The sequence below is a fragment of the Nocardia asiatica NBRC 100129 genome (genome assembly GCF_000308415.1).
Taxonomy (GTDB): Bacteria; Actinomycetota; Actinomycetes; order Mycobacteriales; family Mycobacteriaceae; genus Nocardia; species Nocardia asiatica.
The window spans coordinates 1-57671 of record NZ_BAFS01000070.1; the positions used below are offsets into that span (position 1 = coordinate 1).

At 68.3% G+C, this 57671-nt stretch carries 52 protein-coding genes, 3 tRNA genes and 1 pseudogene (1 of these 56 running past the window's edge); 26 read left to right on the top strand and 30 right to left on the bottom strand.

The genetic code is table 11. The features are described from left to right. Both ON27_RS07015 and acpS read left to right on the top strand, forming a co-directional pair. Positions 1–6717 (top strand): type I polyketide synthase (locus ON27_RS07015; protein ID WP_043721195.1); only part of this gene is annotated, 6717 nt, incomplete at its 5' end. Positions 6718–6793: 76 nt separating this feature from the next. Next, positions 6794–7231, top strand: a complete 438-nt coding sequence (acpS, locus tag ON27_RS07020) for a holo-ACP synthase AcpS (RefSeq protein WP_043721202.1) — start codon at positions 6794–6796, stop codon at positions 7229–7231. 37 nt (positions 7232–7268) lie between these two features. Here acpS and ON27_RS07025 read toward each other — a convergent pair whose 3' ends face one another. Next, positions 7269–7889, bottom strand: a complete 621-nt coding sequence (locus ON27_RS07025) for a TetR/AcrR family transcriptional regulator (protein ID WP_245559842.1) — start codon at positions 7887–7889, stop codon at positions 7269–7271. A 297-nt stretch (positions 7890–8186) separates the two neighbouring features. On the opposite strand from ON27_RS07025, the gene ON27_RS07030 reads away from it, so the two are divergent. Further along, positions 8187–9422 carry a hypothetical protein gene (locus tag ON27_RS07030; protein ID WP_157227108.1) on the top strand — a complete coding sequence of 412 codons (1236 nt, stop codon included), beginning with the start codon at positions 8187–8189 and terminating at the stop codon, positions 9420–9422. A gap of 68 nt (positions 9423–9490) precedes the next feature. On the opposite strand, the gene bcp is transcribed toward ON27_RS07030, so the two are convergent. Further along, positions 9491–9964, bottom strand: coding sequence for a thioredoxin-dependent thiol peroxidase (gene bcp / locus ON27_RS07035; protein ID WP_043721414.1), 474 nt, complete (start codon positions 9962–9964; stop codon positions 9491–9493). A 164-nt stretch (positions 9965–10128) separates the two neighbouring features. Between bcp and ON27_RS07040 the strand changes: the two genes are divergently transcribed. After that, the gene (locus tag ON27_RS07040) at positions 10129–10350 is read left to right on the top strand and encodes a DUF3618 domain-containing protein (RefSeq protein ID WP_043721208.1); all 222 of its coding nucleotides are present in this window, start codon (positions 10129–10131) and stop codon (positions 10348–10350) included. Positions 10351–10415: 65 nt separating this feature from the next. Here ON27_RS07040 and ON27_RS07045 read toward each other — a convergent pair whose 3' ends face one another. Continuing rightward, positions 10416–10712, bottom strand: a complete 297-nt coding sequence (locus ON27_RS07045) for an excalibur calcium-binding domain-containing protein (protein ID WP_043688643.1) — start codon at positions 10710–10712, stop codon at positions 10416–10418. 134 nt (positions 10713–10846) lie between these two features. Continuing rightward, positions 10847–11824, bottom strand: coding sequence for a pirin family protein (locus ON27_RS07050; protein ID WP_043721210.1), 978 nt, complete (start codon positions 11822–11824; stop codon positions 10847–10849). Positions 11825–11882: 58 nt separating this feature from the next. Here ON27_RS07050 and ON27_RS07055 point away from each other — a divergent pair, with 58 nt between their 5' ends. After that, positions 11883–12347, top strand: a complete 465-nt coding sequence (locus tag ON27_RS07055; RefSeq protein WP_043721212.1) for a MarR family winged helix-turn-helix transcriptional regulator — start codon at positions 11883–11885, stop codon at positions 12345–12347. Positions 12348–12374: 27 nt separating this feature from the next. Here the strand turns inward: ON27_RS07055 and ON27_RS07060 are convergent, their stop codons facing one another. The 4 genes from ON27_RS07060 to ON27_RS07075 all read right to left on the bottom strand — a co-directional run bounded on the left by ON27_RS07060 (position 12375) and on the right by ON27_RS07075 (position 14861). Then, complete coding sequence (locus ON27_RS07060) at positions 12375–12902, bottom strand: DnaJ family domain-containing protein (RefSeq protein ID WP_043721215.1); 528 nt, start codon at positions 12900–12902, stop codon at positions 12375–12377. A 93-nt stretch (positions 12903–12995) separates the two neighbouring features. Next, on the bottom strand, positions 12996–13310 hold the full coding sequence (locus ON27_RS07065; protein ID WP_043721217.1) for a hypothetical protein: 315 nt from the start codon (positions 13308–13310) through the stop codon (positions 12996–12998). Positions 13311–13459: 149 nt separating this feature from the next. After that, the gene (locus tag ON27_RS07070; RefSeq protein ID WP_043721221.1) at positions 13460–14080 is read right to left on the bottom strand and encodes a transglycosylase SLT domain-containing protein; all 621 of its coding nucleotides are present in this window, start codon (positions 14078–14080) and stop codon (positions 13460–13462) included. Positions 14081–14788: 708 nt separating this feature from the next. After that, positions 14789–14861, bottom strand: a tRNA-Lys gene (locus tag ON27_RS07075). Between the two features lie 306 nt (positions 14862–15167). On the opposite strand from ON27_RS07075, the gene ON27_RS07080 reads away from it, so the two are divergent. Next, a complete protein-coding gene (locus ON27_RS07080) occupies positions 15168–16400 on the top strand; it encodes a L,D-transpeptidase (RefSeq protein WP_043721416.1) in 1233 nt (410 codons plus the stop codon). Between the two features lie 132 nt (positions 16401–16532). On the opposite strand, the gene ON27_RS07085 is transcribed toward ON27_RS07080, so the two are convergent. Then, positions 16533–16608 (bottom strand) — tRNA-His (locus ON27_RS07085). Positions 16609–16662: 54 nt separating this feature from the next. Then, entirely contained in the window at positions 16663–17301 is a 639-nt protein-coding gene (gene orn, locus ON27_RS07090; protein WP_174377820.1) for an oligoribonuclease, read from the bottom strand. Positions 17302–17503: 202 nt separating this feature from the next. Here orn and ON27_RS07095 point away from each other — a divergent pair, with 202 nt between their 5' ends. Next, positions 17504–19186, top strand: a complete 1683-nt coding sequence (locus ON27_RS07095; protein WP_043721228.1) for a helicase HerA-like domain-containing protein — start codon at positions 17504–17506, stop codon at positions 19184–19186. Between the two features lie 31 nt (positions 19187–19217). On the opposite strand, the gene cmrA is transcribed toward ON27_RS07095, so the two are convergent. The 3 genes from cmrA to ON27_RS07110 all read right to left on the bottom strand — a co-directional run bounded on the left by cmrA (position 19218) and on the right by ON27_RS07110 (position 22693). Beyond that, positions 19218–20021: a mycolate reductase gene (gene cmrA, locus ON27_RS07100; RefSeq protein ID WP_043721231.1), complete on the bottom strand. Its 804-nt coding sequence runs from the start codon at positions 20019–20021 to the stop codon at positions 19218–19220. A 62-nt stretch (positions 20022–20083) separates the two neighbouring features. After that, a complete protein-coding gene (locus tag ON27_RS07105) occupies positions 20084–22114 on the bottom strand; it encodes an NADPH-dependent 2,4-dienoyl-CoA reductase (RefSeq protein ID WP_043721234.1) in 2031 nt (676 codons plus the stop codon). A 21-nt stretch (positions 22115–22135) separates the two neighbouring features. Further along, positions 22136–22693 carry a PadR family transcriptional regulator gene (locus ON27_RS07110; protein WP_043721238.1) on the bottom strand — a complete coding sequence of 186 codons (558 nt, stop codon included), beginning with the start codon at positions 22691–22693 and terminating at the stop codon, positions 22136–22138. Between the two features lie 108 nt (positions 22694–22801). Here ON27_RS07110 and ON27_RS07115 point away from each other — a divergent pair, with 108 nt between their 5' ends. Next, entirely contained in the window at positions 22802–24166 is a 1365-nt protein-coding gene (locus tag ON27_RS07115) for an MFS transporter (protein ID WP_043721242.1), read from the top strand. 27 nt (positions 24167–24193) lie between these two features. On the opposite strand, the gene ON27_RS07120 is transcribed toward ON27_RS07115, so the two are convergent. Next, positions 24194–24814, bottom strand: a complete 621-nt coding sequence (locus ON27_RS07120; RefSeq protein ID WP_245559831.1) for a TetR family transcriptional regulator — start codon at positions 24812–24814, stop codon at positions 24194–24196. A gap of 170 nt (positions 24815–24984) precedes the next feature. Between ON27_RS07120 and ON27_RS07125 the strand changes: the two genes are divergently transcribed. Genes ON27_RS07125 through ON27_RS07135 form a run of 3 tightly spaced genes read left to right on the top strand, consistent with a single transcriptional unit; the run spans position 24985 to position 27592 of the window. After that, the gene (locus ON27_RS07125) at positions 24985–26106 is read left to right on the top strand and encodes a ferredoxin reductase (RefSeq protein WP_043721248.1); all 1122 of its coding nucleotides are present in this window, start codon (positions 24985–24987) and stop codon (positions 26104–26106) included. A 19-nt stretch (positions 26107–26125) separates the two neighbouring features. Then, positions 26126–27274: a fatty acid desaturase family protein gene (locus tag ON27_RS07130; protein ID WP_051046294.1), complete on the top strand. Its 1149-nt coding sequence runs from the start codon at positions 26126–26128 to the stop codon at positions 27272–27274. Then, positions 27275–27592, top strand: coding sequence for a hypothetical protein (locus ON27_RS07135; protein WP_043721254.1), 318 nt, complete (start codon positions 27275–27277; stop codon positions 27590–27592). On the opposite strand, the gene ON27_RS07140 is transcribed toward ON27_RS07135, so the two are convergent. Beyond that, complete coding sequence (locus ON27_RS07140; protein WP_043721258.1) at positions 27593–28123, bottom strand: DUF4254 domain-containing protein; 531 nt, start codon at positions 28121–28123, stop codon at positions 27593–27595. It abuts the gene before it with no gap. 389 nt (positions 28124–28512) lie between these two features. Between ON27_RS07140 and ON27_RS07145 the strand changes: the two genes are divergently transcribed. Continuing rightward, complete coding sequence (locus tag ON27_RS07145) at positions 28513–28833, top strand: hypothetical protein (protein ID WP_043721417.1); 321 nt, start codon at positions 28513–28515, stop codon at positions 28831–28833. A gap of 613 nt (positions 28834–29446) precedes the next feature. After that, positions 29447–30117 (top strand): annotated as a pseudogene (locus ON27_RS07150) (DUF4389 domain-containing protein). A gap of 38 nt (positions 30118–30155) precedes the next feature. On the opposite strand, the gene ON27_RS07155 reads toward ON27_RS07150, so the two are convergent. After that, a complete protein-coding gene (locus ON27_RS07155) occupies positions 30156–31088 on the bottom strand; it encodes an ABC transporter permease (protein WP_245559833.1) in 933 nt (310 codons plus the stop codon). Positions 31089–31771: 683 nt separating this feature from the next. Beyond that, complete coding sequence (locus ON27_RS07160; protein ID WP_043721259.1) at positions 31772–32731, bottom strand: helix-turn-helix domain-containing protein; 960 nt, start codon at positions 32729–32731, stop codon at positions 31772–31774. Between the two features lie 132 nt (positions 32732–32863). Here ON27_RS07160 and ON27_RS42755 point away from each other — a divergent pair, with 132 nt between their 5' ends. After that, positions 32864–33031 (top strand): hypothetical protein, encoded by a 168-nt coding sequence (locus tag ON27_RS42755; RefSeq protein WP_157227109.1) that lies wholly within the window; start codon positions 32864–32866, stop codon positions 33029–33031. Positions 33032–33317: 286 nt separating this feature from the next. Here the strand turns inward: ON27_RS42755 and ON27_RS07165 are convergent, their stop codons facing one another. From ON27_RS07165 to ON27_RS07210, 9 genes are all read right to left on the bottom strand, one after another. Then, the gene (locus ON27_RS07165; RefSeq protein ID WP_043721268.1) at positions 33318–34964 is read right to left on the bottom strand and encodes a Gp37-like protein; all 1647 of its coding nucleotides are present in this window, start codon (positions 34962–34964) and stop codon (positions 33318–33320) included. Positions 34965–34969: 5 nt separating this feature from the next. After that, on the bottom strand, positions 34970–35812 hold the full coding sequence (locus ON27_RS07170) for a phage major capsid protein (protein ID WP_043721274.1): 843 nt from the start codon (positions 35810–35812) through the stop codon (positions 34970–34972). A 129-nt stretch (positions 35813–35941) separates the two neighbouring features. Beyond that, a complete protein-coding gene (locus ON27_RS39720; protein ID WP_051046295.1) occupies positions 35942–36439 on the bottom strand; it encodes a hypothetical protein in 498 nt (165 codons plus the stop codon). After that, a complete protein-coding gene (locus ON27_RS07180; RefSeq protein ID WP_043721278.1) occupies positions 36436–36645 on the bottom strand; it encodes a hypothetical protein in 210 nt (69 codons plus the stop codon). Before ON27_RS07180 ends, ON27_RS39720 begins: the two co-directional genes overlap by 4 nt. Before the next feature lie 205 nt (positions 36646–36850). Further along, complete coding sequence (locus ON27_RS07185) at positions 36851–37852, bottom strand: AAA family ATPase (protein WP_063711285.1); 1002 nt, start codon at positions 37850–37852, stop codon at positions 36851–36853. A 347-nt stretch (positions 37853–38199) separates the two neighbouring features. Then, positions 38200–38535, bottom strand: a complete 336-nt coding sequence (locus tag ON27_RS07190; RefSeq protein ID WP_043721281.1) for a hypothetical protein — start codon at positions 38533–38535, stop codon at positions 38200–38202. Further along, positions 38532–38837, bottom strand: coding sequence for a hypothetical protein (locus ON27_RS07195; protein WP_043721284.1), 306 nt, complete (start codon positions 38835–38837; stop codon positions 38532–38534). Before ON27_RS07195 ends, ON27_RS07190 begins: the two co-directional genes overlap by 4 nt. Next, the gene (locus tag ON27_RS42760) at positions 38834–39253 is read right to left on the bottom strand and encodes a DUF6907 domain-containing protein (protein WP_157227110.1); all 420 of its coding nucleotides are present in this window, start codon (positions 39251–39253) and stop codon (positions 38834–38836) included. Before ON27_RS42760 ends, ON27_RS07195 begins: the two co-directional genes overlap by 4 nt. A 98-nt stretch (positions 39254–39351) precedes the next feature. Continuing rightward, a complete protein-coding gene (locus ON27_RS07210) occupies positions 39352–39543 on the bottom strand; it encodes a helix-turn-helix transcriptional regulator (RefSeq protein ID WP_043721304.1) in 192 nt (63 codons plus the stop codon). Positions 39544–39655: 112 nt separating this feature from the next. Between ON27_RS07210 and ON27_RS39725 the strand changes: the two genes are divergently transcribed. Further along, complete coding sequence (locus ON27_RS39725) at positions 39656–40258, top strand: helix-turn-helix domain-containing protein (protein ID WP_083887416.1); 603 nt, start codon at positions 39656–39658, stop codon at positions 40256–40258. Positions 40259–40367: 109 nt separating this feature from the next. Then, positions 40368–41444 (top strand): site-specific integrase, encoded by a 1077-nt coding sequence (locus tag ON27_RS07220; RefSeq protein WP_245559835.1) that lies wholly within the window; start codon positions 40368–40370, stop codon positions 41442–41444. Between the two features lie 59 nt (positions 41445–41503). Here the strand turns inward: ON27_RS07220 and ON27_RS07225 are convergent. Beyond that, positions 41504–41577, bottom strand: a tRNA-Arg gene (locus ON27_RS07225). A 200-nt stretch (positions 41578–41777) separates the two neighbouring features. Between ON27_RS07225 and ON27_RS07230 the strand changes: the two genes are divergently transcribed. The 8 genes from ON27_RS07230 to ON27_RS07260 all read left to right on the top strand — a co-directional run bounded on the left by ON27_RS07230 (position 41778) and on the right by ON27_RS07260 (position 53964). Beyond that, positions 41778–43811: a bifunctional copper resistance protein CopD/cytochrome c oxidase assembly protein gene (locus ON27_RS07230; RefSeq protein WP_043721311.1), complete on the top strand. Its 2034-nt coding sequence runs from the start codon at positions 41778–41780 to the stop codon at positions 43809–43811. Further along, positions 43808–44776: a serine/threonine dehydratase gene (locus ON27_RS07235; RefSeq protein ID WP_083887417.1), complete on the top strand. Its 969-nt coding sequence runs from the start codon at positions 43808–43810 to the stop codon at positions 44774–44776. Before ON27_RS07230 ends, ON27_RS07235 begins: the two co-directional genes overlap by 4 nt. Before the next feature lie 158 nt (positions 44777–44934). Then, the gene (locus ON27_RS07240; protein WP_043721316.1) at positions 44935–45432 is read left to right on the top strand and encodes a single-stranded DNA-binding protein; all 498 of its coding nucleotides are present in this window, start codon (positions 44935–44937) and stop codon (positions 45430–45432) included. 79 nt (positions 45433–45511) lie between these two features. Continuing rightward, positions 45512–47188 (top strand): energy-dependent translational throttle protein EttA, encoded by a 1677-nt coding sequence (gene ettA / locus ON27_RS07245; protein WP_043721320.1) that lies wholly within the window; start codon positions 45512–45514, stop codon positions 47186–47188. A 346-nt stretch (positions 47189–47534) separates the two neighbouring features. Next, positions 47535–47657 carry a hypothetical protein gene (locus ON27_RS45355; RefSeq protein WP_267465347.1) on the top strand — a complete coding sequence of 41 codons (123 nt, stop codon included), beginning with the start codon at positions 47535–47537 and terminating at the stop codon, positions 47655–47657. Positions 47658–47848: 191 nt separating this feature from the next. Beyond that, positions 47849–52789, top strand: coding sequence for an NAD-glutamate dehydrogenase (locus ON27_RS07250; RefSeq protein WP_043721324.1), 4941 nt, complete (start codon positions 47849–47851; stop codon positions 52787–52789). After that, positions 52786–53250: an acyl-CoA thioesterase gene (locus ON27_RS07255; RefSeq protein WP_425295286.1), complete on the top strand. Its 465-nt coding sequence runs from the start codon at positions 52786–52788 to the stop codon at positions 53248–53250. The genes ON27_RS07250 and ON27_RS07255 overlap by 4 nt, the downstream gene beginning before the upstream one ends. Before the next feature lie 45 nt (positions 53251–53295). Next, a complete protein-coding gene (locus ON27_RS07260; protein WP_245559837.1) occupies positions 53296–53964 on the top strand; it encodes a DUF8185 domain-containing protein in 669 nt (222 codons plus the stop codon). A gap of 792 nt (positions 53965–54756) precedes the next feature. Here the strand turns inward: ON27_RS07260 and ON27_RS07265 are convergent. Next, the gene (locus ON27_RS07265) at positions 54757–55065 is read right to left on the bottom strand and encodes an AzlD domain-containing protein (RefSeq protein ID WP_043721332.1); all 309 of its coding nucleotides are present in this window, start codon (positions 55063–55065) and stop codon (positions 54757–54759) included. After that, a complete protein-coding gene (locus ON27_RS07270; protein WP_043721431.1) occupies positions 55065–55760 on the bottom strand; it encodes an AzlC family ABC transporter permease in 696 nt (231 codons plus the stop codon). Before ON27_RS07270 ends, ON27_RS07265 begins: the two co-directional genes overlap by 1 nt. Before the next feature lie 281 nt (positions 55761–56041). On the opposite strand from ON27_RS07270, the gene ON27_RS07280 reads away from it, so the two are divergent. Further along, a complete protein-coding gene (locus ON27_RS07280) occupies positions 56042–56608 on the top strand; it encodes a helix-turn-helix domain-containing protein (RefSeq protein WP_051046303.1) in 567 nt (188 codons plus the stop codon). A gap of 5 nt (positions 56609–56613) precedes the next feature. Here the strand turns inward: ON27_RS07280 and ON27_RS07285 are convergent, their stop codons facing one another. Continuing rightward, entirely contained in the window at positions 56614–57318 is a 705-nt protein-coding gene (locus ON27_RS07285) for an HNH endonuclease (RefSeq protein ID WP_174377819.1), read from the bottom strand. Between the two features lie 243 nt (positions 57319–57561). Between ON27_RS07285 and ON27_RS07290 the strand changes: the two genes are divergently transcribed. Beyond that, a protein-coding gene (locus tag ON27_RS07290) for a globin (protein WP_043721339.1) crosses the window boundary here: on the top strand, positions 57562–57671 show its 5' end (the start). Its footprint extends 295 nt past the window's final position; the window shows 110 of its 405 coding nt (coding positions 1–110); the start codon lies at positions 57562–57564; the stop codon falls past the right edge of the window.

The window sequence follows — 57671 nt, forward strand, 5'->3', positions numbered from 1 at the left end:
CCGGTGAACTTCGTGCCGGTCGTGGACGCCGACGTGCGCCGCTGGTGGCGCTCGGACTCGCTGTGGCAGGCGCACGACCCGCGCTACTCGGCCGATCAGGTCTGCGTCATCCCCGGCACCGTCTCGGTCGCGGGCATCACGCGGGTCGACGAGCCGGTCGGTGAACTGCTCGACCGCTTCGAACAGGACACCGCCTACTCGCTGGTGCGCGCGGGCGTGGTGCCCGCCGCGGTGGACGCGCGCCGTACGGCGGGCGTCACCAGCGGACCGATCGACGCCGTGCTCGCCGCGCCGGACGTGCAGTGGGCCGGCCGCACCGCGATCAGCCCGGTGCACCGGCTCGGCGATCTGTCCGAATGGGTCGTCGACGGCAAGGGCGCCGTCCATCCGCCCAGCGGCGCGACGCTGGTGGAGACCACCGGCCCCGAGCCGGAGCACGCCTACCTGGAGCTGACCGTCCCGCTGCTGGGGGACAACGCGGTGCGGATCCGGATCACCGTGCCCACCTCGGTGCACAACGGCGGCGCCCCGGTGGTCACCGAGGCCGACGCGGACGAGGCCATGTCCGCGCTGCTCGCGGTCGCGGCCGGCCAGGATCTTCCGGAGGTCAAGGGCAAGGTCGCGCACGTGAACCTGGCCTGGACGCCGGACCTGATCGCCGATCACGCGGGCGTCACCGGCTCCGGGCTGCCCGCCACGCTGAGCACGCTCGGCCGGACCGTGCCCGACGTGCTGGTCGGTGCCTGCTGGCCCGCCGTGTTCGCGGTGCTCGGCGCGACCCGCACCGCCGAGGACGAGAGCGTCATCGAGGGCATGCTCGACCTGGTCCACCTGGATCATCAGGTGCATCTGGCCGCCGACCTGCCTGCCGAGACCAGCGTGCTCGCGGTCCGCGCGGAGGCGGGGGAGACCCTCGACACCGACCTCGGCCGCGTGGTCGAGGTGCACGTGCGGATCACCGCCATGCTGGACAAGCCCGAGACCGGGATGTCGATGCCGGTGCTGGCCACGCTCACCGAACGGTTCGCGATCCGCGGGCGCACCGGCACGGGCGAACTCACCGATCCGCCGCGCGCGGCGGGCACGGTGTCCGACGCGGCCACCGACACTCCGCGCAGGCGTCGCCGCGACGTCACGATCGTGGCTCCGCGCACCATGCACGCCTTCGCCGCCGTCTCCGGTGACCACAACCCCATCCACACCAGCGATTCCGCCGCGAAGCTGGCGGGGCTCGGCAGCCCGATCGTGCACGGCATGTGGCTGTCGGCCGCCGCGCAGCACGTCGTCTCGGCGGTCGATCCGGCCGCTTCGGTGCCCGCCCGGACGCTGACCGCGTGGACCACCCGGTTCCTCGGCATGGTCCGCCCCGGCGCGGAGATCGATGTGCGCGTCGAGCGCGTCGCGGTCGACGCGGGCAGCGAGATCGTCGAGGTCTCCTGCCGGACCGAAGGCGAACTGGTGATGACCGCGACCGGTCGCACCGCGGCGCCGAAGACCGTGTACGCCTTCCCCGGACAGGGCATCCAGCGCAAGGGGATGGGGCTGGACGCCCGCGCCCGGTCGAAGGCGGCCAAGGAGATCTGGGAGCGCGCCGACAAGCACACCCGCGCCGCGCTCGGCTTCTCGATCCTGGCGGTGGTGCGGGACAACCCGACCTACCTCAAGGCGCGGGGCGTCGAGCACCGGCACCCCGACGGCGTGCTGCACCTGACCCAGTTCACCCAGGTCGCCATGGCCACCCTCGGCGTCGCCCAGGTGGCGGAACTGCGCGAGGCCGGTGCCATGGTCGAGGGTGCGCTGCTGGCGGGCCACTCGGTGGGCGAGTACAACGCCCTCGCCGCCGTGGCCGGTGTACTTCCGCTGGAGGCGGTGCTCGAGGTCGTGTTCCAGCGCGGTTCCGCGATGCACGAGCTGGTGCCGCGGGACGCGCAGGGCCGCAGCGACTATCGGATGGCCGCGATCCGCCCCTCGCAGATCGGGCTGCCCGACAGCGAGGTCGTCGACTTCGTCAAGGAGGTCGGTGATCGGGTCGGGGAGTTCCTCGAGGTGGTCAACCTGAACCTGCGCGGTTCGCAGTACGCGATCGCGGGCACGGTGGCCGGGCTCGAGGCGCTGGAGGAGGAGATCGACCGCCGCCGTGCCGAGTTCGGCGGCAAGCGGGCGTTCATCCTGGTCCCCGGCATCGATGTGCCGTTCCACTCGACGGTGCTGCGCAAGGGCGTTCCGGAGTTCCGGCAGAAGCTCGAACAGCTGCTGCCGGTGGACCTGCGCCCGGAGGTGCTGGTCGGCCGTTACATCCCGAACCTGGTGCCCAGGCTGTTCTCGCTCGAGCGGGCGTTCGTCCAGGAGATCGCGGACCTGGTGCCGTCCGAACCGCTCGCGCAGGTGCTTGCAGACTTCGACAGCTGGGCCGCCCGGCCGACCGAGCTGTGCCGCGTGGTGCTGATCGAGCTGCTCGCCTGGCAGTTCGCCAGCCCGGTGCGCTGGATCGAGACGCAGGACCTGCTGTTCACCGACACCGCGCACGGCGGCCTCGGGATCGAGCGGTTCGTCGAGATCGGCCTCGGCGCGACGCCCACCGTGGCCAACCTGGCCTCCCAGACGCTGAAACTGCCCGGGTTCGGCGGCGCCACGGTCGAGGTGCTCAACATCGAGCGCGAGGCCGCGATCGTCTACGCCACCGACACCGACCCCGCACCCGTCGACGAGCCCGTGGAGGAGCAGGCGGCCATCGCGGCTCCGGCCGCGGCCGTCGCCGCCGCCCCGGTCGCCGCGCCGGCCCCGAGTTCGGGCGGTCCGCGTCCGGACGACATCGCGTTCACCGCCGCCGACGCCACCCGCGTGCTGATCGCGCTGTGGACGAAGCTGCGGCTGGACCAGATCGGTCCGGTCGACACCATCGAGGGCCTGTGCGACGGTGTGTCCTCCCGGCGTAACCAGCTGCTGGTCGACCTCGGTTCCGAGCTGTCGCTCGGCGCGATCGACGGCGCGGCCGACGCCGACATGGGCGCGCTGTCGGCGACGGTGGAGCGGCTCGCCCGCACCTACCGTCCCTTCGGCACGGTGCTCACCGATGCCATCGGCGATCATCTGCGCAAGGTGTTCGGCCCCTCCGGTAAGCGTCCCGCCGCGATCGCCGATCGGGTGAAGAAGGTCTGGGAGCTCGGGGACGGGTGGGCCAGCCACGTGACGGCCGAGGTGTCCCTGGGCACCAGGGAAGGCACCAGCGTGCGCGGTGGCGACCTGGGCGGGCTGGTCTCCGGCGCCCTGAGCGACGCCGCATCGGTCGACGCGGCCATCGACGCCGCCGTGCAGGCCGTCGCCGCCCGTCGCGGTGTCGCGGTGTCGCTGCCCTCGGCGGGTGGCGGTGGCGGCGCGACCGTCGACGCCGCCGCGCTGGGCGAGTTCACCGAGCAGATCACCGGACGCGACGGCGTGCTGGCCACGGCCGCGCGCGTGGTGCTCGAGCAGCTCGGGCTGTCCGAGCGGGTCTCCGCACCGGAGGCGACCGACGACTCCCTGGTCGACCTGGTGTCGGCCGAACTCGGTTCGGACTGGCCGCGCCTGGTCGCGCCCGCGTTCGACGCGCGCAAGGCGGTGCTGCTGGACGACCGGTGGGCCACGGCGCGCGAAGACCTGGCCCGGCTGTGGCTGGCCGACGACGCGGGCAGCGCGAACGGGCCGGTCACCGGTTTCCTCGGTGCGGGCGAAGCGGTTGCCGCGCAGGCGAACTGGTGGCGGCAGCGGGCGATGCACGAGGCTCGCTCGGTGCTCGCGGGGCTGTACGAGCGGATCGCCGAGGCGGCGCTGAGCACCGAGGAGCCCGGGCTGTGGTCCTCGGACATCGCGGTGATCACCGGCGCCAGCAAGGGATCCATCGCCGCGGCGGTGACCGGCAAGCTGCTCGGCGGCGGCGCGACCGTGGTGGTGACCACCTCCGCGCTGAACGACGAACGCCTCCGCTTCTACCGGAAGCTCTACCGGGACAATGCCCGCCATGGCGCGGCCCTGTGGGTCGTGCCCGCCAACATGGCGTCCTACCAGGACATCGACGCGTTGATCGACTGGATCGGCACCGAGCAGGTCGACAGCGCGGGCGGCGCGAAGATCAAGGTCAAGGATGCGATGACGCCGACGCTGCTGCTGCCGTTCGCGGCGCCGCGGGTGGCCGGTGACCTCGCCGACGCGGGCGCTCGCGCCGAAATGGAAATGCGCGTGCTGCTCTGGTCGGTCGAACGGCTGATCGGCGGGCTGTCCAAGCTGGGCGCCGACCACGACGTGGACGCGAAACTGCACGTGGTGCTTCCGGGCTCGCCCAACCGCGGCCTGTTCGGCGGCGACGGCGCCTACGGCGAGTCGAAGGCGGCGCTGGACGCGGTGGTGACCAAGTGGCGGGCCGAGAAGTCGTGGTCGGCCCGGGTCACCCTGGTGCACGCGCTGATCGGCTGGGTGCGCGGCACCGGCCTGATGGGCCACAACGACCCGATGGTCGAGGCGGTCGAGAAGGCGGGCGTGCAGACCTGGTCCACCGCCGAGATGGCCGCCGAGCTGCTCAAGTGGTGCACCTCGCGGGCCCGCCAGGTGACCGCGAGCGGCCCGCAGCAGATCGACCTGACCGGCGGCCTCGCCAGGGCCAAGCTGAACCTGCCCGAACTGGCGAAGCAGGCCGCGGAGCAGGCGGAGACGCAGACCGACGCCGAGACGGGTCGCACGATCGCCGCGCTGCCCGCGCCGCCGACCGTGACCTCCGCGCTGCCGGTGCCCGAATGGGGCGAGGTGACCGCGGACCCGGCCGACATGGTGGTCATCGTCGGCGCGGGCGAGCTCGGGCCCTACGGCTCGGCCCGCACCCGCTTCGAGATGGAGGTCTCCGACGAGCTGTCGGCGGCGGGCGTGCTGGAGCTGGCCTGGACCACCGGCATGGTCACCTGGGAGAACGACCCGAAGCCGGGCTGGTACGACGCCGAATCCGGCGACTACGTGCCGGAGCACGAGCTGGCCGAGCGCTACCACGACGCGGTGGTCGCCCGCTGCGGTGTGCGTCGTTACGAGGACGACGGCGCCATGACCGACAACTCGGCGCCCTTGATGACCTCGGTCTTCCTGGACCAGGATCTGTCGTTCACGGTGGGCGGCGAGGCCGAGGCCCGCGCCTTCCACGCCGCCGATCCGGAGCACACGGTCATCACGCCGGTCGCCGATTCGGGTGACTGGACCGTGACCCGCAAGGCGGGCACCGAGATCCGCGTGCCGCGCCGGGCCAAGCTCTCGCGCACCGTCGGCGGCCAGATCCCGACCGGCTGGGACCCGACCATCTGGGGCATCTCGCCGGATATGGCCGCCTCGGTGGACCGGGTCGCGCTGTGGAACATCGTGTGCACCGTGGACGCGTTCATCGGTTCCGGCTTCAGTCCCGCGGAGCTGATGAGCTGGGTGCACCCCTCGCTGGTCGCCAACACCCAGGGCACCGGCATGGGCGGCATGTCCTCGATGCGCTCGCTGTACGTCGACAACCTGCTCGGCGAGCCGCGCCCGAACGACATCCTGCAGGAGGCGCTGCCGAACGTGGCGCTGGCGCACGTGGTGCAGTCCTACGTCGGCAGCTACGGCGCGATGGTGCATCCGGTGGCGGCCTGCGCCACCGCCGCGGTTTCGGTCGAGGAGGGCGTCGACAAGATCCGGCTCGGCAAGGCCGACCTGGTCGTGGCCGGCGGCTACGACGACCTCGGCATCGAGGGCATCGTGGGCTTCGGCGACATGTCGGCGACCGCGGACTCGGCGGCCATGAGCGCCAAGGGCATCAGCGACCGGTACTTCTCCCGCGCCAACGACCGCCGTCGCGGCGGGTTCGTCGAGTCGCAGGGTGGTGGCACGGTGCTGCTGGCGCGCGGCAGCGTCGCGCTGGAGATGGGCCTGCCGGTGCTCGGTGTGGTGGCCTACGCCGAGTCCTTCGCGGACGGCGTGCACACCTCCATCCCGGCTCCGGGCCTGGGCGCGCTGGGCGCCGGTCGTGGCGGGACCGAGTCCCGGCTGGCGACCGAGCTCCGCAAGCTCGGCGTGACCCCGGACGAGATCGCGGTGGTGTCCAAGCACGACACTTCGACGGCCGCCAACGACCCGAACGAGTCCGAGCTGCACGAGCGCCTCGCCACGGCCATCGGACGCTCGGACGGCGCTCCGCTGTTCGTCGTCTCGCAGAAGACCCTCACCGGGCACGCGAAGGGCGGTGCGGCGGCCTTCCAGCTCATCGGCCTGTGCCAGGTGCTGGAGCAGGGCGTCATCCCGCCCAACCGCAGCCTCGACTGCGTGGACGAGAAGATGCGCCCCTACCCGCACCTGGTGTGGGTGCGGGAAGCGCTGCGGCTGGGCGACCGGCTCCCGCTGAAGGCCGGCCTGGTCACCTCGCTCGGCTTCGGCCATGTGAACGGTCTGCTGGCGGTCGTGCACCCGCAGGCGTTCATCCAGGCCATCGAGCCGGGGCAGCGCGACGAGTACCAGCGCAGGGCGCAGGAGCGTCAGCTCAGCGGCCGCCAGCGGTTCGTGGAGGCCATGTGCGGCGGTGCGCCGCTGTACGAGCGTCCCGCCGACCGCAGGCTCGGCGGGGAGGGCACGCCGTCCGGGCGGGCTCGTCAGCTGGAGGCCGACATGCTGCTCTCGCAAGAGGCGCGCCTGGCGCAGGACGGCGCCTACCGGGCGAACGGCATGGGATGCGCGTAACCGGAAGCGCGACGGGGCAACTCGTCGCGCCGGGTTCGCGCACGGGCTCGCCGAGTACGTCGTAGGCTGCCCGCCTATGACGATCCTCGGTATCGGCTTGGACTTGGTGACCATCTCCGAGTTCGCCGAACAGCTCGAACGTGCCGGAACCACCATGCTCCGGGAAAGTTTCACCGCGGGAGAGCGGCGCTACTGCCAGAGCAAGGGAACCGATCCGGCGCGCAGTTACGCGGCGCGGTGGGCGGCGAAGGAGGCGGTGCTCAAAGCCTGGGCGTCGTCGCGGTTCGCCCGCCGCCCGCAGATCGGGGACAACCCGTACCCGCTGATCGAGGTGGTCAACGACGCATGGGGCAGGCCGAGCATCAAGCTGCACGGCCTGGCCGCCGAGTTCCTGCCCCGGGTCCGGGTGCACCTGTCGCTGACGCACGACGGCGACACCGCCGCCGCGATGGTGGTGCTCGAGGACCCGGGCGAGCTGGCCGACCTGATCGAAGGCCGCGACAGCGCGGGCTGAGCGACGCGGTGGTCCCGGTTCCCGCCGGGACCACCCCTTATCGTTCGTTGCCGGTGCGCGATTCCTTCTCCGCGACGAGCAGGTAGGCGACCATCAGTCGCTTGAGTTCGGCGACCGCTTCGGCGCTGCTCTGCTCGTCCTGCACCGAGAAATTCAGCATCGAATAGACCACGTGCACCAGCACTTCGGCCATCATGGTGCGCCGTGCCCGCGGGGTGCGCGGGGTGAGCGGCCGCAACATCTGCGACACGACCTCGGCGAACTGCTTCTCGTGGATCGCGCCGGTGGCCCGGGTGGACGGGGTGGACTGCATGGCGAGCCACACTTCCCGCCGCGACGGGTCGGTCATCCAGAGGTTGGCGAGGTGGTCGACGAACTGGTTCATGTGCCGCAGCCAGTCCAGCGACGGGATCTCGCCGTGGAAGTCGGCCAGCTCCTGGGAAACGGCAACCAGGTCTTGACGATTCAACTCGCAGACGATGACGTACTTGTTGGCGAAGAACTGATACAGCGTGCCGATCGGCACCTCCGCCCTGGCCGCCACTTCCTCACAGGTGAACGACTCGAACCCGACCTCGACGAGCAGTTCCCTGGATGCCTGCAGCAAGGCGTCGAACTTTCGTTTGCTGCGTTCCTGCGTCGGCCGGCGTCGCGGCATGAGCTCCTGTGGGTCGTCCTGCAGCTCCAACGCAGGGTCCAGACGGTGCTTCGCCCTGGCCTCCGCGCGTACTTCCACGCATCCAGGCTAACGGTAGGGGCACGCGTGCGATACGCGCATCCGCCGTTCCCGTCCAGGCGGCTGGATTTCCGCTACCCATCCGTAACCGATGTGGTGTCGAACCTATACCGAGCGCGCGTGCATCGCGACGTGTGTTCCGAGCAGGGGAATCCATGGGGCTCATGGTTTTCGGCAGGTCCGTGAGCTCGGTCAATGCGCAGAGGGAAGGCGTGATCAGTGGTAGCTGAATCTGTGGTGACTCTCGGCGTTTCCACCGAACGCGGTGCCGTGCACGCGGTGGCGCTCGCCGACGGCAGGAAGCTGGCCGACCGCGTGGTGCTGCGCCGAGTAGCACGAACGGACGGTGACAAGGCGGAGGTGGCCGCGGCGGTCGAGAACGCGCTGGACGCCTTGGCCGCGGGCCTCGCGCCGGATCGGGAGATCGGCGGGGTCGCGGTCGCCTATCGGGACGCCGCGCAGCGGCGCGCGATCGTGACCCGGCTGGCGACCGGCCGGTGGCACAGCGCTTCGATGGTCTCGGTGAAGTCGGCCCACCTGAGCGCGGCGAGCATGATGACGTGGCTCGACGCCTACGACAACTTGCTGATCTGCGAGGTGGTGCCCGGGTACCAGGCGTTCACCCTGGTCGATCGCGGCCGCCGCCGGGTGCTCGCGGCGGTGGGCCAGCCGGGGCGGGCGACGCCGCGGTCGCTCGGCATGGGCGTCGCGGCGGCGTGGGACCAGCTGGAGGCGGCGGCTGCCCGGCCCGACGCGGTGGCGCTGATCGGCTCGGCGGGCGCCGGGGCGGCGGTGCTGAAGGCGTTGGAGGACTTCGGGGCGCCGGTGATCCCGTGCACGATCGGCGCATTCGCTTCCGCCGCGGGTGCGGCCTTGAGCGCGCGCCTCGAGCAGGACGGCTACGCGGAGCTGGTGAGCGAGCCGCACCGGGCGCGCGGCGGGGTCGCGGTGTTCGCCGCGGCCGGTGTGCTGGCCAGCGGAATGGTCGTCGGTGGGAGCTACCTGCTCGGCAACGATTCCTCGCCGGTGCCGACCGTCGTCATGGCGGACGGCCGGATCGAGAGCGCCGGTGCGACTCATCCGGGTGCGCCGGTCCAGTCCGTGGATGCCGAGGCATTCGGCGCGTCAGGCGGGCCACTCGGCTCCGGCGTCGACGCCGGAGCACAGTTCCCGGAGCAAGGCTGGGGCGCCGCCCCGCGGCATCGTCCGCTGCCGCTGGTGCCCGTCGACGCGGCGAACGAGACGGCGAACGAGGCGGAGACGAGCATCCCCGCGCCGCTGGTGCCGGGCACCGGCGTCCCGGCCGACCGCAAGGTGGGCGCGCCCGACAGCGCGCTGCTCTTCCCCGGTGAGGCCCCGCCGCCGGCCATGTTCACCCCGGAAGCCGCGGATTGGTGGGACGAACACCTGCGCTTGATGGCGCAATGGGCCGCCCAGCAGGTATTGCCGACCTGAGCGGTCCGAGCGGGCGCTCCGACTCGGCCCGGCGCCGCTGCGGCGCCGGGCTTTTCGCTGCCCGGGGGCTACACCGACAGGTCGCGGCGCAGCTTGGCGACGTGGCCGGTGGCGCGCACGTTGTACTGCGCGACGGCGATCTTGCCCGCCTCGTCCACCAGGAAGGTGGAGCGGATGACGCCGACGACCGTCTTGCCGTACATCGTCTTCTCGCCGTACGCGCCCCACGCGGTGAGTACGGCGCGGTCGGGGTCCGACAGCAGCGGGAAGGTCAGCTGCTCGGCGTCCCGGAATTTGGCCAGCTTGGCGGGCTTGTCCGGGGAGATGCCGACCACGTCGATGCCCGCGCCGTCCAGGTCGGCCAGGTTGTCGCGGAAGTCACAGGCTTGTTTGGTGCAACCGGGGGTGCTCGCGGCGGGGTAGAAGTACACGATCACCTTGCGTCCGCGGTAGTCCGACAGCGAGACGTTCTTGCCGTCGGCGTCGGGGAGGGTGAAGTCGGGGGCGGTGTCGCCGGGGGCGAGTCGTTGGTTGGTGGTCACCTCCAGCACGGTATCCGAACGATCCGACCGGAGTTCCTCGCGCGGCCGGATGGCGCGGACCGGGGGCTAGACTCGTCCGCGAGCCCCGGGCGCTCCACGAACGGCCGAGCGTACGGCGTGATTCACGCACCCGGGTGCGGCAATCGACAACAGGAGGGTGGAACGTGGCAAGGGATACCGAGCGGATCGAGCAGGAGATCGAGGCCGCCCGCAATCGGCTGGCGAGCACGCTCGACGAACTCGCGGTACGCGCGGACCCGCATCGCATCGCGGACGACACCAAGCACATCGTCGTCGCGAAGCTGAACGAGCCGAAGGTGAAGTACAGCCTGATCGGCGCCGCCGCCCTGTTCGTCGGGCTGGTGCTGCTAAAGATCTTCCGCTGAGCTGGAAAAACGACGACACCCGGTAGGCGCTGCCTACCGGGTGTCGTCGTTTTTCCACGTTCGGTTCAGACCGTCGGGCAGGCGAAGCCGTCACCGTCGGGATCCAGGTGCGGGCCGAAGCCCGGTTCCCCGCGGAACAGCGGCGCCCGTCCGGCGTTGCGCGCGTCGTCGCAGTTGGCGAAGGCGCCACCGGCCGAACCGGTCTGCGACAGACCGGCCGAGCCGGTCGCGGCGGAGCCGGTGTCGACGGCCGAGGAGCCGGTTCCGGCGGAACCGGACGGAGGGGCGGCTAGGGCGGCGGGAGCCGCGAGAAAGGTCAGTCCCGCGACGGCCGCGCTGACGGAGAGCCGGCGAACGTTCATGTATTCCTCTATGTGGTTGCTGCGGTGGATGGGCGTCCGACCGGACGCCGCATCCACTGTTGTGACGGGCCGCTCTGTTGTCAACCTCGGGGGGACGGAACTAGGGCATTAGGGGATTGCGCCCGCTGAGCGGATCACGCGGTCGCCCCGGCGCCGCCGATGTGCTGCGCCGGGATGTTTCCCATGCGTCCGGCCTGGTAGTCCGCCATCGCCTCGATGATCTCCGCGCGGGTGTTCATCACGAACGGCCCGTACTGCACCACGGGTTCCCGGATCGGTTGCCCGCCGAGCAGCAATATCTCGAGCGTTCCGGTCCGATTGTCCTGGCGCGCATCGGCTGTCACGGTGATCGCGTCTCCGCGGCCGAAGACCGCCAGCTGTCCTTCGCTCAGCGGCTTGCGCTCGGCACCGGCCGTGCCGCTGCCGGAAAGCACGTACGCCATCGCCGTAAAGTCCTGCGGCCAGGGGGTTTCGAGAATCCCGCCGGGAGTGATCGACGCGTGCGCGTAGGCGATGGGGGTGTAGGTGGAGCCGGGACCGGTGAATCCGCCTACCTCCCCGGCGATCAGCCGGACCAGCGCGCCGCCGTCGTGCGAGCTCACCAGGGTCAATTCGCGGGCGCGTAGATCCTGGTAGCGCGGCTTCGCGAACTTGAGTGCCCGCGGCAGGTTGACCCAGAGTTGAATGCCGTGGAACAGGCCGCCCGAGGCGACCATCTGCTCCGGCGGGACCTCGTCGTGCAGGATGCCGGAACCCGCGGTCATCCACTGGGTGTCGCCCTCGCCGATGACGCCGCCGCCGCCCTGTGAGTCGTGGTGCACCATGGTGCCGTCGAGCATGTAGGTGACCGTCTCGAAGCCGCGGTGCGGATGCCAGGGCGCGCCCTTCGCCTCGTGTGGTTCGTAGGCGACCGGACCCATCTGGTCGAGCAGGATGAAGGGATCGGCCGTGCGCAGATCCATGCTCGGGAACGGCCTGCGCACCTCGAATCCCGCGCCCTCGCGCTGTTTGTGGGCGGTGACCACGCTGCGGACCGGTCGCCGGCGCAGGGTGGCGTCGGGGCGGGGGAGGCGCGGCAGGACCATGATGTCGGGAACGGTGACGGCGGGCATCGGGACCTCCTCGGGAGTTGGTGTCCATGTCAACCAACCGTGACTACACTTCATTCCCATGGTCCGGTGGTTGAGTGACGACGAGCAGGCGACCTGGCAGGCCTACGTGCGGCTGCGCCAGCGTTTGGATGGGGCGATTTCCGCCGGACTGGCCGAGGACGGTCTGTCGCTGGCGGATTACGAGCTGATGGTGGCGTTGTCCGCGGCCCCGAACGGTTGTCTGCGCGCCAAGGAGCTGGCCGCCGAGGTGTGCTGGGAGAAGAGCAGGTTGTCCAAGCACTTGGCCAGGATGGACGCCCGCGGACTGGTCGAGCGCAGGCCGGCGGAGGAGGATGCCCGCGGCATCATCGTCCAGCTCACGCCGGAAGGGCGCGTGGCCCTGGAGCGGGCCGCGCCGAACCACGTCGATCTGGTCCGCCGCGTCTTCGTCGAACCGATGACCGCGCACGAGGCGCGGGTCCTGCGCGCGCTGGCGGACAAGGTGGTCGCCGAGGTCGAGCAAGTGACCGAACTCGGCGCTTGACGGGGGCGCTCGTTCCGCGGACGGACGTCAACCCGTTCCGGATCTCCACCATCGGCGCCACCACCGGCGACGTGGGCGCGCTGTGACCTCGGCGGACGCCCGGGCAGTCGGTGTGCTCCGGCCGCCGAGAGGCGGGCGCGCCGGCTGCACCGTCTCCCGCGCGATTCGCCATTGCGCGACGATCTCGTCCGCGTTCACGGGGGCGATCGGCACGTACGGCCCTTCCGGCATCCGCAGCCACTCCACGATGCGTTTGTTGAGTTCGCTCACCGTCGCGCGCACTTCCCGTTCGGTCGTCGAGTCACGCACTGCCTCGGGAAGGTGTTCGATATCGCGCCGCAGGACGAGCGACGGCGGTAACAGGGCATCGCCGCTGACCCCCTCGCGTCGCAGATATCCGCGCAGCCACCAGTCCTCGTCGTAAGCCGTGCCTGCTCCGGGGATCGGCTTACCCGCGCCGGACAGATTGTCGAACTCGCCACGCTCGGCCGCCTCGCGGATCTGCTTGTCGATCCACGATTCGAAGGTCTCCTTCGGCGGCTTGCGCTCGGTCATCGCGACGGCGGTGTCGGCGGGTGCATGACTCCAGTCTACGGAAGCCTGTAGTAGACATGGGAGACGTTGCGCCGCAGCTCATCCGCGAACAGCTCAGCTCCACGGCCGGATCGGCGGCTTGACCCACAGCAGCTTCTCGTCGGTGTGCGCGCGCCGTGCCGCGGGATGCTCCGGATGGCGCGCGGCCCAGCTGTCCTTCTCCGCCAGCAACCGCGCCACCGTCGTCCAAGTCTCCTCGGTACTCGGCGGATTCGCCCCGGCGGCTTTGGCCACTTTGCGCCGCACCGGCGCGGGCATCGCGTGCACCTCGGCTTCGGTGATGGCGCGCTGCCAGAGGTAGCTCGCCAGCCGCCGCGCTTTCTCGGCGCGGCTCTTGGCCGCCGTGTCGCTGTGTGCGTAGTCGGTCATCGCCTGTCCACGGGGTCGCTGGTGCATCGACCCTAATGGACGCGGTCGTACGTCATCCGTCGATGCCCGCTGACGGCCAGGATGCGAGGCGTGGCGGGAAACGCCGCAGCCTCCCCATCCGTGGATGAGGAGGCTGCGGACGCGTGGACTCAGTACGCGCCGTTGACGTTGTCCATCGAGCCGTAGCGGTGCGCGGCGTAGTTGCACGCGGCGACGATATTGGCGACCGGATCCCAGACGTCGAAGGGCGTGCCAGGGACGTGGTAGGCGGCGAAGGTCGGGTCGATCACCTGCAGCAGGCCCTTGGACGGGATGCCCATGGCGGCGTTGGAGTCCCACAGGTTGATGGCCTGGGGGTTGCCGGTCGACTCACGCATGATGTTGCGGTGGATGCCCTCGTAGGTGCCGGGGATGTTGTTGGCCCGCATGATGTCGAGGGCCTGACGGATCCAGCCGTCCAGGTTGTTCTCGTACACCGGGGCGGGCGGGGGCATCGGGGCCGGCGCGGGCTCGGGCGCGGGAGCGGGCGCCGGAGCGGGAGCGGGAGCGGGCAGCGGCGCGGGGATGGCTTCCGCGACCGGTGCGGCGACCGGTGCGGGCGCGGCGGGCTGCTGCTCGGCCACCATGGCGATGCGAGACGGGACGCTGTCGTCGGCAACGGACGACGCGGAGCAGGCGGCCACGGCAACGACACCCGCGGCCGCGGCGGCGACGGTGATGGTCTCGCGCAGCGAGGGGCGGCGAAGGGTGGAAAGGCGTCTGTCAGGCATTGCGAATCGGTTCCTTGTTCGGGGACTTACTCGATCCGGCCGCGGTCGGGCAGCACGGATCCTGCGGCGTACGCTGGGAGCGTTCGTCGAAAACGGCCATGTGCTGTTGTGTGGTTTTGTTGTGGGGGACGCTGGTGTCCCCGGAACGCGACATTCGTGCGTGCGGCGCCGGATCGCCCTCGGTGGGCTCGGCCGCGGTGTCGCGCGGGACTTCGCATCCTCGATGCGAAGAGACGGGCGGAAGTATGGGAGTGCGGGTCCGTTGCCGGATTCCGCTCCGCCGATCACGTGGCCGGCTTGCCTGCCGTGTGATCGTTACCGAATCGGTGTCTACAACTCCTCGGGCTGACCAAACTTCAGGTCGCTTTGTGACCTGATTGCAGAATGGTCACGCTTGGTTAACGGAGGGTGAACGGATTCTGAATGGCAGGTGCTGGCGATCTTGGAAAGCCCAGGACGAGGTTGCCGAATCGTTATCTAAGCTGGGAGTTTGCTGCTAAACCTCTTGTGCTGTACATCACAGAAGTTTTCGGCTGCATTACTGGCATTCGGCGCCCAGGTGGGCGTATCGGTGTCCGAATTGAGACGTCTGGTGTCTCTGGGAAACGCCGCAGGTCACGGAGATATCACGGAAGCTGGAGCTGATTCGGAGACCAGAAAACCGTGCCCTTGCCAGCCGATGACTGGCAAGGGCACGGTTGTCGATTGTGCGCCATCAGGGACTCGAACCCCGAACCCGCTGATTAAGAGTCAGCTGCTCTGCCAATTGAGCTAATGGCGCGCGCTCCGTGTTCCGGTGCGGGACAAACCTTAACAGGCCGGGGCCACAGAAGTGAAATCGCGTCCTGACCGGCGCTGATGTGATGTGCCCCCACGCCGGTAACACCGGGCCTCGCCGAGTTGATCTACAGGTGGTAACGCTGCAGTGACGGACGTGGTGTTCACATTGGCGCGGGCGTGATGCGCTGGCAGAATGTCCGATTGTGGTGTCGACCGCCCGCGTACACGGCGGGGTGAGCGGCGTGGCGGTCGGCCGGCGAAGCCATCGGTGTGTCCTGGAGCACCGAGACTGGAAACGGGGTTGAACATGAGTGGTGGTCAAGGTCGGCGCGAGTCGGCCGCACGGTGGTCGTTACGCGCTGTCGCGGGACCGGTAGCCGTCTTCGTCGTCGCCGCATTGGCGTTGACCGGGTGTTCGGCGTCCGACGCCACGGAGGCGGCGCAGGCGGCCATCGATCGCAACCCCATCACGGAACTGATCAAGCCCAAGCTGCTGTCACCGGTGAAGGACGGCGAGGTGGGCGTCTCGCCGGGCGTTCCCATGACGTTCAAGGTGGAGGACGGCAAGTTCACGAACGTGAGCTTGGTCAGTCCCCAGGGGAAGTCCGTGAACGGCAAGCTCGCCGCCGACGGAAGGTCGTGGGAGACCACCGAGGTGCTCGGTTACGGCAAGACCTACCGATTGAAGGCGGACGCGATCGGCCTCGGCGGCGCGAACTCCGCGACGCTCAGCTTCACCACCAGCTCGCCCGGCAACCAGACCAAGCCCTACCTGAACCCGGGTGAAGGAGAGGTCGTGGGGATCGGCCAGCCTGTGGCCATCCAGTTCGACGAGAACATCCCCGACCGCAAGGCCGCACAGGATGCGATAAAGATCACCACCGAACCCGCCGTCGAAGGCGCGTTCTACTGGGTGAACAACCGTGAGGTGCGCTGGCGGCCGGAACATTTCTGGGCGCCGGGGACGAAGGTCACGATCGACGTGAACGTCTATGGACGTGATCTCGGCAACGGTCTGTACGGCCAAGAGAACATCCACTCCTTCTTCACCATCGGCGACGCGGTGATCTTCACCGCCGACGACGACACCAAGCAGGTGACCGTCGAGCAGAACGGCCAGGTGATCCGCACCATGCCGACCTCGATGGGCAAGGACAGCACACCCACCGACAACGGCATCTACATCGTCGCCGACCGGCACGAGAAGATCATCATGGATTCCTCCACCTATGGCGTGGCGGTCAACTCCCCGGACGGCTACAAGACGCCGGTGGACTTCGCGACGCGGCTGTCCTACAGCGGCATCTTCTTCCACTCGGCGCCGTGGTCGTTGGGCGCGCAGGGCTACAGCAACACCAGTCACGGCTGCCTGAACCTCAGCCCGGCGAACGCGCAGTGGGTCTACCAGAACGCCAAGCGCGGTGACATCACGATCGTGAAGAACACCGTGGGCGGCACCCTCTCCGGCGTGGACGGTCTGGGCGACTGGAACATCCCGTGGCCGGTCTGGAAAGCGGGCAACGCCGACGACAATCGCTGAGCGAGATCGAACGCCGAACGGGCCATCGGAGCGAATCCGGTGGCCCGTTCGGCGTTCGGGCAGGATCCGCATCTCGTGCGGGGCGATGAAAAAACCCGGGTGGCGCCGATTTCTCGGAGCCACCCGGGCCTGTGGGGTGAGCGACGGGACTCGAACCCGCGACAGCCAGGATCACAACCTGGTGCTCTACCAACTGAACTACGCTCACCATCGCCGGTAACAACCGGCGGGCTAGATATTAGCGTGTCAACCCGCCCACGCCCTAATCGGTTTCTGGCGAGCCGTTGACCTGGGCCGATTCGGTCCGCTCTTCCGCGATGTCGGAGACCTCGGCGGCGATGGCGGCGATCTCGGTGGTGGAGGGGCCGGGCGGGGCGACGAACGCGGTTCGCCGGTAGTACTCCAATTCCCGGATCGACTCCTGGATGTCGGCCAGCGCGCGGTGGCTCAGCCCCTTTTCCGGCTGCCCGAAGTAGATGCGCGGGTACCAGCGCCTGCACAGCTCCTTGATCGAACTCACGTCGACCATCCGATAGTGCAGGTGCGCGTCCAGCAGGGGCATGTCCCTGGCGATGAAACCGCGATCGGTCGCGATCGAGTTACCGGCCAGCGGCACGGTGCGCGGGGCGGGGATGTACTGGCGGATGTAGTCGAGTACGCGCTGCTCGGCCTCTTCGAGGGTGACGGTGGAGCGGCGGACCTCGTCGGTCAGCCCGGAGCGCGCGTGCATCTCGGCGACCACCGCGGGCATCGCGGCGAGCGCGGCGTCGTCGGCGTGGATGACGATGTCCACGCCCTCGCCGAGGATGTTGAGATCACTGTCGGTGACCAGTGCGGCCACCTCGATCAGCTTGTCGCTGTCCAAGCGCAAGCCGGTCATCTCACAATCCATCCACACCATGTATTTGTCGGACACTCGTGCAACATTAGCCGGGCCGAGGCCAGGTGCTCGCGGTACGGCACGGCAACCGCTCAGCCACTGATGCGGCCCCCAACCCCCAGCGGCGGCGATACAGTTCTCTCAGATCGGCACTCGGCGTTTTCGGTGCGACAGCAAATACTGCGTAACGCAGTTCGAGTCGAGCCAGGACGGAGGACGCGCGATGACCACCCCGCAGGAGAAGGCGGACGCGGCGCGCAAGGCCGCCGACGAGGCGGCGCGGATCGCGGCGGAGGCGGCCGCGGCCGCGGAAGCCGCGGAACGCGAACTGGCCGAGCACACGACGACAGCGGCGCGAGCCGAGCCGGTCACCGAGGAGAAAGGCGTGCCCGCCGCACAGGAGATCGCCGCGGGCTACGCCTTCGTAGGCAGTGCGCTGGAGCTGGGCGCCGTCGTGATCGACGGCACAGTGGACCGCACGGCGCGCGTCCGTATCCCGATACGAATGATGAACCGGCACGGTTTGGTCGCGGGGGCGACCGGTACGGGAAAGACCAAGACCTTGCAGGGCATCGCGGAGCAGTTGTCGAGCGCCGGGGTTCCGGTGGTGCTCGCCGACATCAAAGGCGACCTGTCCGGATTGGCCGAGCCGGGGCAGCCGAGCGAGGAACTCGCCGCGCGCGCCGCGCAGACCGGCGCCGCGGACTGGGTGCCGACCGGCTTCCCCACCGAGTTCGTCGCGCTGGGCGCCACCGGGCCCGGACTGCCGATCCGCGCGACGATCAGCTCTTTCGGCCCGGTGCTGCTGAGCAAGGTGCTCGGGTTGAACGAGACGCAGGAATCCACCCTCGGCCTGATCTTCCACTGGGCCGACCGCAACGGTCTCGCGCTGCTGGACCTGAAGGATCTGCGGGCCGTGATCACGCATCTCACCAGCCCCGAAGGCAAGCAGGACCTGAAGGGCATCGGCGGCGTCTCCGCGTCCACCGCGGGAGTGATCCTGCGCGCGCTGGTGAATCTGGAGGCCGACGGCGGCGACACGTTCTTCGGCGAGCCCGAACTCGACCCGGCCGACCTGGTGCGGATCGTGGACGGGAAAGGTGTGATCACGCTGTTCGAGCTGGGCGCCCAGGCGGCGCGGCCGGTGCTGTTCTCCACCTTCCTCATGTGGGTGCTCGCCGATCTGTTCCAGACGCTGCCCGAAGTCGGCGATGTGGACAGGCCCGAACTGGTCTTCCTCTTCGACGAGGCCCATCTTCTGTTCTCCGACGCCTCGAAGGCTTTCCTGGACCAGGTGGAGCAGACCGTCAAGCTGATCCGGTCCAAGGGCGTGGGTGTGTTCTTCTGCACACAGCTGCCCACCGATATTCCGAATCAGGTGCTCTCTCAGCTCGGCGCGCGGATCCAGCACGCGCTGCGCGCGTTCACCCCGGATGACCAGAAAGCGCTGTCGAAGACCGTCCGCACCTATCCCCGGACCGCCGTCTACGACCTGGAGCAGGCGCTGACCTCGCTCGGGACCGGTGAGGCGATCGTGACGGTGCTCTCCGAGCGGGGTGCGCCGACACCGGTGGCCTGGACCAGAATGCGGCCGCCCCGATCGCTGATGGACACCATCGGCGCGGACGCGATCGGCTCTCGGGCACTGTCCAGTCCGCTGGCCTCGAAATACGGACGAGCCATCGACCGGGAGTCGGCCTACGAAATCCTCACCGCGAAACTCGCCGCGGCGGCGCGGGAGCCGGAGTCCACGCCCGTTCCCGGCCGTCCCGCGACTCGCGCGCAAGAGGAATCCGCCGCCGAACGGATCATGAACAACCCCGCGGTGCGCGGCTTCCTGCGTTCGGCGGCCGCCGCGGCCGGCCGCCAGGTCACCCGCAGCTTGTTCGGGACCAGGCGTCGCTGAGCGCCGCGAGTCCGCTACGTCTACCGGCCGCTCAGTTGCCGAGCTTCTTGTAGAACGCGCCCGCGATGGGGGCGGTGACCGCCCGGGGGCCGTACTGCCCCGCCACGCTCATTCCCTTGCTGATCAGGCCGGGAACCACGCGCATCTTGTTGCGGGCGAGCGCGTCGATGGACACCTTGGCGGTGTACTCGGAGGAGACCCACATGAAGTCGGGCACCATCCGGTCGACGATCGACGCTTCGGCCGGGTCCGGCGTGTCGGTGCGCACCGGGCCGGGCGCCAGCAGCGTGACGTGCACGCCGGAGCCCTTCAGTTCGCCGCGCAGCGATTCGGAGAAGGTGTTGGCGAACGCTTTGCTCGCCGCGTAGGTGGCGTTGTTCGGGATCGGCATGTTGCCCGCGGCCGAACCGCTGATCAGGATGCCGCCGCCGCCCCGCGCGAGCATGCCGGGCAGCACGGCCAGGGTCAGATCGTGCACGGCGACGGCATTGAGTTCCATTTGCGCGCGCTCGTAGGCCGGGTCGAGCTCGGCGACGGCGCCGAAGGTCGCGATGCCCGCGTTGTTGCACAGGATGGCGATGTCGCGGGCGGTCAGTTCCTCCACCAGCGCACCGCGCTGGTCGCGGTCGGCCAGGTCGACAGGGCGCACCTCGGCGGTGATGCCGTGGGCGAGGGTCAGCCGCTGCGCGAGCTCGGTGAGCAGCTCGTCACGGCGGGCGACCAGGATCAGCGAGTAGCCGCGGGCGGCGAGCTCGGCGGCGAGCGCGGTGCCGATGCCGGAGGAGGCGCCGGTGACGACCGCGCGGTTCTCGGAAGTGGGGGAGGGCAGGCTCACCCGGTGCAGCCTAGGCGATGCGGCGACGGCGGCCGGGCATCGAGCCCGGCCGCCGCGCTCGATCAGAGCCGTGCGGCCAGCCTGGTGCCCTGGTCGATGGCTCGTTTGGCGTCCAGTTCGGCGGCGAGTTCGGCGCCGCCGATCAGGTGCAGGCTGACACCGGCGGCGCGCAGCGGGGCCTCCAGGTCGCGCACGGATTCCTGCCCCGCGCAGACGACGACGTTGTCGACCGGAATGAGCTGCGGGCGCTGCCGTTTCGCGCCGAAGCTGATGTGCAGGCCGCTGTCGTCGATGCGCTCGTAGTTCACTCCGCCGATCTGCTCGACGCCCTTGGCCTTCAACGCGGCGCGGTGCACCCAACCGGTGGTCTTGCCCAGGTCCTTGCCGAACGGGGTGGACTTGCGTTGCAGCAGCACGACTTCCCGGGCGGCGGGCGAAGGTCTCGGGGCGGCGAGTTGTCCGGGGACCTGTTCGTCGTCGGAGTCCACCCCCCACTCCTCCTTCCACTCGTCCAGCTTCAGCGTGGGATGCCCTTCGACGGTGAGGAATTCGCTGACGTCGTAGCCGATGCCGCCCGCGCCGATCACGGCGACGCGCTTGCCCACCGGCTTCTGCTCCCGCACCAGTTCGGCGTACGACACCACCATGGGGTGGTCGATACCGGGGATGTCGGGAATGCGCGGCTGCACGCCGGTGGCGAGCACCACCTCGTCGTAGCCCCCCGCGATCAGTTCGTCGGCGCCCACCCGCTTGTTCAGGTGCACCGTGACGCCGGTCAGCTCGAGCATCCGGTTGTAGTAGCGGATCGACTCGCTGAACTCCTCCTTGCCCGGGATGCGGCGGGCGATGTCGAACTGGCCGCCGATCTTGTCGTCGGCCTCGAACAGCTCGACGCGGTGGCCGCGTTCGGCGAGGTTCACCGCCGCCGAGAGCCCGGCCGGTCCCGCGCCCACCACGGCGATGCGCTTGGTGCGGCGGGTCGGCAGCAACGTCAGCTCGGTTTCGTGCCCGGCGCGCGGGTTGAGCAGGCAGGAGACGGTCTTGTGCCGGAAGGCGTGGTCCAGGCAGGCCTGGTTGCACGCGATGCAGGTGTTGATCTCGTCGGCGCGATCCTGCGCGGCCTTGTTCACCCACTCCGGGTCGGCGAGGAAGGGGCGGGCCAGCGAGACGAGCTGCGCGTCGCCCCGGGTCAGGATCTCCTCGGCCACCTCGGGCATGTTGATCCGGTTGGACGCGCACACCGGGATGCGCACCCGCGCGGTGATCTTCGCGGTGAACTCGACGAAGGCCGCGCGGGGCACCGAGGTCACGATGGTGGGCACCCGTGCCTCGTGCCAGCCGATATCGGTGTTCAGGATGTTCACCCCGGCGGCTTCGAGTTCCTGTGCCAGCGCGACGATCTCGTCGAAGGTCTGCCCCTGCTCCACCAGCTCGGCCATGGACAGCCGGAACACGATGAGGAAATCGGGGCCGACCGCGGCGCGGGTGCGGCGCACGATCTCCACCGCGATCCTGCGGCGGTTGCGCGGTGAGCCGCCCCACGCGTCGGTGCGCTTGTTGGTGCGCGGTGCGAGGAACTGGTTGATGAAATAGCCTTCGCCGCCCATGATCTCGCAGCCGTCGTACCCGGCGAACTGGGCGAGCTGCGCGCAACGGGCGTAGTCCTCGATGGTCCGTTCGATGCCTTTGGCCGACAGTGCGCGCGGCCGGAACGGGTTGATCGGCGCCTTGATCGATGACGCCGACACACTGCCCGGCATATAAGAGTAGCGGCCCGCGTGCAGGATCTGGATGGCGATCTTGCCGCCCTCCGCGTGCACCGCCTTGGTGATCGTCCGGTGCCGGTAGGCCTCGGTTTTGCTGGTCAGCTTGGCGCCGAAGGGCAGCAGCCAGCCCGCGCGGTTGGGCGCGTAGCCGCCGGTGATGATCAGACCGGCGCCGCCGCGTGCGCGTTCGGCGAAGTAGGCGGCCAGCTTGTTGGTGTCCCAGGCGCGGTCCTCCAGGCCGGTGTGCATCGATCCCATCACCACTCGGTTGCGCAAGGTGGTGAAGCCGAGGTCGAGCGGCTCGAACAAATGGGGGAAGGAGCTCATCGGTGAGGTCGCCTTTCTCCGTCAGTCCGCGTGCGGGGCTGTCGCGCGCGGGTGCAGTGCTTGCAGAACTTCGTCGCACCATTCGACGAACCCCGACTCCACGCGGACGCCCGCGCGCAGGACGAGGTACTGGTGCAGGGCCGTGCCCGAGAGCCGGTCCGGGGCGGGGAAGTCGCGTTTCTCGATGTGCCGGAACAGCTCGAGCCGCTGCGCGTGCTGATCGCGGTGGCGGGCCACCTCGGCGCGCAGTGCGGTGATGTCGCCGTAGGCGGCGGCGCGGATCTTCACCCCGAGCTCGTTGCGCGGGATGTCGGAGTCGCTCGGTTCGGCGATCCAGCGCGCGAGTTCGGCCCGCCCCGCCTCGCTCACCGAGTACACCTTCTTGTCCGGCCTGCCCTCCTGCGTCACCGTCTCGCCGTCGACCCAGCCGGACTCCTCCATGCGTTTGAGGACGCGGTAGATCTGCTGGTGGGTCGCGCTCCAGAAGTACCCGATGGACTTGTCGAAGCGGCGCGCCAGCTCGTATCCCGATCCGGCGCGCTCCGACAGCGATACCAGCAGCGCATGCTCGAGGGCCATGCGGTGAGGATAGCCGTGACACCGGGTACTATGCAACTGGGTGCATAAGCATGGCATCCGATGCGGTTTCGGCCGGACCACCCCGGTTCCGCGCATTAAGCTGCGCCCATGACCGAGGTGAACCCCCGGGCGACGGTCGGGCAGGCTGCCGGGCGCGGGCAAGTGGTGGCGTGGGGTCTGTGGGACTGGGGGTCTTCGGCATTCAACGCCGTGATCCTCACATTCGTGTTCTCGGTGTATCTCACCGACAAGGTCGGCGACGACCTGCCCGGCGGTGTCTCCGCCAGCGCCTGGCTGGGCTGGTCGCTGGGCATCGCGGGATTGATCGTGGCCTTGACCGCGCCGATCAGCGGCCAGCGCTTCGACGCGTCGGCGAAACGCAAACGCTCCCTGGGGGTGCTGACCGCGCTCACGGTCGCGGCGATGACTCTGATGTTCTTCGTGCACGACGACTATCGCGACCTGTGGCTCGGTCTGGTGCTGCTGGCCTTCGCGTCGGCCTGCTTCGAGCTGGCGAACGTGCCGTACAACGCGATGCTGCGGCAGGTGTCCACCCCGGCGACGGTGGGCCGGATCTCCGGATTCGGCTGGGCTATGGGCTATTTCGGCGGCATCGTGCTGCTGCTGATCTGCTACTTCGGTTTCATCGCCGGCGAGGGCGACAACCGCGGCCTGCTCGGCGTGCCCACCGACGACGGGATCAATATCCGCCTGGTCGCCGTGCTGGCCGCCGTCTGGTTCGCCGCTTTCGCGTTGCCGGTGCTGTTCGCGGTGCCCGAATTGCCGCGCACCGGTGCCGATCCCGGCGCGGCGAACGCGGGATTCCTCGGCTCGTACCGAGTGCTGTGGCGCGACCTGCGTGAACTGTGGCGCACCGACCGGCGCACGGTCGTCTTCCTGGTGGCCAGCGCCGTATTCCGGGACGGGCTGGCCGGGGTGTTCACCTTCGGGGCGGTGCTCGCCGTGCGCGTCTACGGCATAGCCGACTCCGACGTGCTGCTGTTCGGCATCGCGGCCAATGTGGTCGCGGCACTGGGCGCGATCCTCGCCGGACGTTTGGACGACCGGGTGGGGCCGAAGATCATCATCGTCTGGTCCTTGGCCGCCATGCTGGTGTGCGGCTCGGCGCTGCTCGTGGTGTCCGGCCCGCTGATGTTCTGGATCTTCGGCTTGCTGCTCACGGTTTTCGTCGGTCCCGCCCAAGCGGCGGCGCGCTCGTTCCTGGCCCGCCTCGCGCCGCCGGGGCGTGAGGGTCAGCTCTTCGGCTTGTACACGACCACCGGACGGGCGGTGTCCTTCCTCGCGCCGACGTCGTTCGCCCTGTTCGTCTGGCTGTTCGGCGCGGACCGCGCGGGCATCGCGGGTCTGCTGGTGGTGCTCGCGATGGGACTGGCGGTGCTGCTGCCGGTTCGTCCGCCGGATCCGGTCGCGGCGATCGACGGTGACGCCGAGCAGTCCCGATCCGCCGGGTGAGCTCGCGGCCGGTGGCCGGGCGCCGGGTCAGCGGCGCTTCGGCGGCCGCCAGCCGCCCATGCCGAGCGCGATCAACCGCATCTGCTGCACGGTGCGGTCGATGATCGCCTGCTCGTCGCGCGGAGTGGCCGACACGTAGGCGGCGATGCCGTCGGTCACCGTGGTGACCATCAGGTCGGCGGCGATCTCGAGGTCGCGCGGCGTCCAGGAGTCCAGTGCCCTGATCCGGGACAGATCGGCGACGAGCTCGCGCACGATCAATTGGATTTCCCGCGCGATGGCCGTGCGCAGCGCCGCGGACCCGCCATGACGCTCCCGCGTGAGAAAGCCGAACAGCTCCCGCTTCGGGCCCACCTGCGTGAACACGAAGCGCACGGTGTCCGACAGGCCGGCGTCGGCATTGCGCCGGACTTCGCGCAGCGCCAGCCGCAGCGCGGTGACGCCGTCGTCGACCAAGGTCGCGCCGAGGTCCTCCAGCGACGCGAAGTGCCGGTAGAACGCGGTCGGCACGATGCCCGCCGAACGGGCGATCTCGCGCAGGCTGAGCGCGGCGAATCCGCGGTCGGCAGCCAGCGCGAGGGTGCCGTCCAGGAGCGCCTGCCTGGTCCGCTCCTTGCGTTCGCCTCGGGTAGCTGCCTGCTCACTCATCCCGGTGAGCATACATCCGTTCACCATTCGACCTATCCATAGATGTAGTTCGAGTCACACGTTTCGCCGGTTGACACTCAACCCCGGTCATCCTGCACACTAGTTGAGTGTACAGACGTGCACTGAAATTAGGCGCACGTCGTCAGCCCGACAAGAGGCACGGAGAACTAATGGTGGATCTCATCAACCTGGTGCAGACCCTGACCTCGCCCCACCCGCTGGACCGCTACCTGGAACTGGTACGCCCCACCCTCACGGTGCGGGACATGCGGGCCGAAATCACGGACGTGCGCCGCTGCGCGCCGGGTTCGGTGACGCTCACCCTGCGCCCGACCCGGCAGTGGACAGGCCATGTCGCCGGACAGTACGTCCAGATCGGCGTGGTGATCGACGGTGTACGCCACACGCGGTGCTATTCGCCGGTGAACCCGGAAAGCGGGCGGAATCGCCGAATCCAGCTGACCGTCAAAGCGCATCCCGACGGCCTGGTGTCGCAGTATCTCTACCGCAACGCCGCCCCCGGCATGGTGGTCGACCTGACACCCGCCGACGGCGTGTTCCGGCTGCCGCGCCCGCGACCGGAGCGCGTGCTGCTGATCAGCGGCGGCAGCGGCATCACGCCGGTGCTGTCCATGCTGCGCACGCTCGCCGCGGAGGATCATCCGGGCGAGGTCGTGTTCCTGCACTACGCGAAGTCGCCGGCGCTGCTGCCGCACCGAGCCGAGCTGGACGCGATCGCGCGACAGCACCCCAACTTCCGCATCGAACTGCGGTATCCGCACGGCGCGCGGGAGGTGGCGCCGCGGGTCGATCCCGGCGCGCCGTGGGTGGACCTGGCCCCGGTCAAAGGCAGCGGATACTTCGACTACGACGAACTCGAGCGCGTCGCCCCCTGGTTCGCCGACGCGCAGACCTATGTCTGCGGCCCGCAGTCGCTGATGGACGCGGTGCGCACGATCTATCAAGCCGAGCAGCTGGAAGACCGGCTGCACACCGAGGAGTTCACGATCGCGCTCGCGCCGGCCGACGCCGCCGACGCGCACGGCACGGTGAACTTCTCGGCCAGCGGGGTGAGCGCGCCCAACGACGGCGCCACGCTGCTGGAACAGGCCGAGTCCGCCGGGCTGAGTCCCGAGTACGGCTGCCGCATGGGGATCTGCTTCTCCTGCACCGCGGTGCGCCGTTCCGGCTGCACGCGCAATCTGCGCACCGGCGAGACCGACAGCGATCCCGACCAGCCGATCCAGCTGTGCATCAGCGCGCCGGTCGGCGACGTCGACATCGATATCTGATCACGAAGGGGAGCACATCATGACCATCCTCACCGAAACCGACAACGGACCGCTGGTCCTGAGCCCGGACCAGATCGAGGAGCTCGGCCGCGAACTCGACGAGCTGCGCGCCGCGATCGTCGCCGACCTCGGCGAGCGCGACCGGGAATACCTGTACTCGATCATCAAGGCGCAGCGCGGCTTCGAGATCGCCGGGCGCGGCCTCATGTATCTCGGCTTCCTTCCGCCGTTCTGGCTGGCCGCGGTGGCGGCGCTGAGTGTGTCGAAGATTCTCGACAACATGGAGATCGGCCACAACGTGATGCACGGCCAGTACGACTGGATGCGCGAGCCCGGCCTGAATTCCCGGGTGTTCGAGTGGGACACGGTCTGCCCGGCCGACCAGTGGAAGCACTCGCACAACTACCTGCACCACACCTACACCAACATCCACAACAAGGACCGCGACATCGGCTACTCCATCCTGCGGATGGACGAGGCCCAGGAGTGGAACGTGCTGCGGCTCGGGCAGCCGCTCTACGCGTTCGTGCTCATGATGCTGTTCGAGTGGGGCGTGATGGGTCACGACCTCGAGGTCGAGAACATCCTCGCGGGCAAGAAGAAGTGGCCCGAGGTCAAGCAGCTGATCCTCGGTCAGTGGCGCAAGGCGGGCAAGCAGGTGCTCAAGGATTACCTGGTGTTCCCGGCGCTCACCGGTCCGCTGTTCTTCCACACCCTCGCGGGGAACGTCACCGCCAACCTGGTGCGCAACGTGTGGGCCTTCGCCATCATCTTCTGCGGCCACTTCCCGACCGGCGTACAGACGTTCACCGAGGAGGAGACCGCGGACGAGACCCGCGGCGAGTGGTACATCCGGCAGATGCTCGGCTCGGCGAACATCACCGGAAGCAAACTGTTCCACATCATGTCCGGCAATTTGTCGCACCAGATCGAACACCACCTGTTTCCGGACCTGCCCGCCAGCCGTTATCCGGAGATGGCGCCGACCGTGCGCGCACTGTGTGAAAAGTACGGTTTGCCGTACAACACCGGCCCGCTCGGTAAGCAGATCGGCTCGGTGTGGAAGAAAATCTTCAAGCTGGCCCTGCCGCCGAGCTGGGTCCGGAGCGAGCCGTCGCCCGGTGTTATCGTGATGCGTCAGCCGAAGGCGAGCGAAGCGGGCGTGTGAATGATCGGGAAATTCGAGAGCAACAAAGATCTCATTCAGGAATTGACGTCCTCCGGCGCCCGGCACGTCGGCAATATCGCCAACATCATCACCGGCACCGTCGCCGAGGTCACCAGGGAGATCGGTGAGTGGATCACCGACGCGATCGAGATGAACGAGGCGGCGGCCGCGGCGCGGCGGGACGCGGCGGCGCGGCAGGATCTCGATGGTGACCTCGGTGCGAAGACCGAGGCGCCGGTCACCGAGCCGCCGGTCGGCGAGCCGGAAGGGTTCCTCGACGCCGAGGTCGTCGAGCCCGGAGTCGACGAGCCGCGCTGATCACCACACCGGCAGCCTGCGCCGGTGGGCGACGACGTCGGCGATCAGATCCTGATAGCCGTCGATCAGCTCGGCCAGCCTGGTCCACTGCAGGTGGGCTTCACCGCCCGCCTGCATCGGATGCGGTCGAGTCGTGACCTCGTCGCCCAAAGTGTGTCGAGCCGCAACCCATTTCGCGGCGATTCGATCGATGACCGCCCCGAGCGTCTCGGTGTGCAGGGAGGCGCCCTCCCGGTGCTGCACGTTCGCGGCGACCCACGCGTCGATCCGGCCGATCCATTCGATCCGGCAGCCGTCGATGTCCTCCACCTGCTGACTGCACTCCGCGATGTGCGTGCTGGAGGCCCCCGGCTCGTGTGCGCGCTCGAGCGCCCGCTGCCGCCGCTCGTGGCACTCGACGAGTTTCCGGGCGGCGTGCAGCACGCTGTGCCGGTGCTCGTCCTCGCCGGGTTCGCGGATCGCCCGAAGCAGGGCGGCGGGCGGTGGCAGCTCCTGGGCTCCGAAACCGCGCTGAGCGTATTCGGTGGGCATTGGCAGACCTCTGCGGCACGATGAATCCTGGGTACGCCAGGGCCGAGGGGGATTTCGGGGAGGAGCGCCCCTCGGCTCCGGCGCAGTCCCGCACTCGGACGCCATCCCACGGTCCATCAGCACGGCAGAGAAACCGGGAAATCCGCGACGATGCGAGAGAAGACGGTCCGAGATATCGGGACACTTTCAGGAAAGCGCGGTAGCGGAATCGGCGCAATACTCTGCCGTGCGAATCCGAAAGCTGCCGGGAAATCGTTATGTTCCGTTACGGATCGGTCACCCCGGTCGCTCCTGCGCGGAGCACGCGCGCGAATTATCGAGCGCACGACGGGCAACCGATTCGATGCGACCGCTGCGCGCCGTCGCCCGATCCGCTAACCTCGGTGTTCGTGCCCGCCTACGTGTCATCGCCGGAGTTGACATTCGGCTTCATGTTCGCGCTGGAAGATCCCGAGCGAATCGCGGAGGTCGTGCGCAATCTCATCGTCCGCAAAACCGTCTCCGTCTTCCGGCTCGCCCGGCTGTCCGACGACGACGGCCCGCCGGAGCGTTACGTGGTCAACTGGGCGGTCATCCCCCAGATTTCGATCACCACCGCCGCGCCGGACCCGGAGGAGTTGCGGGCCACCCGCACCATGCTGGTCAACGCGTTTCTCAGTGAGGACGGCGAGGTCAGCCTGTATTCGGCGCAGGCGAACGGACCGGCCTGAGCTGACCGGGCCTGGGCATGGTTCGGCTACGACCGGGGCCGTCGCGGCCAGGCGAGGGCGAACCGTTCCGTCCCCGTCGCGCTGCCGGGCCGGTGCGATGGTCCGCCTGCCGGGCGTGGTGCCTCGCCCGATGGCCGGGTTCGCGAGCGGGACGCCGGATGGTGCCGCGACGGCCGTAACCGATCCGTTGTCCGGACGCGCGGTAGAGACGTTCAGGTGGCGCGGAAACGGTATCGCCGCACCGACTCTCCGCACATCGACGATCGGCGGCGTGGTTCCGACAGGCGGATCGTAATCGGATCATCTCCGGGCTGGACGCGGACGGGGCTGGTCCCGGTACGGCGACCGACTGTTGCGGCACAGAGTTTTTCGACCGCCCGGGTCAGCCGGGGATTTACGTTCAGCCCGACTGTGCCAGGTCCGGCCGCATGCTGGGTCTGGCTCGAAATCGGCTGCTCCGCACGGTGAATCGGGTTTGTCCCAGCTGCTCGCCGGCCACGCCTATTCGTTGGCATGTCGGTATCGGATGGTGCCGTTTCCGGTCGGCCGGATAAGCGACAATCAAGACATTGAACTGTGGCTTGGGTCACAGTAATCGTGAGGAGTGTCGATCATGGAACTCGAGAAGTCCGTCGTGCCGCCCGACCCGATCCGCGTCCGGGGTGACCTGGACCCGGCGCTGTCGCGATGGATGTGGCTGGTGAAGTGGCTGCTGGCCATACCGCACTACGTCGTGTTGTTCTTCCTACACGTCGCGTACGTGGTGCTCACGATCGTCGCCTTCTTCGCGATCCTGATCACCGGCAAGTATCCGCGGGGGCTGTTCGACTTCAACGTCGGCGTCATGCGCTGGGGGTGCGGGTGACCTTTTATGCGCTCTCGGTGCTCGGCACCGACAAGTACCCCCCGTTCAGCCTGCGGTCGGACGCGGACTACCCCGCCGACCTGGAGATCGACTATCCGGAAACGCTGCACCGCGGGTTGGTGCTTGTGAAGTGGTGGTTGCTGGCCATTCCGCACTACCTGATCATCGGGGCGGTGGTGAGCGGCGGCATCATGGCCGGGGGCGGTGACGACTGGAGCGGCGCCTCCATCTCGTTGCTCAGCATCCTGCTGCTCGTCGCGCTGGTCGCGTTGCTGTTCACGGCGCGCTACCCCCAGGGCGTCTACGACTTCGTGATGGGTCTCAATCGCTGGATGATCCGTGTGCAGGCTTACGCCGGTCTGATGCGGGACGAATACCCGCCTTTCCGTCTCGACCAGGGCGCCCGCGAGTCCGACTGAAGCCGGCTTCGACGACCGCGCCGAATCCGCCCGCCACGTCAGCGGGCGGATTCGTAGATGCGCCGGACCACGTCCTCGATCTCGGGCTCTTCGATCGACAGGTTTCGGACTTCGGCGCGGTCGGACACGGCGGCCAGGTGAGCATCTCGAAGGTGGTGGACTTGCCCGCGCTGTTGGCGCCGATATAGCCGACAGCGGAGCCCCGCTCTATCCGGACGGTCATCCGGTCGACGGCGGTGAGCGTCTCCCGCCGCCTTCGCCAGCGGGTGCCGTCCCCGTGTGCCCGATCGCCACAGACGCAGCGCCGGCAGCCAGACCCGCAACGCCGCGACCGGCGTGAGCCACGCCGGCCAGGCGGGCAGCAGCGGCGGGCCGGGCAGTCCCAGCAGCGCGAGAGTGGGCAGGTAGGCCGTGAACGAGACCGGGATGGCGAACCCGAACAGCGGCCGCATCGGGGCGGGGAAGAGCGACGCGGGCCGGGTCGCCGCGAACGAGCCGCCGTAGGTGAAGCTGTTGGTGAGTTCGGAGCCGTCGATCAGATAGAACTGCAAACCGGCGGCGCAGACGAACACGCCACCGAACAACGCGATGCCGCCGACCAGCGTGAACGCCAGCAGCGCGGCGGTGGCCGAATTCCACGCGATGTCGTTGCGCGCCAAACCGACCCCGAGCGCGACGATCGAGACCGAAGCGCGAGCGAACCTGCGCAGCGAGATGTCGCTGGTGATCAGTTGCAGCAGCAGCGGTTGCGGCCGTAGGTGATAGGCGTCGAGCTGCCCCATCCGGATCAGTACCGGCAGTGTGTCGAGGTGTCCGAAAATCACCTGGGCAAGGGCAGAACTCGAGTGGCTCAGCCCGAACAGCAGCAGCGCCGCGTCCAAGTCGATGCCGCCGAGAACGCGTGCGGTGCGGAAGATCAGCCAAACTTCGGCCAGTTCGACCAGGCCCACCATGAAGGCGCTCAGAACCACCCTGCACCTCCAGCCTGCGCCGGCAGACCACCAGTGGCACGCGCCCGATGATCCCGGCCGCCAGCATCCAGAACACCTGGGCGCCGATCACCGAGAGCGCCTGGGCGCCGGTGGCCCGCCCGCAGAGCACGTCGACCGGCGGCCGCCGACATCGCCGTGGCTCGCGATGATCTAGGGCTGTGGCTCGCGATGCTCTGACGCTGTGGTCGCGATGGTGTGGGGTTGTTGTCCGCGGTGCTGTGGGGCCGTGGCCCGAGCGACGATCCGGGCCTCCGTCTCGCGCGGTCGGCGACGATCGCACCGCTGCTCGGGTGGCGGCGGGTCAGGAGCGGGCTGGGTGGGCTGCCGGTCCTGCAACCGGCTCGCAAGTTCGGGAACACTCCGGCTGCGATCGCCGACGCCACCCCCGCCGAGGCGCCGCACCGGTCGAGTATTTCCGTGTTTGAGCGTCACACACCGCGGGTAATAGCACTGGAGACCCGCATAGCTGCAGGTCTCCAGTGTGCTGCGCCCCCGGCAGGAATCGAACCTGCGACCTAGGGATTAGAAGATGTCGCATCCGATCGGTTCCGAACGATTCGCGAACATGCTGTTACGCAACGGGTTTGGCGGTTTCGTAATGCCTATAGATTCTCGGCGGTTCCGGTCGGCTCTCTCACATATTCGGTGAGTAAACGATGGGCTCAGACGCACAGCTCCGGGTCGATCTGGGTGAGCATCGAGCGCGCCCAGTCGGCGCCCTTGTGCCCATCCGGCAGAGCCGCGTATCCTTCCTCGGCTTCCCGCACGGCGTCCGGAGTGCGGCCCATCGCGGCCAGCACGATGCCGCGCTCCAGGCCCCAGAACCCCGGCGTGTACCAGTAGCCGAACGAGGGCAGATCGATTCCCTCCGCGGCTGCCGCTGCCGTGTCGGCGTGATGCAGTGCCCGCGCGGCCCGGCGCCGGTCACCCTGGAGTGCGAGAAGTTCGGCCCGCTGGTATCGGTCGTACACGCCGAGAATCGGGTGTGCCCGGGTGACGGCTATAGCCGACTCGGTGAGGTCGACAGCGCGCTGCAGGTCGCCGTTGTGGCGCGCGGTGTAGGCGCGGAAGCTGTGCGCGTGCGCGAGCTGTGATGGGTCGTCACCGTCCTCGGCGAGCTTCGCGGCGTCCCCCAGAACCCGGTCTGCGAGATGCCCGCGGTGGGTGGCATGTTCCAGCCAACCCCGGTAGCGCGCGACCTCGGACGCGAGGCTGGCCGAAGCTGGGCCGCCCGCACGGTGACGCGCCAGAGTGCGCGCGGTCGAGTCCATGCCGCGGACCAGCTGCACGACGGACGCAGCACCCACAACGTCCTCTAGGTGCCGCGTGCGGTCGAGGATTGCGGAGAGGTCTTCCAGTCCTGCGCGGCCTGCGGTGGACGGGTCGCCCACGGTCGCGCCGAGCCGTTCGAGGTCGACGGATTCCAGCCCCAGAACGGGGTCCGAGAGCACCGACCGGTATGCGTCGAGTACTGCGGCTGTGACTGGCCGTTGCCCGGTCTCGATCAGCGATAGATAGCTGGGTGTGAAGCAGGTGCGGCCGGCCATGCGGCGCAGTCCGATACCGGCGATCGTGCGCAGTTCGCGCAGCAGTTCGCCTGTTACCCCCGAATCGGTGAACACCAGTAAACGGTAAGCCTGTTCAGCGAAGGATGCTGGCACAACACACTTTCTGTAGCACTCGGCGCCGGGTGAACCCCCGAATCCTCGGCGCCGGGTGTCACCAACCACACCACAATGCCGAGGGGTACAGCCTTGCCCGCAGAGCTCGCAACCGTCCTCATCGTCATGGCCGCTGTCGGCGGTCTGCTGATCCTGCTGTTCTGGGTGCTGCCGTGGCTACTCGAGTTCGGTGGCGATCCGGACGAGCGGGTGCCGTTCCGTGAGGTCATGGACCGCATCGAAAGCGAGGACAAGCGGTGACGACTCGGCGTTCGTGGATCGAGGACTACTGCGAGGACGGGAACATGCCCGCCGACGAGCAGCACGCGCAAGGACTGACGAAGTTGCACGCGAGCTGTGAACCTCCCTGCCCGCGGAAGCTTGTCGCCGAGCGGTATCTCCGGGAGCGTGGCACGGGCAGCGGAGGCGGAGCAGCAGCAAGCACGAGGTAGGCTGAGCAACCGGTTACGTCACGTGACGACAACCGGGGCCGCAGGGAGCGGAAGAACCGGGGTACTCACCATCGAGTACCCCGGTTCTCTCGTTCCTAGAGGATGCCGAGCAGATCCAAGTCGGCCCCGACGTCGGTGAACAGCTCTTTGATCGCGGCCGAGATCTGCCCCATGCGTGACCATGCCTTGACGAGCGAGTCCTCTTCGTCGGCGCCGTCGCCGATGGTGATCTCCCAATGGCCGGCGGTGGTGCGGTCATCGACGTACGTCGCTTCCGTCACGTAGTCCACGAAGATCGCGTCGCCGACCTTGAACCCGATCTGATCCCCGATCCAGAAATCGGCGTTGGGGCCGAGGATGTAGGGAGCGCCGTCCTGCACCGTCACCTTGTGGGAGGTGTAACCGCGAGTGTCGTGCAAGCCGTGGCGGCCGGTCATCAACCCGTCGAGGGTGTAGGCCTTCGATGAGTTCGTGACGCAGTGCTCTTGGAAGGCGTACGGCCCCGCGCGCTGTACTCGTCCTTGGTCGGTGTACTCCGCAAACGCGAGGAACACGTCGTCGAGCTGGCCCTGATACAGAGCGTCGAGTCCTGGCAGTCCGATTAGCAGGCCGAGCCATGCCAGGGCGTTCTTGAGCGCGAACTCAATCGACGCATTGACCCAGCCCGGCGACTTGCCGCCGACGATCACATGGGTAGCCAGGGGCTTGTGGATGGCGATTTCCGACGCGCCGAGACCGGAGTACTCGCCTTCCAGATACCAGATCCACGGGAAGTAGCGACGATTCCCGAGTGGGGTGTTGGCGTACGCCTGCTCGTAATCCCCACCGGTGGAATAGTCCGGGTACCGGATCGGGGTCACGCCATCGTCGAAGAAGTCCTCGAAAAACCGCGTGATCCCGTCCAATAGCGTGCCCGTCGCGCCGACGACGTTGGATTTGTCGACCGTGGTGACGTAGACGGTTGGACGGTCCAGGTAGAACCAGTCCGGGTCCGGCTGCTCGTCGTCCATGTCCGGCAGGAAGAACTGCGCGGTGAGGCACACGCCGTTGTCCTTCAACAACGGTGCGAACACCTGGTCGGCATGCTCGAACCGCACCGACACCGCCGCGAACGGGCTGGTATCCGTCAGCACGTTGATGCCGCCTACCGCGATCGGCCACGCGATCGACCCGACCTCGGCCCAGTCCGGGGCACCGTTCCACTGGTCGGCGGACATAAACGCTTGGCGGCGAAGAAGGTTCGCGATCAGGGTGAGGTGGATGATGGTGCGGACCCCGCCGAACATGAACCAATGCCGCGGCCACTGGGCGAACAGCGGCGCGAACGGTGAGGCGTAACAGACGGTCGTAGCGATGTGCTGCCAACAGTGGATCGCTTCAACTTCGATCGTCTTGTTACCGCGGTCGTCGACCACCTCGGCGACGCGGGTTACGAACCCGTCCCAGCGTTGCCCCGGCGTCTCGGCGGTCAAAGGGATCGTGGCGTCTTCGCCATCGGGATTGCGGAGTAGGTGGTCGTAGTGGACGGTGTCCGGCGGAAGCGTCATCTTCAGCCCGCCCGCGCCATTCTTCACGTGCGAGAACGTGAGACTGAGGTAGCGGCCTTCTTCGCCGACCTCATTCATCCACTTGTCGTAGTAACGGACCGTCGCACGCTGATCCCGCCACATGTCTTGCTCCTGCTTGCGCAGGGCATCCATGTGGCGGACCTCAGCGTGCCCGTCCCACGCGGGCGCCGACATGGTCGTCAGCTCGCGTCAGGCTGGCCGATTCGCACGATTGCCTGCGGGTGCGGGAACCCGAACGCAACGCGCATCGTCGCCTTCACGCCGACCCGATCGCTCGAGAAGTAGGCGTGTTCGGAGATGGTGAGCGTTGTGTTCCTGCGCAACGTGGTGAACGCGAAAGCGCGCGGGATACCCCAGATGTCGCCGTTGGTGACGTAGGGCGAGACCAGCAGGGGCACACCGAGAACGGTCCGCGCGCCGGGCCGCGACGGGTCCGGGCCGAGCAACGGCCGGTTGCTGCCGGTGATCTCCTTCAGCTTCGCCAACTCCAGCGCCGTGTCCGGGTGCGCGACGAAGTTGCTGATCTGGGCGCCGACGTTCTCCGCCTTGGAGATGGCTTCGGCGAACGGGTCGGTGTTGGCGATGCCGGAACCCACGTCGACGAGTTGGTGTGTGGTCGAGCCGATTCCGTCCGGGCCGTTGGTGGTGGTCGCGGCGAAGAACGCCGTATCGACCTTTGCGACGATGCTGCGGACCAGGCCGGCGCCGACGATGTCGAGCGCTTGCGGGTTCGAGTCCTCGGCCAGTTCGCGGGACACGATCGTCAGGCCGGCGACCTTGCGGTGAGTGATCTCGAGTTCATCGTGTTCGGAATCGTCCGGGGTGATCTCGGCGCCTTCGGGCACCCACTGTGCCGCCGGGTCCGCGGTGACGATGGGGAACTTGGAAGAGGTCGAGTCGGTCGACAGGAGGGTGGTCACCTGGAAGGCGACGGAATCGCGTTGTACGGGCTGGACGATCAGCTGGTGAATCTGCTCGGGGAGGAGACCACCGACGCCCGACGACGTCGTGTAGAGAGCCATGATTGCTCGCCTTTGCGGTAGCGGGGAATGGTCTCCGGCTGGCCGCAAGCCAGTCCGGTTGCCCCGCTGGGGCGAGCGTGACGCGAGTCCCCGACTCCTGGCCGGTAACGACTCGCGTCACGTGACATATTACTGCTCGCGCTTGGCGTCGGCGAACGCCTGCGCCCACCCAGTCGCGAGTCCGTCGACGCTCGCACCCGAAGCGCCGGACCGCAGCGACCCGACCGCGGGCCGCGTGCGCGTGGTGCGCTGCCAATGCGGATGCGACTCCAGCACGCCCTCGATCGCCTTGCCGACCTTCGCCGGATCAATCGCGCCGTCCTTGCCGCGCAACGTCTCGAGGTCGGTTCCGCCCGTCCAGAGGTCGGAAGGGTCCGCCATCCGATCGGCGGCAAGGCGTTCGACCTCCGCGCGCTCGTACGCGGTGACGCGCTCACGGAGAGCATCGCGCTCGGTCTCGGTCTCGCGCAGCTGCCGCCGGTACTTCGCCGCTTCCCGGTTGCCGTTCGGCTGCTCCCCCGAATCGGTCTCGGTCGCTGGCGCATCCACCGCGGTATCGGTGGCCTGTTCGTCGCCGGGCTGCTGCTCGGTGGGTTCGATCGGGTCAGCAGGGGTGGTGTCGGTCATGGGGTGGTGTCCTTTCCGGTGTAGGGAGCGGTGACGTACAGACGTTCGGTGACGCGCTCGATGCCGTCTTCGGTCATCTCGTAGTGCACGACCTCGACGTCCCCGGCCGGGATGTCGTCGGTGGGCAGCGTGCGACGCGGTACGACGTCGGGGGGTGCACGGTGGTACTCGGGTAGTCCATCGTTGATGTCTTGCTCAGCGCTCACGGCGCGGTCCTCTCATCGAACGGGCGCGTTACGTTATGACGCGCTGACCAGGGAAAACGGGCAGGCAACTCGATCGGGGCGGGTCGGGGCCGCAGCCGCTCGATGCCCTGACCTGCGGTGCCTTTGGAAAAAAACGTCGGGGAGAGAACACCGCCTATGCCAAGGGGGGCGGGCGAGCCGCCCCGGGGGTCACCCCCCAGGGGGCTCATGCGCTCGCGCTTTCTTCGTTGTTCCGACCCTGGCTCTTCCATGCCTTGAACGCTGCTCGTGCTCGGGTCGCTCGCCATGGCAACCGCTCGGCTGCTTCGTTGCCTGATGTCGGTGGTGGGTCCAGTGCGGCAATGGCAGCGATATCGGCATCCGGCGGCAGTTCACCAGGGTTGCGCTCGCCAGCCTCGGGCGCCTTGACTTCGGCTCGGACGTGCCCGTCCGGCTCGGGCCAGAGGACGAACTTTCCGGCGAGTTCTTCCTTGTCGCCGGTTGATGGACTGTGCGCGCGCAACCCACCGTGACGGTCCTTGTTGATCGCCAGGTATGCGCTGCCGCCCTTGCCTGGTGTGAACGCGCGGTCGACTGTCACCCGGATCGAGCTGCCACCGATGGCCCGTTTCTTGGCGATGGTTCCACCCATGCCGTACGCGCGGGAGTCCGCGCCCTTGGACAGGTGGTCGATACCGACGACGCACGCTCCGGTCTTCACCAACGGTTTGATGACCGCGCGGTGACAGGTGGTGAACTCGTCGGCGCTGTTGCTGTTGCTGCCGAACATGGGCAGCAGTTCGCCAAGGCTGTCGAGTATGACCAGCGTCGGTCGCCACTGCGCCATGTGAGCACAGACCTCGCGTACCTCACGCGCGTCCTCCGGTTCGATGTACAGGAACGCCTCAGGGTCGGAGAGAACGTCGGGCTTGGCGCCCATGGCGAGCAGACGGCCGATGGTCGACTGTGGCCCGTTGTGGTCGAGGTCGATTCGCAGCACGCGGCCACCGTCCTCGAGTTCGACCACGGTGGCGTGATCGGTGAGCAGAGTCTTACCGCTCTCCGGGTCGCCGAACACCACGTTGTACTGCTCGGAGTAGAACAGCCCTATTCCGTCCGTCCGCGGGCAGACGGTTGGCGTCGGAGGTTCGGGAAGGGTGCCAGCCAGGAGGGCCGACACGTCGAAGTACTGCGGCATCGGGACATGTCCCGGACGTGTCCCGGACATGTCCGAATCACTGGCCTCGGACTCGGGACGCGGTCGGGACGCGCGAATCGGTGTCACTACCGTTGACCTGGCCTTTTCTGATTCGGGACGCGTCCGGGTACCTATACCGGGACGCGTCCCGTCGTGGCCCTCGGACCGGCGTTCTTCATTGCGGTGACGGGTCCTGTGCCGCGGCATCGCATTGGGTGTCGGATCGCCGCCATACCGCGATCTGTACTGGCGCACACAGTCCACACACCAGCTCATGTAATGCCCGTGGTGCTCGCAGTGCGGAGTGGGCTCAGGTATTCCCACGCCCGAAGGCGCGACCGGATCGGCCGCGCCTCGGGGTTCGTGATTGGTGTCGGTCAACGGCCACCTCCGCGCTTGGCGAGGGCCGCGCTACGGAACTCGTGGAACCGAGCGCGCAGAGCGTCCTCCGCGGCCGTCAGCCGCGCGTCGGCTGCGTTCAGCCGCAACGCAACACCGACGATCCATGCGGCCGCAGTGTCGTCGTCGTCGACGGACTGACGGACTTCGCTGATGATGCGGTTGACCTCCGCCGGATCGCGCCCGGCGTCGGCCAGTTTGCACAGCAACGCCTTGGCCTGGCCGATCACCTTGTCCGCGTCGACGACACCGCAGGGTTCTCCGTCGCGGTACTGGACCAGGAAGCGGTTGGAGAGCCCTTCGAATGCGGTCATGCGGCCGCGCCCCCTTCCGTCTTGTAGGTGTGATTGACCCGTCCGGTGTCCGTCCACCGATCCCCGGCCAGATCCCGGCGCAGCTGCGCATCCAGGCGGCTCACATACTCGGCGAACCGCTGGACGGACGGCAGGATCCGCAACTCGTCCTCGTCGCCTTCCAGCATCAAAATCAGCCGGGACAGCGCACCCTCCAGCTCCAATCGGTAGTTCGAGCGGAAGTGACGCTGAGCCCATTCGGCGGGGGTGTAGCCCTGCTTCCAGGCATCGAGGGAGGCTCGAACTTGGGGTGAGTCGGTCACGGTCGCACCCCCTCGTTCTCGACCTGCTCCGCGACTTCCAGCAGCACGGCCGCAATTCGCCTGGCCTCGGCTACCGTCATGTCCAAGTCGCCAGCCGGGGCCGCCAGGTACACGCTGTCAGGGCCGCCCCACTGTCGCCGGGCCGAGATTTCGGCGGCAGGCATCTGCTGGGCATTGATCGGACGTTCCAGCGTCAGGGGGATCAGGACGTCCGGCCCCCAGCAGGTGCGATCGGCGTCGAACATCTCGTCGGTGTGGTCGCCGATCGGGCACCAGGACGCGCAGGTGGCGGCCCGGCTGCACTGCGAGCACTTGACCGGGACGTCCGGCAGCGGCGCGGACACGGTGGCAATGACCGTGTTGCAGACGGAGCAGGCCAGGTCGATCCACTGGACGGGGTTGGTAAGGTTGGACACGGAAATCTCTCTCTCATGGGTTGGGTGGGAGTCAATGACCCGGCGGGCTGGTGGTGCAGCCCCCGGGTCGCTCCCGTTCTGGGGCGGTGAGTCGGACATCAGGCGGCGCCGGTGAACTGCTCGTTCTCCCACGCCTCGAGATCGGTGAGGCGATAGCGCGCGAAGCGGCCGATCTTGGCGAACCGCGGGCCCTTCCCCTTGCTCGCCCATTCAGCGAGCGTCTTGGCCGGCAACTTGAGCCGTCCGGCGACTTCCTCGCGGCTCAGCCAGTGGTCCTCTGAGGTGTGCATCTGCAACCTTCCTTAGTGTGTTCATAGAACGCAAATTACGAGCAAAAGCGTTCTAGAAACAGGTGTACAGGATGTGTTGAGAAGACGCAAGAGGCTGTGAGAGTGTGTTCTCATGACGCGCGAAGAGTGGAGAGCGGAAGCGATGAAGCAGTTCGGCGGAGCGGTAGCCGAAGCGCGGAAGCGCGCGGGGCTGTCACAGCAGGAACTTGCCGAACGAATCGGTAGCTCCCGCAACGCAATTCAGAATCTAGAGGCCATGAAGGGGAGGACGTCGAGCTTCAACGTCTTGGACCTGATCGAGATCGCGGCGGCCGTCGGGGTCCCACCACTTCAATTGCTCTATCCAGAGTTGCCGGATGGCCCAGTTGAGGTGCTGCCGGACATCTACTGCACAAGCCTCCAGGCAGCGCAGTGGTTCTCGGGTGAAGTGAAGTCCGATCAGTTGCCCGCATCCTTGCCAGCACTGGACACGTCCCGAACCCTCCAAGCGCGAAAACTCCAGGATCTCCGCGAGGAATTCGAACTGGAACTGAGGTTCATCTCCATGACTCACGGAGACGGCCCGTGGTCTCGTCAGCGAACCGAGAAGGAACTGCAAGAGGCGCGGGCCGCCGCACGAGCCGACGCGACCCGAAAGCTCGAAGAGGTTCGCAACCTCGAGGAACAGATGCGCCGGGATGGCTTCACGGTGACGAGCACAGATGCCGAAGGGTAGGCCGCCGCTGCGCATCGGCGCTCACGGCAAGATCAAGCGAACGAGTCTCGGGGGCGGGGTGTGGGTTGCGCGCTGCCGCTTCCGCGATGACGACGGCGTAACCAGGATCGTGGAGCGCCAGTCGCCCGAAGGGAAGTACGACCAGCGCGGCCAGCTCGCCGAGGATGTGCTCCTGCTCGCACTGGAAGAACGCCGAGCGGGCGCCGGAGAGGACGAGATCACAGGGGAGACGCCCGTATCGGCGTTGTGCGCCAAGCACATTGAGAACCTGGTAAACAAGGGGAGGGCAACCCGCACAATCGACACCTACCGCGATGCGGTGAAGGCGATCGAACCGCGCGCCGGGTCGGTGCGCACCCGCGAGGCAACCGCCGGGCGGATGGACAAGGCGATTCAAGCCATCTGTGACCGGCACGGCTACGCCACCGCGAAGCAGGCCCGGACGGTGCTGCGCGGTGCTCTGCAACTCGCGGTCGTCGCCGACGTGCTACCGGTCAACCCGATCGACAGCACGTCGCGGCTCGAGCGCAAGGCGCCACCGAAGGGCGCGCCGTCGATCACCGCCGAACAGCTCGCGCAGCTGCTCGCGGATCTGCGGACCAGCGCCGTGCAGTGGAGGGGTAAACGGACGGTTGCCGACTACTGCCGGACGGCGGATCTTGCCGACCCGATCACGATGCTCATCGGTACGGGGATGCGCCGCGGTGAACTGCTCGGTCTGCGGTGGTGCGACATCGACGAAGCAACGTCGGTCGCGTCCATCTGCGGAAAGGTGGTGCGCAAGCGCGGCGGTGGGCTCATCCGTGAGGAGTTCGCGAAGACCGACGCAGGGAACCGTGACATCATCCTGCCGAAGTTCGTCATGGAGATGTTGAAGCGCCGCCGCAACGAACCGCATCCCAGCAAAGACGGGGTGATCTTCCCCAGTTCGGCCGGGACGCTACGTGACCCGGACAACTTCAATCAGCAGTGGGCCAAGGTGCGCGAACGACTCGGCGTGCCGGACGTGTCGAGCCACAGTTTCCGCAAGGCACTGGCGACGTTGCTCGACGACGCGGCACTGTCGGCCCGTGTCGGCGCTGATCAACTGGGGCATCGACACGTCTCGATGACACAGGATGTTTATTTCGGCCGCGGGCGGATACACAAGGAAGTGGTTGACGTACTAGACGCCTTGTCCTCATAAGCGATGGATATCCGATGGATGGAGTGTCAGGGACCGCAGTAGAAACGGTCCCTGACCAGCGCCCCCGGCAGGAATCGAACCTGCGACCTAGGGATTAGAAGGCCCTTGCTCTATCCAACTGAGCTACGGAGGCAGCGGGTTCCACGATGGCCGACATTGGCCGTGCTGTCCAGCGCGTCGATTATAGCGACCGTCCAGGTGTCCGAACTCTTAGCGTTAGCAACGTTTCAGCCATCCCGAGACAGTAGGTGACGTGCCGTGTGATGCGCGGCCCACAATATCGGTACAAACCCGACCGGGCCACGCAATACCCGCCGAACTACGCTCAGTCGTATGTCGTCCGCCGCTACCTCGTCCGCCGCTCCCGAAGCCGAGACCTCCCGGTCCGGGGCGGCGTTCGCGACGGTCACCGCGCTGGCGGGCGCCATCACAGCCGTGGTGGCGGCGCTGGTGGTCGGTCTGTCGGCGGCGCAGGCACTCAGTCTGCTCGGCATTCCCGATCCGGGCGCGCCGACAACCTATGGTCTGCCCGCGGTCCGGGCGATCGCCGATCTGGCGGCGGCGCTGACCGTGGGTTTCCTGCTTTTCGCCGCGTTCCTGGTGCCGCCGCAGCCGAACGGGCTGCTGGATGTGGGCGGGTACCGCGCGGTGCGCCGGGCGTCGAACTTCGCTCTGGTGTGGGCGTGCTGCGCGGCGCTTCTGGTGCCCCTCACGGTCTCGGACACAACGGGTCAGCCGGTGTCCGAGGTGCTGCGGCCGGAGGGCCTGTGGCGGGCGATCGGACAGATCGAGCTGGCCGGGGCGTGGCGCACGACCGTCATCTTCGCCCTGATCGTCGCCGTGGGCGGACGACTGGCGTTGCGCTGGGGCTGGACTCCGGTCCTGCTCGGCGCCGCGATCGCCGCCATGATGCCCCTGGCGTTGACCGGCCATTCCTCCTCGGGCGGGTCGCACGACGTGGCGACCAACAGCCTGATCCTGCATCTGATCGCGTCGGCGATCTGGGTCGGCGGCCTGTTCGCCGTGCTCGCCCACGCCTTGCGCGGCGGCGCCCACACCGACGTGGCGACGCGGCGCTTCTCGCTGGCCGCGACGGTCGCGTTCGTCGTGCTGGCGGTCAGCGGCGTGATCAACTCGTGGGTCCGCGTGCCGCCGGAGGAGCTGTTCACCAGCACCTACGGCAGGCTGGTGCTGGCCAAGGCCGCAGCGCTGGCGCTGCTGGGCGTGTTCGGCTACCTCCAGCGCCGTGCCGCGCTGCCCGCCCTGGCCGCCGACCCGGGGGACCGCACGGCGCTGATCAGGTACGCCGGCGTGGAGGTGCTGATCTTCGCCGCGACCATCGGCCTCGCGGTCGGGCTCGGACGGACGCCGCCGCCACCACCGGATTCCGTGCCGACCCCCGTCGAAGTGGAACTGGGCTACGAGCTGGCCGGGCCGCCGAGCGTGGCCAGGATGCTGTTCGACTGGCGCTTCGATCTGATCTTCGGAACGCTGTCGCTCGTGCTGGCGGCGCTGTACCTGCTCGGCGTGCGGCGATTGCGCGCCCGGGGTGACGCGTGGCCGGCCGGGCGTACGCTCGCCTGGCTGTCCGGTTGCGTGGTGCTGCTGGTCGCGACCTCGTCCGGCGTCGGCCGGTACTCGCCCGCGATGTTCAGCGTGCACATGGGAGCGCACATGGCGCTGTCCATGCTCGCGCCGATCCTGTTCGCGCTGGGCGGTGTGGTGACGCTGGCGCTGCGCGCGCTGCCGCCCGCGGGCCGCGGTGGCGTGCCGGGGCCGCGCGAATGGCTCCTGGCCGCGGTGCACAATCCGGTGTCGCGTTTCCTGACCCACCCGGTCGTGGCCTCGGCGATCTTCGTCGCCGGGTTCTACGCGCTGTACCTGGGCGGCATCTTCGACACCTACGCCGACTCGCACGCGGCCCATCTGCTGATGAACCTGCACTTCCTGCTCAGCGGCTACCTCTTCTACTGGGTGGTGATCGGCATCGATCCCAAGCCGCGGCAGGTGCAGCCGCTGACCAAGCTTGCCATGGTGTTCGGCTCGCTGCCGTTCCACGCCTTCTTCGGCGTCGCGCTGATGAGCATGAACACCGTGCTCGGCGGCTGGTTCTACCGTGGTCTCGGCCTCGACTGGAACGGCGATCTGCTCGGCGACCAACGCACCGGAGGCAGCCTCGCCTGGGCGAGTGGCGAGGTCCCCCTCGTGCTGGTGATGCTGGCGCTGCTGATCCAATGGTCCCGCAGCGACCATCGGCTCGCGCGCCGCACCGACCGAGCCGCCGAACGCGACAACGACGCCGCACTCGCCGCACACAACGCGATGTTCGCCGAACTGGCCAAGCGAGATGGAGAAGTGCGTAAGTGAGTGAACGCGCCACCGTGGTCTCCGCACACAGACCGGTAGGGCGGGTGGAACGGTCGGACGTGCGCGCCGCGCGCAAGCGGCTGGCCGGGCAGATCCGCAAGACGCCGGTCTTCCACACCTCCGTCGCGAGCCCGTCCGGCCCGGTGCCGGTGACGATGAAGCTCGAGCACCTCCAGCACGGCGGGACGTTCAAGGTACGCGGCAGTCTGAACGCGCTGCTGGAGTCGGGCGGCGGCACCGAGCACGTGGTGATCGCCTCCGCGGGCAACGCGGGCATCGCGGCCGCGCTGGCAGCCGCGCGGCTGGGCAAGGCGTGCACTGTCGTCGTCCCGGAGACGGCGCCGCACACCAAGGTCGCCGCGATGTGGTCGCACGGCGCGGAAGTGCTCTGGCACGGCACCACCTACGGCGAGGCTTTGCAGCACGCCACCGAGCTGGCCGCCGAACGAGCCGCGCTGCTGCTGCACGGCTACGACCAGCCCGCCGTGGTCGCCGGCGTGGGTGTGGTCGGGCTGGAACTCGAAGAACAGGTGCGCGGGCGGCCGCCGGTGCTGGCGGCAGTGGGCGGCGGCGGACTGGTGGCCGGGATCGCGGCCGCCCTCGGGCGCCGTCGGCAGGTGATCGGGGTGGAGCCGGAAGGCGCCGCGATCCTGCGGGCGGCGCTGGACGCGCGGCGTCCGGTGGACATCCTCGGATCCGGCGTCACCGTCGACACGCTCGGTCCCACCCGGATCGGTGACATCGCCCTCGACGTCGCCCGCCGCCACGGCGTGCGATCGCTGCTGGTCAGCGACGACGCGATCGGCGCGGCACGAGAGTACCTGTGGCGCGAATTCCGCATCCTGGTCGAATTGGCCGGCGCCGCGGCGCTGGCCGCGGTGCACAGCGGCGCCTACGTGCCCGCGCCGGACGAGCGCCCGGTGATCGTGCTCTGTGGCGCCAACACCGACGTGGCGGTGTTCTGACCGCGTGCGTGAAAGGCGCGATCTTCACACTTCGGCAGGTTGTGCACATTCCCGGGTCGGACCTTCCGGCGCCCGCGGATCCGGCGCACCCTGGAAGAGCCTCCTGGAGGGGGAGGAGATCCGGGCGGACCCGGATCCGACGTGAAGGGGCGTTAATCATGTACGAGGCCAACGCGACCGTGATCGGCACGATCGCCACCCATCCGGTCAAGCGCGACCTGACCAACGGCGAGCAGGTGGTGACCTTCCGGCTGGCGAGCAATTCCCGCAGGTTGGATCACGCCTCCGGACAATGGGTGGACAACGGCACGCTGTACCTCACCGTGAGCTGCTGGCGCCGATTGGTGGCGGGTGTGGACGCGTCGTTGCGGCGGGGTGATCCGATCATCGCCTACGGTCAGCTGCGCTCGCACGAGTACCGCAGCAAGGACGGCGTGGAACGGCGGGACCTGGAGATGCGCGCCAGCGTGGTCGGACCGGACCTGTCCCGCTGCGCCGCGCAGCTGACCCGGTTGTCGGATTTGCCGTCGCGGAATACTTCCGGGACCGTGAGCGCTGAAGGTCGGGTGCCGGTCGCCGACGCGCCGGGGGAGAATGGCGCAGTCACCGGTTCGGCACCGCCTCGCGGCAGCGCGCCCGAGCCCGTCGACGCGTGATCGCGCGACCGGGTTCCGTCCCGGCGGCAGGGTAGCTCTGCTTCGTCCCCGATCTCCCGCACCGATAGGCTTCACACTTATGGCTGAGTTCATTTACCAGATGAAGAAGGTTCGCAAGGCGCACGGCGACAAAGTCGTGCTCGACGATGTCACCTTGAACTTCCTTCCCGGCGCCAAGATCGGCGTCGTCGGCCCGAACGGCGCGGGTAAATCCAGCGTGCTGAAGATCATGGCCGGACTGGACCAGCCGAACAACGGTGACGCGTTCCTCGCCGCGGGCGCCACGGTCGGCATCCTGCAGCAGGAACCTCCGCTCAACGAGGAGAAGACCGTCCGCGGCAACGTGGAGGAGGGCCTGGGCGAGATCAAGGTGAAGCTGGATCGCTTCAACGAGATCGCCGAGCTGATGGCCACCGACTACTCCGACGAGCTCATGGAGGAGATGGGCAAGCTGCAGGAGGAGCTGGACCACGCCGACGCGTGGGACCTGGACTCCCAGCTCGAGCAGGCGATGGACGCGCTGCGCTGCCCGCCGCCGGACGAGCCGGTCACCACCCTCTCCGGTGGTGAGCGCCGCCGGGTCGCGCTGTGCAAGCTGCTGCTGAGCAAGCCCGACCTGCTGCTGCTCGACGAGCCGACCAACCACCTCGACGCGGAGAGCGTGAACTGGCTCGAGCAGCACTTGGCGCAGTACCAGGGCGCCGTGCTCGCGGTCACCCACGACCGGTACTTCCTGGACAACGTCGCGCAGTGGATCCTCGAGCTGGACCGCGGCCGCGCCTACCCGTACGAGGGCAACTACTCCACCTACCTGGAGAAGAAGGCCGAGCGGCTGGAGGTGCAGGGCAAGAAGGACCAGAAGCTGCAGAAGCGGCTCAAGGAAGAACTCGCCTGGGTGCGTTCCGGCGCGAAGGCCAGGCAGGCCAAGAACAAGGCCCGCCTCGGCCGGTACGAGGAGATGGCCGCCGAGGCCGAGAAGATGCGGAAGTTGGACTTCGAGGAGATCCAGATCCCGGCGGGCCCGCGTCTGGGCAATGTGGTGGTCGAGGTCGAGCACCTGGACAAGGGCTTCGGCGACCGTCAGCTGATCAAGGACCTGTCGTTCACCCTGCCGCGCAACGGCATCGTCGGTGTGATCGGGCCCAACGGCGTCGGCAAGACCACGCTGTTCAAGACCATCGTGGGGCTCGAGCAGCCGGACAGCGGCGAGGTGAAGGTCGGCGACACGGTCAAGCTGAGCTACGTCGACCAGAACCGGGCGGGCATCGACCCGAAGAAGACGGTCTGGCAGGTGGTCTCCGACGGTCTGGACTACATCCAGGTCGGCCAGCAGGAGATGCCGTCGCGCGCTTACGTGAGCGCGTTCGGCTTCAAGGGCCCTGATCAGCAGAAGCCGGCCGGCGTGCTGTCCGGCGGCGAGCGCAACCGGTTGAACCTGGCGATGACCCTCAAGCAGGGCGGCAACCTGATCCTGCTCGACGAGCCGACCAACGACCTGGACGTGGAGACCCTGGGTTCGATGGAGAACGCGCTCGAGCAGTTCCCCGGCTGCGCCGTGGTGATCTCGCACGACCGCTGGTTCCTGGACCGGACCTGCACCCACATCCTCGCGTGGGAGGGCGACTCGGACAACGAGGCCAAGTGGTTCTGGTTCGAGGGCAACTTCGAGGCGTACGAGGCCAACAAGGTGGAGCGGCTCGGCCCGGAAGCGGCCCGCCCGCATCGGGTTACGCACCGCAAGCTGACCCGCGGCTGAGTTCGCCGCGGCTGGGTGGGTGCGCGGTTCCGCCCGCACCCACCCGCCTGGGGGGCTGCTCGTCGCATCGGCCGGATTTCGCGTATGTCCGAGCCTCCGGACCTGATGTCGGCGGCGCTATTTCATCGTGTGCGACTCTCTGGCCGGTGCGGAGGAGCGCTCGGAGCCGGGGCGGCCCTCGGTCACTGCCCGGTGTTTGCCCGATCGGTGTCGGCTCGGAGTGATCAGGCCGGAAACCACGGGAAGTCGGGGGAGAAGCGCCTCGGCGTTGCGCGGTCGACGAGGTTTCTCGAGAACGCGAAACAGGAGTGACACCTACCCGCGCGTAGCCCACTAGGGTGGAGTCGTGAATGCGCAGGCGCAGTTCGAGCAATCGGTGGCTTCGACCGCCGACGCGGTGGCCGAGCTGACCCGAGGTACCGGTGCGGCGCCGCTGCCGCCGCGGATACGACCTGTAGCGCTCACCTGACGTTCGCGGGTCCGATTCTGTGCTGTGCCCGAGGTCATCCCGTCTGATCTCGGCACACGAGCGGCGAACTCCGCGGTCGTGGTGAATACCCGGATGTGAAAAGGGAATTCACCCACGCGTCATCGGCGCACAGTTACCCTCGGACCGGCGTCACTTTGTTACGGAACCGATATCCGAGGGAGTTGGCGAAAATGACCGTCTCGTCCGAATTGTCCAGCGCGGCGTGGGCCGCGGGTTTGCCGCAGTCACTGCGCGGCGAGCTCGCGACGCTCGAGGAGGCGTACTTCCGCCACGTCGACGCGGGCGATGTGGACTGTGCGATCACCGGCATCACCCAGATCTTCCGCAGGCACCTGGAATTGGCCGTGACACGTCGCCCCGGCCGCGCGCTGGTGCGGGTGTACCACCCGGACGACGCCTCGGGGGTCGGTGCGGCGCTGCAGGTCGTCACCGACGACATGCCGCTGCTGGTCGAGTCGATCAGTTCGTCGCTGAGCCGGATCGGCGTCAGCGTGAGCGAGATCATCCATCCGATCTTCGAGGTCGAGCGGGACGCGGACGGGCGCTTGACGCACGCCGCCGCGCACGAGGTGGACGGCACCGGCACGGCCGGCCTGCGCGAATCCTGGATGCACGTGCAACTGCACCCGTCGACCAGCGCGGCGCTGCTGGCCAAGGTCGAGAGTGCGGTCCCGGACGTGGTGGACGATGTGCGTCAGGTGATCGGCGACACCGAAGCCATCGAGGACGTGCAAAGCAAACTGGCCGATGACCTGGAGTCGGCCGCCCAATCCCAGTCCGCTCCGTTCGCGCCTGCCGAGCTGACCGATACCGCCAAGCTGCTGCGCTGGCTGGCGCGGGGGAACTTCACCCTCCTCGGTTACGCGCGCTACCGGCTGAGCAGCGACGAGGGTCGCGAGCTGTCCACCGTCCTGCCCGCGACGTGCCTGGGCGTGCTGCGGCCGGACGTGGGCACCGACTTCCACGTGCCGGTCAACGGCGGCGACCGGCCGCTGCTCACGCTGACCCAAGGGCTGGTCCCCGCTACGGTGCACCGGGCGGTGTACCCGTACTTCGTCAGCGTCGCCGACTTCGACGCGCGCGGGTCGATCATCGGTGAACACCTGTTCATCGGCGTCTTCACCGTCACCGCCGTGCACGAGAACGTCCTCGACATCCCCGTGATCGAACGCCGGGTTCGCTCGGCGATCGAGGAAAGCGGATTCGACCTGGATTCGTTCTCCGGACAGGCGATGCTCGAGGTCATCCAGTCCTTCCCGCGCACCGAACTGTTCTCCGCCGACGCCGAGACGCTGCGCCGTACCGCCACCGCCGTGCTGAGCGTGAGCCTCCGGCGTCAGGTGCGGTTGTTCCTGCGCGCGGACACCTACGGGCGCTACGTCGCCTGCCTGGTCTATCTGCCGCGGGACCGCTACACCACCAGTTCGCGGCTGGAGATGCAGGAGATCCTGGTCCGTGAACTGGGTGGGGTGTCCATCGACTACTCCGCGCGGGTGGGCGAAAGCGATTTGGCGCGAGTGTATTTCACGGTGCGCATGCCGGAAGCCGAGCACGGTGTCCCGCGCCGGACGCCGCCGGCCGCCGACACCTCCGAGCCCAACCGGCTGCGTCTGCAGAACCTGCTCGCGGAGGCGAGCCGCACCTGGGACGACCGCCTGAACGACGAGGTGAGCACGTCGACAGTGCTCGATCCGGCCGTGGTGCAGCGGTACGCGGAGGCCTTCCCGGAAGGTTACAAGCAGGATTTCGCCGCTGCCCGCGCGCTGACGGACATCGTGCGCCTGGAGCGGCTCCGCGAGGGCGGCATCGACCAGTACCTCTACCGGAAGCCGGATTCGGCGCCGGGTTCGTGGCGTTTCACCCTCTACATCGGCGGCGGCGGAATCTCGTTGAGCCAGGTGCTTCCGCTGTTGCAGAGCCTCGGCGTCGAGGTGGTGGACGAGCGGCCCTACCAGATCGAGCTGGAAGCCGCGTCCGACGGTGGCGCAGGCGGGGAGCGCTGGATCTATGACTTCGGTCTGCTCGCCCGTCCCGAATTGTTGCGCAGTTCGCTCGACCGGGATCTCGACGCGGAACTGCTCGAGTCCACCAGTCGCGCCGCCGTGCTGGAGGCGGAGGTGCGCGGGCTGCGTGAGCGGTTCGTGGAAGCGTTCGAGGCCATGTGGTACGGCCGCGCGGAGGCGGACGGACTCAACGAGCTGGTGCTGCGCGCCCGGCTGCCGTGGCGCGCCGTCTCGATCCTGCGCACCTACGCGAAGTACCTGCAGCAGGCGGGGTTTCCGTACAGCCAGGCGAACATCTGCCGTGTGCTGCTCACCTATCCGGATATCGCGCGTCTGTTCGTCGACCTGTTCGCCGCGCGTTTCGACCCCGACACCGTCTCCGCCGAGCACGCCGCCGAGCTGGAGACCAAGGTGCGCGGGCGAATCGACGAGGTGGTCAGCCTGGACGCGGACCGTATCCTGCGCGCGATCCTCGGCTTGGTCACGGCGACGCTGCGCACCAACTACTACGTGACCGACGCCGAGGGCAGCCCGCGCGACTTCGTCTCGGTGAAGGTCGAACCGCACGCGATCGCCGAGCTGCCCAAGCCACGGCCGCAGTTCGAGATCTTCGTGTACTCCCCGCGGGTGGAGGGCGTGCACCTGCGCTTCGGTTCGGTGGCGCGTGGTGGTTTGCGGTGGTCGGATCGGCTGGAGGACTTCCGTACCGAGATTCTCGGTTTGGTGAAGGCGCAGGCGGTGAAGAACGCGGTGATCGTGCCGGTGGGCGCCAAGGGCGGTTTCGTGGTGAAACAAGCGCCCGCCGCTACCGGCGATCCGGTCGCCGACCGGCAGGCGTTGGGTGCGGAAGGTGTCGCCTGCTACCGCACGTTCATCTCCGGCTTGCTGGACGTCACCGACAACGTGGATCGCGCGACCGGCGAGGTTTTGCCCCCTGCACGGGTCGTACGGCGCGATGGTGACGACACGTATCTGGTGGTGGCGGCGGACAAGGGGACGGCGACGTTTTCCGATATCGCCAATGATGTGGCGCAGAGTTATGGTTTCTGGCTCGGTGACGCGTTCGCTTCGGGTGGGTCGGCCGGGTATGACCACAAGGCGATGGGCATCACCGCCAAAGGCGCGTGGGAAAGCGTGAAACGCCACTTCGGCGAGATGGACGTCGATACGCAATCGCAGGACTTCACCGTGGTCGGCATCGGCGATATGAGCGGTGACGTGTTCGGTAACGGCATGTTGCTTTCGGAGCACATTCGTTTGGTGGCGGCGTTCGACCACCGGCATATTTTCCTGGATCCTGATCCGGTTGCGGCTGTGTCTTTCCGGGAGCGGCAGCGGATGTTCGCGTTGCCGCGCTCGTCGTGGGCGGACTACGACACATCCCTGATCAGCCCCGGCGGTGGCGTGTGGGACCGCACCGTCAAGGCGGTGCCGATCAGCCCGCAGGCCAGAACGGCCCTCGGCCTGGGGGACGACGTCGTCTCGCTGTCGCCGCCGGACCTGGTGCGCGCGATCCTGCTCGCGCCGGTGGATCTGTTGTGGAACGGCGGCATCGGCACCTACATCAAGGCGAGCGTCGAGACCAACGCCGAGGTGGGCGACAAGTCCAACGACGCGGTGCGCGTCAACGGAAACCAGTTGCGCGTCAAGGTGATCGGCGAGGGCGGCAACCTGGGCGCGACCGCGCTGGGCCGGATCGAGTTCTGCCGCAACGGCGGCAAGATGAACACCGACGCGCTGGACAACTCCGCGGGTGTGGACTGCTCCGATCACGAGGTCAACATCAAGATCCTGCTCGACGCCGTCGTGTCCGGCGGTCAGCTGCCGCCGGACGAGCGCAATCCGCTGCTGGCCTCGATGACCGACGAGGTCGCGCGGATGGTCTTGCGGGACAACGTGGCGCAGAACTTCCTCATGGGCATCTCGCGCACCGAGGCGCCGCAGATGCTGAGTGTGCAGATGCGGCTCGTCGAGGATCTCGAACAGCGCCGCGGCCTCGACCGCGAACTCGAGGCGCTGCCTTCGGACCAGGAAATGAAGCACAGGCTGGAAGAAGGCTCCGGGCTGGCTTCGCCGGAGCTGGCCAATTTGATGGCGCACGTGAAGCTGTCGCTGAAGGCGGATCTGCTCGATTCCGACCTGCCCGACAGCCAGTACTTCGCCACGCGACTGCCGGACTACTTCCCGACCCCGCTGCGCGACCGTTTCGGCGCGGCGATCAAGCGCCACCGGCTGCGCCGGGAAATAGTCACCACCATGCTGGCCAACGAGATCGTCGACTACGGCGGCATCACCTACGCGCACCGGTTGAACGAGGAGGTCGGGGCCACCACCACCGATGCGGTGCGCGCCTTCGCCGCGGCCAGCGGAATCTTCGACCTGCACCGGATGTGGGCGCGAATTCGCGCGTGCGACGCGCCTACGTCGGTGCGCGACCTGCTCGAGCTGGAGACCAAGCGCACGCTGGACCGGGCGTCCCGGTGGCTGCTGAGCAACCGGCCGCAGCCGATCGCGGTGGGCTCCGAGATCAGCCGGTACGGCGCCGACGTGCGTGAACTCGCCCCGAAGGTGCCGGGCTGGCTGCGCGGGCATCACGTGTCCACCCTCACCGACCGGTCCGCCGAGCTGATCGCCCGCGGCGCCCCGACCGATCTGGCCACCGAGGTCTTCGGTCTGCTCAACCTCTTCCCGCTGCTGGACATCGTGGACATCGCCGACATCACCGACCGGGGCGGCGACGAGGTCGGATCGCTGTACTACGCGCTCAACGATCACCTCAAGATCGACTGGTTGTTGCAGGCGGTCAGCCACCTCGAGCGCGGCGATCGCTGGCACGCGCTGGCGCGCCTGGCGCTGCGCGACGACATGTACGGGTCGCTGCGCTCGCTCACCCTCGACGTGCTCTCCGGTGGCGACCCCGAGGAGACGGCGGATGAGAAGATTGCATACTGGGAGTCGAAGAATCAGTCCCGCCTCGGCCGAGCCAGGGCGGCGCTGTCGGAATTGTTCGAGTCCGGAACCCACGATCTCGCCACGTTGTCGGTTGCAGCGCGGCAAGTGCGGAGCATGGTGAGCGGGGTGGGCGCTCAATCGGAGGTACCACGTTGACGAGTTCGGTGAACCGGAACGGGACGGCGACGGGCAGTCTCGTGCTGCCCAGGCGTTTCCACGCGAAGGTGGACGTCAGGTGGTCGGACATGGACGTGTTCCAGCACGTCAACCATGCCCGGATGGTGACGCTGCTGGAGGAGGCGCGGATCCCGTGGCTGTTCGAGGACGGCCGCCCGACCGCCCCGCTGCGCGAGGGCTGTGTGCTCGCCGACCTGCACGTCCGCTATCGCGGCCAACTGCGGCACGAGGACACGCCGCTGGATATCGCCATGTGGATCGAGCAGCTGCGCGCGGTCGACTTCACCATCGGCTACGAGGTACGGGCGGCGGGCGCCGCTCCCGATTCGCCGGCGGCGGTGGTCGCCTCCACGCAGATCGCCGCGTTCGACATGCGGGCACAGCGGCTGCGCAGGCTCACCGACGCCGAGCGTGATTACCTGTCCGAGTGGATGGAGTGAGCGAGCGCACGTCGGTGTTCGTCGAATGCTGACGGCGGAGCAGCCGTGATATCGGGACAGCGAGTGCTGCACGTGTCCGATCCGGCGGAACGGGAAAATCTCGCCACGTTCCTGACCAGGGCCGTGCGCTTGGACCCGGCGGCGGTGGTGCGGCTGCGCCGCCGCGGGGAGAAGTACGTGTCCGCCTGGGTGGCGACGGGCTTCGAGGCACTGGCGATGCGCACCGTGGTCGCGGAGCTCGGCGTCGACGACGTGACCGTCGGCGCCGAGATCGTGCTGGCCGGATCGGCGAGCGGCAGTCCGATCGACCTCGGATACTCGATGGACTCCGCATGGCGCGGCGCGTTGCCGCCCATGGACGGTTTCTCGCACGTCGAGGACGTGCCCGCGCGCACCCTGGTCGAACTCGCCGAGCAGGGAGCGCAGCTGGCGAAGGAACACGGCAGCGGCCACGGTCCGCCCGCCTCGCTGCTGGATCAGGCGGTGCTGACCGTGTCCGGAGCGGGGACCAAGGTGCAGGTGCCGATGCGGGTCGTCTTCGCGCTCACCGCGATGGATTTCATTCCGCATTCCGGGGAGAAGGCCGACCCGCGCCGCATCCCGCCCACCGAGATCGTGCGCGTCCGCGCGACCCGCACGTGGTTGCGGCTCGACGCCCGCTACGGTTCGGTCGCTCGCCGCCTCGGTGGCGGAATTCCTTTGCTGCCGCACTGATCGCGCCGTACGCCGAACCCGGTGTGGTAGCCGGGTCCTGGGGCGGCCCTCGCTCGCTTACCGGACGGTCCGCGAACCTCGCCGTCCGCGCGGCCCCGCCCGGGTGACCACCTATTCGGCGGCATGTTGTCTACCGGAAGATCCTCCACCCCGAGGTCGTAAAGGTCGGCCGAGTCGCGCTTGGCAGCGTGTCGGACACCTCGCCCGGCACCAGCACCGCTTCGCGGCCCGCCGCCGGGTCGGCGAATTTCTTCGCGTGAACCGGGCCGCGACGTGAGGTACCGGCACATGGTGGCTGTGTGGTGTTGCCTGGCGCCAGTCGCGGGTTGTCCGGACGAGCGTGTATCGCCTCGTCGGAGCCTCGACAGGGGATCACCTGCGGTGTGAATCAACTCGAGCGGCTTGCCGAGGACGGTGTCCCCGGCGGGCAGTGGGATCTGGTAGTGCTTGCCGTGGTATTCCAGACGTCAGCGCCGCGTGAGTAGGGGAGTTTACGAACGTCATCGCGTGGTCGCGCTGCCGTCGGCCTGCTTCGGTATCGTTGCCGCCGGATCAAAGTTTACCGAAATATGCGGCGGGACAGTGTATTTGAAACGTCAATTGCCAACCGTTCGGCACTGCGTGCGTCTCCGCTGCGTGACACGGCCCGTGCGGGCGGCCGAAGGACATACCTTTCTCGAGTAGCGCATGCGGGCCGGGATGCGATCGATGAAATGGGCGGCGCCGTCGGCAGGAGGGGACGGCGCCGCCCTCGTGCGCGAAGCAGCATGGTGCGAAGGTCTTTTCGGCCGGTCAAGAGACGCCGATCAGGCGCAGGAGTGCCGTGGTCGCGGCGGAGGCGAGAATCACCACCAGGATGGGACGCCGGAACCAGGCCAGCACTCCGCCGACGAGAACTCCTGCGGGCACGGCGAATCCGATGCTCGCGGTGCCCAGCGGCAACGTGGTCACGGCGACCAGCGCGGTCAGCAGCACGACGGCGCCGATTTCCAGCAGACGCACCACGCGTGCCGGTGGGCGCACTCGATCGCGCAGCGCGGGCCCAGCCCAGCGGAACGCATAGGTGCCCGCGGCGAGGGCGACGATGCCGGCGGCCAGCATCACGCCGGCCCGGATGTGGTCGCCGGTTCCGGCTTCTCGCGTGCCGCGACCAGTACTCCGGACAGGGCGAGCAGGACCGGCAGGCCCGTCGGCAGGAACGGAGCGCTGATCAGCGCGATCGCGGCGCCCACGCATACCGCCGCGAGAGTGGTTCGATCCCGCAGGGCGGGCACCACCAGCGCGAGCAGGACCGCGGGGAAGACCGCGTCGAGTCCGAACGCCGAGGTATCGGTGACCACCGATCCGATCAACGCTCCGGCAGCCGCGCCACCGGGCCAGGCGAACAGCACCCCCGCGCCCGTCAGCCAATAGGCCGCTCGCCTGCGGCGCGCGTCGGGCTGCGCGATGGTCATGGCGACGGACTCGTCGTTCATCAAATGCACGCCCAGCTGCCTGCGCCAACCGGTGCCCACCGCGTCGGGCACCGACAGTCCGTACGGCACATGCCGGGCGTTCACCAGCAAACCCGCCAGCACCGCCGCGACCGGGCTGCCGCCCGCGGCGACGATGCCGATGAAGAGGAACTCCGAACTCCCGGCGAGCACCACGCATCCGAGCAGGACCGGAAGCCATACCGGAAAGCCCGCGCTCACCGCCGTCGCACCATAGGAAATCCCGATCACGCCGACGGCCAGGCACACCGCCCCGATCCCCGCCAGCGTGTCTCTATCCAGTGTTCGCCATATCGAACGCACGTTTCCTATAGTGAACATGGCACAGCGGTACGTCAATATGGTTTTCTGTCGATGGTCCCGTCGAGCGATCGATGGAGCGAATCCACACAACGCAACCACTGACCTCGACCCCAGGTTTCGAGCGAAGCGAGACCGAGCATCCGCCGTTCGCGGCCCGGCTCGCGTTCGAGCGACCACCGCGTCCGCGACGAAGTCGCCAGCGGTGGTCGCTCGAACGCGAGCCACCAAGGGGCCGCGAACACGCAGCGCCGAAGGCGCTGCAAATCGAACACGGAGCTGAAATGACGCGGCAGGAAGCGACGACAACACCCCAGGCGGTGATCGCCGCCGCGCTGCGCCGCGAGCGCACGCGGGCCGGGTTGTCGTTGAGCGAGGTCGCCGGCCGGGCGGGCGTCGCGAAATCGACACTGTCGCAACTGGAATCGGGTACCGGGAACCCGAGCCTGGAGACGCTGTGGGCGCTGTGCGTCGCCCTTGACATGCCGTTCTCCCGGTTGCTCGACCCGCCGCGCCCGAACGTGCACGTCATCCGTGCCGGTGAGGGCCCTGTGGTGGCGGCCGAGCAGTCGGAGTACCGGGCGACCCTGCTGGCAGCCGGGCCGGCGAATTCCCGCCGTGACCTGTTCCGCATCACGGCGGAACCTGGGCATGCGCGGCGATCGGATCCGCATATCGCCGGCGTGGTCGAGCACGTGCTGCTCGCCGAAGGGCGCGCGCTGGTCGGCCCGGTCGACGCGCCCGTGGAGCTACACCCCGGCGACTACATCGCGTATCCGGGCGATCGGCCGCACATTTTCGAAGCGCTGGCGTCGCCGACTTGGGCGACGCTGGTGATCGAGTACACCTGATCGGGTCAGGCCGCGCCTTCGCCGAGGTACTGCAACCAGACGGGGTCGAGTTCCGTCGTGGTGGACAGCAGCCGCCAGTGCGGGCCCTTCGGTGAGACCAGTGGAGATCGCAGCGTCCAGCCGAGTTCGCTGAGCAGTTTGTCGGCTTTGCGGTGGTTGCAAGGCGCGCAACTGGCGACGCAGTTCTCCCAGGAATGCTCCCCGCCGCGGCTGCGCGGGATGACATGGTCGATGGTCTCGGCCTTGCCGCCGCAGTAACCGCACCGATAGCGATCCCGGTGCATGAGGGCCGCACGGGTCATCGGGACCCGGGCCCGATAAGGCACGTGGACGTAGCTGCGCAGGCGGATCACCGAGGGAATGGCCACCGCCGTCTCGGCGGAGTGCACTACCGGCCCTTCGTCGTTGTGGTGAACGGCGTCGGCCTTGTCGCAGATGAGGAGAACGATCGCGCGGCGCGCGGACAGAGCGGTGAGCGGCTCGTAGGTGGCGTTCAGCAGCAGCACCCTGGTCTTGAGCCAGTGCGCGCCCTCTGCTGGCGGGGCGGTGGGGCGGGGTCCGTGGTCGTGTTGGCCACGATGCCCACCCGGATGATGGTCGGACACGATGTGCAGCGGAGTGGCCCCCGACCCACGATTGTGGACGTCGGCGGGCTGGAGTTGTCGGTGTGCTCGCGCCTCGTGTGACCGCGCGCTGTGCCGCTGCTTCATCTCGACCTCGATTTCATGATTGGCAGGATCATGTGGTATCTGCAAAGCAGAGACTGTTCCCCAGTTGACCATGGAATGTCGGGCATTGCACGGTGATTTTCAACAATGTCCGGTTAACTGTGGCTGAAGTGCCATTCCGGCGCGATGTTCCGGTTGCCGAGCGGCGGCGCGAGGGCAGTGCGGCGGCGTTGCGCGGGCGCGGGCACAATGGACACCGGCGCATCCGGTGAATCGAGAGGGTCTATGACTTCGGGCGAGCAAACGGCGACGTCGTTCTACGCGGCGGTCGGTGGGGCGGAGACGTTCCAGCGGCTCGTCGCGACGTTCTATCGCGAGGTGGCCGCCGACGAGGT

Coding starts and splice junctions, on each gene's coding strand:
- ON27_RS07060 (WP_043721215.1), bottom strand. CDS start 12,902: ATGACCGAGCGCAAGCCGCCGAAGGAGACCTTCGAATCGTGGATCGAC.
- ON27_RS07135 (WP_043721254.1), top strand. CDS start 27,275: ATGATCGGGAAATTCGAGAGCAACAAAGATCTCATTCAGGAATTGACG.
- ON27_RS07280 (WP_051046303.1), top strand. CDS start 56,042: ATGACGCGGCAGGAAGCGACGACAACACCCCAGGCGGTGATCGCCGCC.
- ON27_RS07120 (WP_245559831.1), bottom strand. CDS start 24,814: ATGAGTGAGCAGGCAGCTACCCGAGGCGAACGCAAGGAGCGGACCAGG.
- ON27_RS07165 (WP_043721268.1), bottom strand. CDS start 34,964: ATGTCGGCGCCCGCGTGGGACGGGCACGCTGAGGTCCGCCACATGGAT.
- ON27_RS07185 (WP_063711285.1), bottom strand. CDS start 37,852: ATGTCCGGGACACGTCCGGGACATGTCCCGATGCCGCAGTACTTCGAC.
- ON27_RS07105 (WP_043721234.1), bottom strand. CDS start 22,114: ATGAGCTCCTTCCCCCATTTGTTCGAGCCGCTCGACCTCGGCTTCACC.
- ON27_RS07230 (WP_043721311.1), top strand. CDS start 41,778: ATGTCGTCCGCCGCTACCTCGTCCGCCGCTCCCGAAGCCGAGACCTCC.
- ON27_RS39720 (WP_051046295.1), bottom strand. CDS start 36,439: ATGACCGACACCACCCCTGCTGACCCGATCGAACCCACCGAGCAGCAG.
- ON27_RS39725 (WP_083887416.1), top strand. CDS start 39,656: ATGACGCGCGAAGAGTGGAGAGCGGAAGCGATGAAGCAGTTCGGCGGA.
- ON27_RS07115 (WP_043721242.1), top strand. CDS start 22,802: ATGACCGAGGTGAACCCCCGGGCGACGGTCGGGCAGGCTGCCGGGCGC.
- ON27_RS07045 (WP_043688643.1), bottom strand. CDS start 10,712: ATGAACGTTCGCCGGCTCTCCGTCAGCGCGGCCGTCGCGGGACTGACC.
- ON27_RS07080 (WP_043721416.1), top strand. CDS start 15,168: ATGAGTGGTGGTCAAGGTCGGCGCGAGTCGGCCGCACGGTGGTCGTTA.
- acpS (WP_043721202.1), top strand. CDS start 6,794: ATGACGATCCTCGGTATCGGCTTGGACTTGGTGACCATCTCCGAGTTC.
- ON27_RS07110 (WP_043721238.1), bottom strand. CDS start 22,693: ATGGCCCTCGAGCATGCGCTGCTGGTATCGCTGTCGGAGCGCGCCGGA.
- ON27_RS07065 (WP_043721217.1), bottom strand. CDS start 13,310: ATGACCGACTACGCACACAGCGACACGGCGGCCAAGAGCCGCGCCGAG.
- orn (WP_174377820.1), bottom strand. CDS start 17,301: ATGGTGTGGATGGATTGTGAGATGACCGGCTTGCGCTTGGACAGCGAC.
- ON27_RS07050 (WP_043721210.1), bottom strand. CDS start 11,824: ATGCCCGCCGTCACCGTTCCCGACATCATGGTCCTGCCGCGCCTCCCC.
- ON27_RS07070 (WP_043721221.1), bottom strand. CDS start 14,080: ATGCCTGACAGACGCCTTTCCACCCTTCGCCGCCCCTCGCTGCGCGAG.
- ON27_RS07190 (WP_043721281.1), bottom strand. CDS start 38,535: ATGACCGCATTCGAAGGGCTCTCCAACCGCTTCCTGGTCCAGTACCGC.
- ON27_RS07140 (WP_043721258.1), bottom strand. CDS start 28,123: ATGCCCACCGAATACGCTCAGCGCGGTTTCGGAGCCCAGGAGCTGCCA.
- ON27_RS07125 (WP_043721248.1), top strand. CDS start 24,985: ATGGTGGATCTCATCAACCTGGTGCAGACCCTGACCTCGCCCCACCCG.
- ON27_RS07240 (WP_043721316.1), top strand. CDS start 44,935: ATGTACGAGGCCAACGCGACCGTGATCGGCACGATCGCCACCCATCCG.
- ON27_RS07095 (WP_043721228.1), top strand. CDS start 17,504: ATGACCACCCCGCAGGAGAAGGCGGACGCGGCGCGCAAGGCCGCCGAC.
- ON27_RS07170 (WP_043721274.1), bottom strand. CDS start 35,812: ATGGCTCTCTACACGACGTCGTCGGGCGTCGGTGGTCTCCTCCCCGAG.
- ON27_RS07250 (WP_043721324.1), top strand. CDS start 47,849: ATGACCGTCTCGTCCGAATTGTCCAGCGCGGCGTGGGCCGCGGGTTTG.
- ON27_RS07210 (WP_043721304.1), bottom strand. CDS start 39,543: ATGCACACCTCAGAGGACCACTGGCTGAGCCGCGAGGAAGTCGCCGGA.
- ON27_RS07025 (WP_245559842.1), bottom strand. CDS start 7,889: ATGCCGCGACGCCGGCCGACGCAGGAACGCAGCAAACGAAAGTTCGAC.
- ON27_RS07265 (WP_043721332.1), bottom strand. CDS start 55,065: ATGCTGGCCGCCGGCATCGTCGCCCTCGCCGCGGGCACCTATGCGTTC.
- ON27_RS07130 (WP_051046294.1), top strand. CDS start 26,126: ATGACCATCCTCACCGAAACCGACAACGGACCGCTGGTCCTGAGCCCG.
- ON27_RS07055 (WP_043721212.1), top strand. CDS start 11,883: ATGGTCCGGTGGTTGAGTGACGACGAGCAGGCGACCTGGCAGGCCTAC.
- ettA (WP_043721320.1), top strand. CDS start 45,512: ATGGCTGAGTTCATTTACCAGATGAAGAAGGTTCGCAAGGCGCACGGC.
- ON27_RS07285 (WP_174377819.1), bottom strand. CDS start 57,318: ATGAAGCAGCGGCACAGCGCGCGGTCACACGAGGCGCGAGCACACCGA.